Source organism: Herbiconiux gentiana (assembly GCF_024978135.1).
Lineage (GTDB): Bacteria > Actinomycetota > Actinomycetes > Actinomycetales > Microbacteriaceae > Herbiconiux > Herbiconiux gentiana.
Genome location: NZ_JANTEZ010000003.1, coordinates 622,238 through 671,683, shown reverse-complemented (window position 1 = coordinate 671,683; position 49,446 = coordinate 622,238). Strand labels below are relative to the sequence as shown.

At 71.1% G+C, this 49,446-nt stretch carries 56 protein-coding genes and 1 tRNA gene (1 of these 57 running past the window's edge); 40 read left to right on the top strand and 17 right to left on the bottom strand.

The annotated features are described in order from the left end of the window. Positions 1 to 71: 71 nt before the first annotated feature. Positions 72 to 563 (bottom strand): inorganic diphosphatase, encoded by a 492-nt coding sequence (gene ppa / locus NVV95_RS10385; RefSeq protein ID WP_259486451.1) that lies wholly within the window; start codon positions 561 to 563, stop codon positions 72 to 74. A 69-nt stretch (positions 564 to 632) separates the two neighbouring features. Here ppa and tilS point away from each other — a divergent pair, with 69 nt between their 5' ends. The 18 genes from tilS (at position 633) to cls (ending at position 16,317) form a co-directional block, all read left to right on the top strand. After that, the gene (gene tilS / locus NVV95_RS10380; protein WP_259486450.1) at positions 633 to 1,682 is read left to right on the top strand and encodes a tRNA lysidine(34) synthetase TilS; all 1,050 of its coding nucleotides are present in this window, start codon (positions 633 to 635) and stop codon (positions 1,680 to 1,682) included. A gap of 78 nt (positions 1,683 to 1,760) precedes the next feature. Next, on the top strand, positions 1,761 to 2,315 hold the full coding sequence (hpt, locus tag NVV95_RS10375; RefSeq protein ID WP_259486449.1) for a hypoxanthine phosphoribosyltransferase: 555 nt from the start codon (positions 1,761 to 1,763) through the stop codon (positions 2,313 to 2,315). Between the two features lie 67 nt (positions 2,316 to 2,382). Beyond that, positions 2,383 to 2,760: a hypothetical protein gene (locus NVV95_RS10370; RefSeq protein ID WP_259486447.1), complete on the top strand. Its 378-nt coding sequence runs from the start codon at positions 2,383 to 2,385 to the stop codon at positions 2,758 to 2,760. 32 nt (positions 2,761 to 2,792) lie between these two features. After that, on the top strand, positions 2,793 to 3,416 hold the full coding sequence (locus tag NVV95_RS10365; RefSeq protein ID WP_259486446.1) for an Ig-like domain-containing protein: 624 nt from the start codon (positions 2,793 to 2,795) through the stop codon (positions 3,414 to 3,416). Positions 3,417 to 3,553: 137 nt separating this feature from the next. Further along, the gene (ftsH, locus tag NVV95_RS10360) at positions 3,554 to 5,566 is read left to right on the top strand and encodes an ATP-dependent zinc metalloprotease FtsH (RefSeq protein WP_259486445.1); all 2,013 of its coding nucleotides are present in this window, start codon (positions 3,554 to 3,556) and stop codon (positions 5,564 to 5,566) included. Positions 5,567 to 5,573: 7 nt separating this feature from the next. Continuing rightward, on the top strand, positions 5,574 to 6,335 hold the full coding sequence (folE, locus tag NVV95_RS10355; protein WP_259486444.1) for a GTP cyclohydrolase I: 762 nt from the start codon (positions 5,574 to 5,576) through the stop codon (positions 6,333 to 6,335). Beyond that, entirely contained in the window at positions 6,332 to 7,150 is an 819-nt protein-coding gene (gene folP, locus NVV95_RS10350; RefSeq protein WP_259486443.1) for a dihydropteroate synthase, read from the top strand. Before folE ends, folP begins: the two co-directional genes overlap by 4 nt. After that, positions 7,147 to 7,629, top strand: coding sequence for a dihydroneopterin aldolase (gene folB, locus NVV95_RS10345; RefSeq protein WP_259486442.1), 483 nt, complete (start codon positions 7,147 to 7,149; stop codon positions 7,627 to 7,629). Before folP ends, folB begins: the two co-directional genes overlap by 4 nt. Then, on the top strand, positions 7,626 to 8,171 hold the full coding sequence (folK, locus tag NVV95_RS10340) for a 2-amino-4-hydroxy-6-hydroxymethyldihydropteridine diphosphokinase (protein ID WP_259486441.1): 546 nt from the start codon (positions 7,626 to 7,628) through the stop codon (positions 8,169 to 8,171). The genes folB and folK overlap by 4 nt, the downstream gene beginning before the upstream one ends. After that, positions 8,168 to 8,638 (top strand): DUF3180 domain-containing protein, encoded by a 471-nt coding sequence (locus tag NVV95_RS10335; RefSeq protein WP_259486440.1) that lies wholly within the window; start codon positions 8,168 to 8,170, stop codon positions 8,636 to 8,638. The genes folK and NVV95_RS10335 overlap by 4 nt, the downstream gene beginning before the upstream one ends. Continuing rightward, entirely contained in the window at positions 8,635 to 9,192 is a 558-nt protein-coding gene (locus NVV95_RS10330) for a PH domain-containing protein (RefSeq protein ID WP_408611203.1), read from the top strand. Before NVV95_RS10335 ends, NVV95_RS10330 begins: the two co-directional genes overlap by 4 nt. 10 nt (positions 9,193 to 9,202) lie before the next feature. Next, complete coding sequence (locus tag NVV95_RS10325; RefSeq protein ID WP_259486438.1) at positions 9,203 to 11,014, top strand: PH domain-containing protein; 1,812 nt, start codon at positions 9,203 to 9,205, stop codon at positions 11,012 to 11,014. Continuing rightward, positions 11,011 to 11,718 (top strand): Rossmann-like and DUF2520 domain-containing protein, encoded by a 708-nt coding sequence (locus tag NVV95_RS10320; RefSeq protein WP_259486437.1) that lies wholly within the window; start codon positions 11,011 to 11,013, stop codon positions 11,716 to 11,718. Before NVV95_RS10325 ends, NVV95_RS10320 begins: the two co-directional genes overlap by 4 nt. Before the next feature lie 113 nt (positions 11,719 to 11,831). After that, entirely contained in the window at positions 11,832 to 12,725 is an 894-nt protein-coding gene (gene panC, locus NVV95_RS10315; protein ID WP_259486435.1) for a pantoate--beta-alanine ligase, read from the top strand. A 75-nt stretch (positions 12,726 to 12,800) separates the two neighbouring features. Continuing rightward, positions 12,801 to 14,330, top strand: coding sequence for a lysine--tRNA ligase (lysS, locus tag NVV95_RS10310; protein WP_259486434.1), 1,530 nt, complete (start codon positions 12,801 to 12,803; stop codon positions 14,328 to 14,330). A gap of 11 nt (positions 14,331 to 14,341) precedes the next feature. After that, entirely contained in the window at positions 14,342 to 14,539 is a 198-nt protein-coding gene (locus NVV95_RS10305) for a hypothetical protein (RefSeq protein ID WP_194679335.1), read from the top strand. 79 nt (positions 14,540 to 14,618) lie between these two features. Next, a complete protein-coding gene (locus NVV95_RS10300) occupies positions 14,619 to 14,798 on the top strand; it encodes a hypothetical protein (RefSeq protein ID WP_228507631.1) in 180 nt (59 codons plus the stop codon). Positions 14,799 to 14,844: 46 nt separating this feature from the next. Then, positions 14,845 to 16,317 (top strand): cardiolipin synthase, encoded by a 1,473-nt coding sequence (gene cls / locus NVV95_RS10295; protein ID WP_259486433.1) that lies wholly within the window; start codon positions 14,845 to 14,847, stop codon positions 16,315 to 16,317. Between the two features lie 7 nt (positions 16,318 to 16,324). On the opposite strand, the gene NVV95_RS10290 is transcribed toward cls, so the two are convergent. Then, positions 16,325 to 17,365, bottom strand: coding sequence for a pirin family protein (locus NVV95_RS10290; RefSeq protein WP_259486432.1), 1,041 nt, complete (start codon positions 17,363 to 17,365; stop codon positions 16,325 to 16,327). Positions 17,366 to 17,486: 121 nt separating this feature from the next. On the opposite strand from NVV95_RS10290, the gene NVV95_RS10285 reads away from it, so the two are divergent. From NVV95_RS10285 to NVV95_RS10275, 3 genes are all read left to right on the top strand, one after another. After that, positions 17,487 to 20,003: an ATP-dependent Clp protease ATP-binding subunit gene (locus NVV95_RS10285; RefSeq protein ID WP_259486431.1), complete on the top strand. Its 2,517-nt coding sequence runs from the start codon at positions 17,487 to 17,489 to the stop codon at positions 20,001 to 20,003. 107 nt (positions 20,004 to 20,110) lie between these two features. Further along, positions 20,111 to 20,629 (top strand): amino-acid N-acetyltransferase, encoded by a 519-nt coding sequence (locus NVV95_RS10280; RefSeq protein WP_259486430.1) that lies wholly within the window; start codon positions 20,111 to 20,113, stop codon positions 20,627 to 20,629. A gap of 4 nt (positions 20,630 to 20,633) precedes the next feature. Beyond that, the gene (locus NVV95_RS10275; protein ID WP_259486428.1) at positions 20,634 to 20,933 is read left to right on the top strand and encodes a hypothetical protein; all 300 of its coding nucleotides are present in this window, start codon (positions 20,634 to 20,636) and stop codon (positions 20,931 to 20,933) included. Positions 20,934 to 20,982: 49 nt separating this feature from the next. Here NVV95_RS10275 and NVV95_RS10270 read toward each other — a convergent pair whose 3' ends face one another. Then, positions 20,983 to 21,285 carry a TraR/DksA family transcriptional regulator gene (locus NVV95_RS10270; protein ID WP_259486427.1) on the bottom strand — a complete coding sequence of 101 codons (303 nt, stop codon included), beginning with the start codon at positions 21,283 to 21,285 and terminating at the stop codon, positions 20,983 to 20,985. 58 nt (positions 21,286 to 21,343) lie between these two features. Further along, positions 21,344 to 21,571 (bottom strand): hypothetical protein, encoded by a 228-nt coding sequence (locus tag NVV95_RS10265; RefSeq protein WP_259486426.1) that lies wholly within the window; start codon positions 21,569 to 21,571, stop codon positions 21,344 to 21,346. 56 nt (positions 21,572 to 21,627) lie between these two features. On the opposite strand from NVV95_RS10265, the gene NVV95_RS10260 reads away from it, so the two are divergent. Together NVV95_RS10260 and NVV95_RS10255 are read left to right on the top strand one after the other, a co-directional pair. Further along, positions 21,628 to 22,134 carry an 8-oxo-dGTP diphosphatase gene (locus NVV95_RS10260; RefSeq protein WP_259486425.1) on the top strand — a complete coding sequence of 169 codons (507 nt, stop codon included), beginning with the start codon at positions 21,628 to 21,630 and terminating at the stop codon, positions 22,132 to 22,134. Between the two features lie 35 nt (positions 22,135 to 22,169). Next, positions 22,170 to 23,675: an SDR family NAD(P)-dependent oxidoreductase gene (locus NVV95_RS10255; protein WP_375163806.1), complete on the top strand. Its 1,506-nt coding sequence runs from the start codon at positions 22,170 to 22,172 to the stop codon at positions 23,673 to 23,675. Positions 23,676 to 23,685: 10 nt separating this feature from the next. Here NVV95_RS10255 and NVV95_RS10250 read toward each other — a convergent pair whose 3' ends face one another. From NVV95_RS10250 to NVV95_RS10240, 3 genes are read right to left on the bottom strand one after another with little or no spacing between them, the layout of a single operon-like run. Then, positions 23,686 to 25,659 carry an ABC transporter ATP-binding protein gene (locus NVV95_RS10250; RefSeq protein ID WP_259486423.1) on the bottom strand — a complete coding sequence of 658 codons (1,974 nt, stop codon included), beginning with the start codon at positions 25,657 to 25,659 and terminating at the stop codon, positions 23,686 to 23,688. After that, on the bottom strand, positions 25,656 to 27,392 hold the full coding sequence (locus tag NVV95_RS10245) for an ABC transporter ATP-binding protein (protein WP_259486422.1): 1,737 nt from the start codon (positions 27,390 to 27,392) through the stop codon (positions 25,656 to 25,658). Before NVV95_RS10245 ends, NVV95_RS10250 begins: the two co-directional genes overlap by 4 nt. A gap of 43 nt (positions 27,393 to 27,435) precedes the next feature. Then, positions 27,436 to 28,035: a CGNR zinc finger domain-containing protein gene (locus NVV95_RS10240; RefSeq protein WP_259486421.1), complete on the bottom strand. Its 600-nt coding sequence runs from the start codon at positions 28,033 to 28,035 to the stop codon at positions 27,436 to 27,438. Between the two features lie 55 nt (positions 28,036 to 28,090). Here NVV95_RS10240 and NVV95_RS10235 point away from each other — a divergent pair, with 55 nt between their 5' ends. The 4 genes from NVV95_RS10235 to NVV95_RS10220 all read left to right on the top strand — a co-directional run bounded on the left by NVV95_RS10235 (position 28,091) and on the right by NVV95_RS10220 (position 31,034). Beyond that, positions 28,091 to 29,356, top strand: coding sequence for an MFS transporter (locus NVV95_RS10235; protein WP_259486420.1), 1,266 nt, complete (start codon positions 28,091 to 28,093; stop codon positions 29,354 to 29,356). A 9-nt stretch (positions 29,357 to 29,365) separates the two neighbouring features. Beyond that, the gene (locus NVV95_RS10230) at positions 29,366 to 29,584 is read left to right on the top strand and encodes a DUF1653 domain-containing protein (RefSeq protein ID WP_259486419.1); all 219 of its coding nucleotides are present in this window, start codon (positions 29,366 to 29,368) and stop codon (positions 29,582 to 29,584) included. A 65-nt stretch (positions 29,585 to 29,649) separates the two neighbouring features. After that, positions 29,650 to 30,324, top strand: coding sequence for an HAD family hydrolase (locus NVV95_RS10225; RefSeq protein ID WP_259486418.1), 675 nt, complete (start codon positions 29,650 to 29,652; stop codon positions 30,322 to 30,324). Positions 30,325 to 30,353: 29 nt separating this feature from the next. Then, a complete protein-coding gene (locus NVV95_RS10220; RefSeq protein ID WP_259486417.1) occupies positions 30,354 to 31,034 on the top strand; it encodes a hypothetical protein in 681 nt (226 codons plus the stop codon). 43 nt (positions 31,035 to 31,077) lie between these two features. On the opposite strand, the gene NVV95_RS10215 is transcribed toward NVV95_RS10220, so the two are convergent. Beyond that, complete coding sequence (locus NVV95_RS10215) at positions 31,078 to 31,305, bottom strand: hypothetical protein (protein ID WP_259486415.1); 228 nt, start codon at positions 31,303 to 31,305, stop codon at positions 31,078 to 31,080. Between the two features lie 426 nt (positions 31,306 to 31,731). Here NVV95_RS10215 and NVV95_RS10210 point away from each other — a divergent pair, with 426 nt between their 5' ends. After that, positions 31,732 to 33,267, top strand: coding sequence for a carboxylesterase/lipase family protein (locus tag NVV95_RS10210; RefSeq protein ID WP_259486414.1), 1,536 nt, complete (start codon positions 31,732 to 31,734; stop codon positions 33,265 to 33,267). A gap of 27 nt (positions 33,268 to 33,294) precedes the next feature. Here NVV95_RS10210 and radA read toward each other — a convergent pair whose 3' ends face one another. Both radA and NVV95_RS10200 read right to left on the bottom strand, forming a co-directional pair. Continuing rightward, positions 33,295 to 34,623 carry a DNA repair protein RadA gene (gene radA, locus NVV95_RS10205; protein WP_259486413.1) on the bottom strand — a complete coding sequence of 443 codons (1,329 nt, stop codon included), beginning with the start codon at positions 34,621 to 34,623 and terminating at the stop codon, positions 33,295 to 33,297. 55 nt (positions 34,624 to 34,678) lie between these two features. Then, entirely contained in the window at positions 34,679 to 35,449 is a 771-nt protein-coding gene (locus tag NVV95_RS10200; protein ID WP_259486412.1) for a hypothetical protein, read from the bottom strand. A gap of 168 nt (positions 35,450 to 35,617) precedes the next feature. On the opposite strand from NVV95_RS10200, the gene NVV95_RS10195 reads away from it, so the two are divergent. Then, positions 35,618 to 37,249 (top strand): stealth family protein, encoded by a 1,632-nt coding sequence (locus NVV95_RS10195; RefSeq protein WP_375163800.1) that lies wholly within the window; start codon positions 35,618 to 35,620, stop codon positions 37,247 to 37,249. Here the strand turns inward: NVV95_RS10195 and NVV95_RS10190 are convergent. Next, positions 37,185 to 38,129 carry a phosphodiesterase gene (locus NVV95_RS10190; protein ID WP_259486411.1) on the bottom strand — a complete coding sequence of 315 codons (945 nt, stop codon included), beginning with the start codon at positions 38,127 to 38,129 and terminating at the stop codon, positions 37,185 to 37,187. The genes NVV95_RS10195 and NVV95_RS10190 overlap by 65 nt on opposite strands. A gap of 191 nt (positions 38,130 to 38,320) precedes the next feature. Between NVV95_RS10190 and NVV95_RS10185 the strand changes: the two genes are divergently transcribed. Then, positions 38,321 to 38,410, top strand: a tRNA-Ser gene (locus NVV95_RS10185). Between the two features lie 75 nt (positions 38,411 to 38,485). Here NVV95_RS10185 and NVV95_RS10180 read toward each other — a convergent pair. Then, on the bottom strand, positions 38,486 to 38,767 hold the full coding sequence (locus NVV95_RS10180; protein WP_259486410.1) for a hypothetical protein: 282 nt from the start codon (positions 38,765 to 38,767) through the stop codon (positions 38,486 to 38,488). Between the two features lie 147 nt (positions 38,768 to 38,914). Here NVV95_RS10180 and NVV95_RS10175 point away from each other — a divergent pair, with 147 nt between their 5' ends. The 3 genes from NVV95_RS10175 to NVV95_RS10165 all read left to right on the top strand — a co-directional run bounded on the left by NVV95_RS10175 (position 38,915) and on the right by NVV95_RS10165 (position 40,065). Continuing rightward, positions 38,915 to 39,256 (top strand): DUF7882 family protein, encoded by a 342-nt coding sequence (locus NVV95_RS10175; RefSeq protein WP_259486409.1) that lies wholly within the window; start codon positions 38,915 to 38,917, stop codon positions 39,254 to 39,256. After that, positions 39,253 to 39,468 (top strand): hypothetical protein, encoded by a 216-nt coding sequence (locus tag NVV95_RS10170; RefSeq protein ID WP_259486408.1) that lies wholly within the window; start codon positions 39,253 to 39,255, stop codon positions 39,466 to 39,468. Before NVV95_RS10175 ends, NVV95_RS10170 begins: the two co-directional genes overlap by 4 nt. 261 nt (positions 39,469 to 39,729) lie before the next feature. Next, a complete protein-coding gene (locus NVV95_RS10165; protein ID WP_259486407.1) occupies positions 39,730 to 40,065 on the top strand; it encodes a hypothetical protein in 336 nt (111 codons plus the stop codon). Between the two features lie 46 nt (positions 40,066 to 40,111). On the opposite strand, the gene NVV95_RS10160 is transcribed toward NVV95_RS10165, so the two are convergent. Together NVV95_RS10160 and dinB are read right to left on the bottom strand one after the other, a co-directional pair. Beyond that, positions 40,112 to 40,549, bottom strand: coding sequence for a VOC family protein (locus NVV95_RS10160; RefSeq protein ID WP_259486406.1), 438 nt, complete (start codon positions 40,547 to 40,549; stop codon positions 40,112 to 40,114). A 67-nt stretch (positions 40,550 to 40,616) separates the two neighbouring features. Then, positions 40,617 to 41,810, bottom strand: coding sequence for a DNA polymerase IV (gene dinB / locus NVV95_RS10155; RefSeq protein WP_259486405.1), 1,194 nt, complete (start codon positions 41,808 to 41,810; stop codon positions 40,617 to 40,619). A gap of 141 nt (positions 41,811 to 41,951) precedes the next feature. Here dinB and NVV95_RS10150 point away from each other — a divergent pair, with 141 nt between their 5' ends. Both NVV95_RS10150 and NVV95_RS10145 read left to right on the top strand, forming a co-directional pair. Next, on the top strand, positions 41,952 to 42,473 hold the full coding sequence (locus NVV95_RS10150) for a helix-turn-helix domain-containing protein (protein ID WP_259486404.1): 522 nt from the start codon (positions 41,952 to 41,954) through the stop codon (positions 42,471 to 42,473). Then, positions 42,470 to 43,024, top strand: coding sequence for a PIN domain-containing protein (locus NVV95_RS10145; RefSeq protein WP_259486483.1), 555 nt, complete (start codon positions 42,470 to 42,472; stop codon positions 43,022 to 43,024). The genes NVV95_RS10150 and NVV95_RS10145 overlap by 4 nt, the downstream gene beginning before the upstream one ends. 7 nt (positions 43,025 to 43,031) lie before the next feature. Here the strand turns inward: NVV95_RS10145 and NVV95_RS10140 are convergent, their stop codons facing one another. Further along, positions 43,032 to 43,325 (bottom strand): hypothetical protein, encoded by a 294-nt coding sequence (locus NVV95_RS10140; RefSeq protein WP_259486403.1) that lies wholly within the window; start codon positions 43,323 to 43,325, stop codon positions 43,032 to 43,034. An 84-nt stretch (positions 43,326 to 43,409) separates the two neighbouring features. Here NVV95_RS10140 and rlmC point away from each other — a divergent pair, with 84 nt between their 5' ends. After that, positions 43,410 to 44,594, top strand: coding sequence for a 23S rRNA (uracil(747)-C(5))-methyltransferase RlmC (rlmC, locus tag NVV95_RS10135; RefSeq protein WP_259486402.1), 1,185 nt, complete (start codon positions 43,410 to 43,412; stop codon positions 44,592 to 44,594). Here the strand turns inward: rlmC and NVV95_RS10130 are convergent. Further along, positions 44,569 to 45,528: an alpha/beta hydrolase gene (locus NVV95_RS10130; protein ID WP_259486400.1), complete on the bottom strand. Its 960-nt coding sequence runs from the start codon at positions 45,526 to 45,528 to the stop codon at positions 44,569 to 44,571. The two genes, rlmC and NVV95_RS10130, sit on opposite strands and share 26 nt — an antisense overlap. 166 nt (positions 45,529 to 45,694) lie before the next feature. Here NVV95_RS10130 and NVV95_RS10125 point away from each other — a divergent pair, with 166 nt between their 5' ends. The 4 genes from NVV95_RS10125 (at position 45,695) to NVV95_RS10110 (ending at position 48,929) form a co-directional block, all read left to right on the top strand. Then, a complete protein-coding gene (locus tag NVV95_RS10125; protein ID WP_259486482.1) occupies positions 45,695 to 47,380 on the top strand; it encodes a molybdopterin-dependent oxidoreductase in 1,686 nt (561 codons plus the stop codon). A 110-nt stretch (positions 47,381 to 47,490) separates the two neighbouring features. After that, positions 47,491 to 47,988, top strand: coding sequence for a peptide-methionine (R)-S-oxide reductase MsrB (msrB, locus tag NVV95_RS10120; protein ID WP_259486399.1), 498 nt, complete (start codon positions 47,491 to 47,493; stop codon positions 47,986 to 47,988). Continuing rightward, positions 47,985 to 48,545 carry a peptide-methionine (S)-S-oxide reductase MsrA gene (msrA, locus tag NVV95_RS10115; RefSeq protein WP_259486398.1) on the top strand — a complete coding sequence of 187 codons (561 nt, stop codon included), beginning with the start codon at positions 47,985 to 47,987 and terminating at the stop codon, positions 48,543 to 48,545. Before msrB ends, msrA begins: the two co-directional genes overlap by 4 nt. A gap of 126 nt (positions 48,546 to 48,671) precedes the next feature. After that, positions 48,672 to 48,929 (top strand): hypothetical protein, encoded by a 258-nt coding sequence (locus tag NVV95_RS10110; RefSeq protein WP_259486397.1) that lies wholly within the window; start codon positions 48,672 to 48,674, stop codon positions 48,927 to 48,929. A 106-nt stretch (positions 48,930 to 49,035) separates the two neighbouring features. On the opposite strand, the gene NVV95_RS10105 is transcribed toward NVV95_RS10110, so the two are convergent. After that, positions 49,036 to 49,446, bottom strand: partial view of a dihydrofolate reductase gene (locus NVV95_RS10105; protein ID WP_259486396.1) — the 3' portion only. The gene runs 129 nt beyond the window's last position; the window shows 411 of its 540 coding nt (coding positions 130-540); its start codon lies off the right edge, out of view; it ends in the stop codon at positions 49,036 to 49,038.

The following is a 49,446-nucleotide window of genomic DNA, read 5'->3' as shown; positions in this document are numbered from 1 at the left end:
GGCGAACTCACCCGAACCCGCCGGCGCCGGCCACGCAGAACCCACCCCCCACACGCAGAACGCGCGGAAGGTCAGTGACCCTCCTCCGCGAGCTTCGTGATCCCGGCCTGCACGATCGCGTCGGCCTCGGCGGCGTCGCCCCAGCCCTCGATCTTGACCCACTTGTTGGGCTCGAGATCCTTGTAACGGGCGAAGAAGTGCTCGATCTCCTTGCGGGTCTGCTCCGGAACATCGCTGATGTCCTGGATGTGCGCCCAGCGCGGGTCCTTGTGGGGCACCACGACGACCTTGGCGTCGGAGCCGGCCTCGTCGCTCATGTTGAGCACGCCCACGGGGCGCACCTTCACGCCCACGCCCGGGAACACGGGGTACTCGAGCAGCACCAGCGCGTCGACGGGGTCGCCGTCGAGGCCGAGGGTGTTCTCGAAGTACCCGTAGTCGGTGGGGTAGACGAAGCTCGTGAAGAGCACGCGGTCGAGGTACACGCGACCGGTCTCGTGGTCGACTTCGTACTTGTTGCGGCTCCCCTTGGGGATCTCGACGACGACGTCGTACTCGGCCATGATCTGCTGCTCCCTCGTTGTGGACGACGGCGCCGGATGCGCGCCGCGAAACTGCAATAACGTTACTGGATGCAGACCGACGGCCGCCGACCGCGCCTCACCCCGGCGATCGCCGACGTGCGCCGCGCCGTGCGCGAGAGCCTGCCCGACGTCACCCGGGCGGCCGACGCGGCGACTGCCCGACGCAGCAGGCGAGCGGATGCCCGGGCCGACCTCCTCGTCGCCCTCAGCGGTGGCCCCGACTCCCTCGCCCTCGCGGCGGCCGCGGCCTTCGAGGCGCCCCGCGCCGGGCTCCGCGCCGGCGCCGTGATCGTCGACCACGCCCTGCAGCCCGGTTCCGCCGACGTCGCGGAGCGCGCCGCCCGCCAGGCCGAGGAGCTCGGCCTCGCCCCCGTGATCGTGACGCGGGTGACGATCGACGGAAGGGGCGGCCCCGAAGCCGCCGCCCGCGCCGCCCGCTACGCCGCCATCGACGAGGCGCTCGCCGCGACCGGTGCCGTCGCCGTCCTGCTCGGCCACACGCTCGACGACCAGGCCGAGACGGTTCTGCTCGGCCTCGGCCGCGGCGCCGGGGCCGTCAGCCTCCGCGGCATGGCGGCGGTCGCCGAGCAGCCGGGCGGGACGCGCATCCGCCCCCTGCTCGGCACCAGACGCGAGCAGACCCACGACTTCTGCCGCGACGCCGGCCTCGAGCCCTGGCATGACCCGCACAACGACAGCGCGGCCTTCACCCGCGTGCGCGTGCGCCAGGGCGTGCTGCCGATGCTCGAGCGCGAGCTCGGCCCGAGGGTCGCCGAAGCGCTCGCCCGCACCGCCGAGCAGCTGCGCGAGGACGACGACACCCTGCACGCCATGGCGATCGAGACCATCGAAGACCTCGTGGAGCACGCCGAGGCGGGCATCGCCATCTCGGCGCCCGCGCTCGAGGCGAACCCGCCGGCGCTCCGGAACCGGATCATCCGCTACGTCGTCGAGAGCGAGTTCGGCATGTCGCTCTCGCGCGCGCAGACCCTCGCGGTGGTGGCGCTGGTGACCGACTGGCACGGCCAGAAGGGCGTCGATCTGCCAGGGATTAGAGTGGTGCGGCGGGGCGCGCTGCTCGAGTTCGCCCGCGCTTAGGCCAGGCACCACAGCCCGAGCCGTCGCAACCGCCCGGAGCCCGCGCCGGGCCGACCCCGAGGCCCCGAGAGGAACAGCATGGACATCGACGACGTTCGCGACGACATCACCGAGGTGCTGCTCACCGAGGAGCAGATCGCCGGGAAGATCGCCGAGCTCGCCCGCCGCATCGAGGCCGACTACACGGATGACGACGACGTCCTGCTCGTGGGTGTGCTGCGCGGCGCGGTGATGGTCATGGCCGACCTGGCTCGCGAGCTGCGGCTGCAGCTGAACATGGACTGGATGGCGGTCTCGTCGTACGGCTCCGGCACGCAGTCGAGCGGTGTGGTGCGCATCCTGAAAGACCTCGACACCGACATCACCGGCCGCAAGGTGCTGATCGTCGAGGACATCATCGACTCCGGCCTCACCCTGTCGTGGCTGCTCGCGAACCTGCGCAGCCGGGGCGCCGCCTCGGTCGAGATCTGCGCGCTGCTGCGCAAGCCCGAGGCCGTGAAGGTCGAGATCGACGTGCGCTACGTCGGCTACGACATCCCGAACGCCTTCGTCGTGGGCTACGGCCTCGACTACGCCGAGCGCTACCGCAACCTGAAGTCGATCGGCGTGCTGGCTCCGCACGTCTATTCCTGAGCAACACTCGATTAAAGCGAGCGGATGCACTAGCCTCCTCGTGGGTGGGCCGACGAAAGGCCGTCCCGTGCGCTCATCCCGTTCCTCGCTGCTCAGAGCCGTGTCGGCCGGTGCGCTCGTGCTGGCTGCGGTCGCCATCGCCGTCCCGGCCCACGCGGAGCCCGGCTTCGCCGACCCGCGGGCACCACGCTGCACGGCACTGACCTCCGATCCGCAGACCGTCGTGGTCGGCGAGCTGACCGCTCTCACCACCCGCTGCACGAGCCCGAGCGGCGCGCCGCTCGCGGTCTCAGCGATGCACGGGGCGGTGACGTCGGTGTTCGGCACCTTCTTCTACCGTGCCGACGAGCCGGGTGACGGCTACGACAAGCTCACCGTGCACATCGCGGGCGTCGGCCCGTCGGGGCCGGGAGCCGTCATCTTGGTGGGCCTGGTCGAACGGTGAGGGCGGTTCGGCCCGGGTGGCGGGCGCTCGCGGTGCCCGCTGTCGTCCTTCTGCTGGTGGGGGTGGGCCTGGGGGCGGCGCCGGGTCGGGCATCCGCTCTTCTGCCGTGGCCGACGTGCGAGACGACGGCCGAGCCGCCTCAGAAGGTCGTCTCGCTGCTCGAGACGAGGCTGCCGACGTGGTGCACGTCGATGATCCCGCGACCGCTGCTGATGATCGCCGAGCACGGGATTGCGACGATCGACGCATACGGGCGGGTGAGCTACCGCTCGGAGCCCGAGTTCCTCGGCGTGGACACCATCTGGGCGGTCGTGACCATCGGCGATCGGCCGTCGATGTACCGCACCGGCTTCGAGGTGGAGGTCGTCGCACCGGCGGCGGCGCGTCCCGACGTGTACGCCGTGCCCGCGGGCACCCGGTTCGAGTCGCCGGTGAGTCTGCTCGCGAACGACGACGTGCCGACGGAGGGCTGGCTGATCCAGCAGGGGAGCACCCCGCCGGCGCTCGGCACGATCGAGATCGACACGGTCACGGGATCGTTCGTCTACACCCCGAGACCCGGCGCGGCGGGAGTCGACACCGTCCGCTACCGGCTCACCGGGCCCGATGGGGGCGCCTATTCGGACGCGGTGACGGTCACGTTGGAGGTGGGCTGAGGGCGGGTCGGGAGGGCGTTCTGGCCCCGTTACGCCCACGGGGAACATGGAGGCTGCGCTCAGTCCGTGACGGGTACCCTTGCAGCACGACATAGGCACCGTGCCGCCGCCACCGGCACACCGAGCGTAGAAGAGTCATGAACGCGAAACGCATCCTTCGATCTCCCATCCCCTACATCCTGCTCGGCGCCATCGCGCTGTGGATCGGGTTCAGCCTCATCACCGGCGGCGGCTACCAGCAGGTCACCACGCAGGAGGGGCTCGGGTTCCTCTCGAGCGGCAAGGTCTCCGAGGCGACCATCATCGACGGCGAGCAGCGCGTCGACATGACGCTCGCGAACGCCGACGACAAGTACGGCACGAAGGTGCAGTTCTACTACGTCGCCCCGCGCGGTGAAGAGGTCGTCAACGCGGTCACCACCGCCGAGCCCGCCGACGGCTACAACGACGAGGTGCCCCAGCAGAACTGGCTGCTCTCCGCCCTCGGGCTGCTGCTGCCGATCATCCTGATCGGTGCCTTCTTCTGGTTCATGCTCTCGGGCATGCAGGGTGGCGGCAACAAGGTCATGCAGTTCGGCAAGTCGAAGGCGAAGCTCGTCTCGAAGGAGTCGCCGAAGGTCACCTTCGCCGACGTGGCCGGCGCCGAGGAGGCGCTGGAGGAGCTCGAGGAGATCAAGGACTTCCTGAAGGAGCCCGCCAAGTTCCTCGCGGTCGGTGCGCGCATCCCGAAGGGCGTGCTGCTGTACGGCCCTCCCGGAACGGGCAAGACCCTGCTCGCCCGCGCCGTCGCCGGCGAGGCCGGCGTGCCGTTCTACTCCATCTCGGGCTCCGACTTCGTCGAGATGTTCGTCGGCGTCGGTGCGAGCCGCGTGCGCGACCTGTTCCAGCAGGCGAAGGAGAACTCGCCCGCCATCATCTTCATCGACGAGATCGACGCCGTCGGCCGCCACCGCGGTGCCGGCATGGGCGGCGGTCACGACGAGCGCGAGCAGACCCTCAACCAGCTCCTCGTCGAGATGGACGGCTTCGATGTGAAGACGAACGTCATCCTGATCGCGGCGACGAACCGCCCCGACATCCTCGACCCCGCTCTGCTGCGTCCCGGCCGCTTCGACCGCCAGATCGGCGTCGACGCGCCCGACCTGAACGGCCGCCGCATGATCCTCGAGGTGCACGGCCGCGGCAAGCCGCTCGCCGCCGGGGTCGACCTCGAGGTCGTCGCCCGCAAGACCCCGGGCTTCACCGGTGCCGATCTGGCGAACGTGCTGAACGAGGCCGCGCTGCTCACCGCGCGCAGCAACGCTCAGCTCATCGACAACCGCGCCCTCGACGAGGCCATCGACCGCGTCATCGCCGGCCCACAGCGTCGCACCCGCATCATGCGCGACCAGGAGAAGCTGGTCACGGCCTACCACGAGGGCGGCCACGCCCTGGTCGCGGCGGCGATGAACAACACCGACCCGGTCACCAAGGTGACGATCCTGCCGCGCGGCCGAGCCCTCGGCTACACGATGGTGCTGCCGCTGGAAGACCGCTACTCGGTCAGCCGCAACGAGCTGCTCGACCAGCTGGCCTACGCCATGGGCGGCCGCGTCGCCGAAGAGGTCGTGTTCCACGACCCGACCACGGGCGCGTCCAACGACATCGAGAAGGCCACCGGCACCGCCCGCAAGATGGTCACCGAGTACGGCATGACCGCCTCGCTCGGCGCCGTGAAGCTGGGCAGCGCCTCGGGTGAGATGTTCCTCGGCCGCAACATGGGCCATGAGCGCGACTACTCCGAGAGCCTCGCGCAGCAGGTCGACGCGGAGGTGCGCGCCCTCATCGAGGCCGCGCACGACGAGGCCTGGAAGGTGCTGAACGCCAACCGGCAGATCCTCGACCGCCTGGCCGCCGAGCTGCTCGAGAAGGAGACGCTCGACCACGATCAGCTGGCCGAGATCTTCGAGGGCATCGAGAAGCTGCCGCCGCGTCCGCAGTGGCTGTCGAGCCAGAATCGGCCCGTGTCGACGCTGCCCCCGGTGGCGTTCCCCACGGCGAAGGCCCCCATCGACGGTGCCGCCGTCGACGGCGGCGTCGGCTCGGAGCCCGAACCGGAGTCGAAGTCGAAGCGCGCGCCGCGCATCAACCCCCGCCCCGCCACCGCCTAGGCGTCACGTGACCGTCGACCGCGGCAGGATCGAGGCCGCCGTCAGCGAGATCCTCGCGGCCATCGGAGACGATCCGGGCCGCGAGGGTCTCGTCGACACGCCCCGGCGCGTGGCCGAGCTGCTCGCCGAGCTCTACGCCGGCACCGGGCTCGACCCGGCCGAGGCGCTCGGCACCACCTTCGCGGCGGGGCCGACGGCCGCCTCGTCCTCGGGCGGGTCGGCGACCCCGGCCGCGCCGACTGCGGCCACACCGATTGCGGGCGGGCGGGCGGATGCTCAGGCCGGCCCCGTGCTCCTCCGGGACATCGCGTTCCGCTCGGTCTGCGAGCACCACCTGCTGCCGTTCGAGGGCGTCGCCCATGTGGCCTACCTCCCGGGCGACGAGGTCGCCGGGCTCGGCGGCATCGTGCGCGTGGTCGAGTCGGCCGCCTCGCGGCCCCAGCTGCAGGAGCGCCTCACCGACGACATCGCGGATGCGCTGCAGCGCGGTCTCGGCGCCCGCGGCGTGCTCGTCGTGCTCGACGCCCGCCACGGCTGCGTCACGGCCCGCGGCCCCCGCCAGACCGGAAGCACCACCCTCACCCTCGCCGCCCGCGGAGAGCTCGCCGACCCGGCCGCCCGCGCGGAGCTCACCACGCTCATCGCGGCCCCGCGCCATCCCGTCGCGGGCGGCACCGAGGTCGTGGGCGGCACAGCGGTTGAGGGCGGCACAGAGGTCGACGGCGGCATCGAGGTCGAGGGCGGCACAGCGACGGGGGCCGGGCGATGACCAGCATCATGGGCATCCTGAACGTCACGCCCGACTCGTTCAGCGACGGCGGCCGGTTCGTCGACCGCGACGCCGCCGTGAAGCACGCGCTCGGCATGGTGGCGCGCGGGGCCGACATCGTCGACGTCGGCGGTGAGTCGACGAGGCCGGGGGCGGCGCGGGTCGCGATCTCGGAGGAGCGCCGCCGGGTGCTGCCCGTCGTGCGCGACCTCGTTGCGCAGGGCGTCACCGTCAGCGTCGACACGATGAACGCCTCCACCGCCGCCGCGGCGATCGAGGCCGGCGCCGCCATCGTCAACGACGTCTCGGGCGGTCTCGCCGACCCCGAGATGGACGACCTGATCGTCGGCAGCGACGCGCGCTTCGTCGTGATGCACTGGCGCGGTCACAGCGACGGCATGAACGAGCTGGCGCGCTACCACGACGTCGTCGCGGAGGTGGCGGCGGAGCTCGAGCTGCGCGCCGCCCAGTTGATCGTGAAGGGCGTTGACCCGGGGCGGCTGATCCTCGACCCGGGGCTCGGATTCGCGAAGAACGCCGACCACAACTGGGCCGTGCTCGGCCGGCTCGACCGCCTGGTCTCGCTCGGGCTGCCGGTGCTGATCGGGGCTTCGCGCAAGCGGTTCCTGGCCGACCTCGTTCCGGGCGGGGCCACCGCGGTCGAGCGTGATCTGGCATCCTCGACGGTGGCGGCGCTCGCGGTGAACGCCGGGGCCTGGGGGGTGCGCGTGCACGACGTGTCGCTCACCCGGGGCGCGGTCGACGTGGCCGACGCGTGGCTGCGGGGCCGGAACGGAACGGGGCCCACACGATGACGACGGGGGAGAGCATCCTGGACGAGCTCGACGTGCTCACGCTGACCGGCCTCGAGGTGTTCGCGCACCACGGCGTCTTCGACTTCGAGCGCGAGAACGGTCAGCTGTTCGTGCTCGACGTGCAGCTGTGGCTCGACACCTCGGCGGCGGCCGGCGGCGACGACCTGGCCGCGACGGTGCACTACGGCGAACTCGCCGAGGAGATCGCGGCGGCGGTGGCGAGCGACCCCGTCGATCTGATCGAGACGCTCGCCGAGCGCGTGGCGGGTGTGGTGCTCGCGCATCCGCCGGTGCGTCAGACGCGGGTCGTGGTGCACAAGCCGGATGCGCCGATCACCGTGCCGTTCGCCGACGTCAGCATCACCATCACGCGACGTCCCGCCCCCGCTGCCCCGGCCTCCGCAGCCGAAGCCCCCGCTGCCCCCGCCCACGACTCACCGCCCCCCGCTCCCAGCCCCACGAGAACGGCCCCCGCATGAACCCCCGCCCCATCGGCAGCGTCGAGCGCCGCATCATCCGGCTGCCGGCGGTGCTCGCCTTCGGCAGCAACCTCGGCGACCGCGAGGCCACCATCCTCGCCGCCGTCGAAGACCTCCGCGCCACCCCGGGCATCGAGGTCGAAAAGATCTCCCGTCTCTACGAGACCGTCGCGGTGAAGCCGCAGGGCATCGACGTCGACGCGCCCGGCTACCTCAACGCGGCCGCCACCATCCGCACCAGCCTGCACCCCGAGGAACTGCTCGGCGAGGTCAACCGCATCGAGCACGAGCACGGCCGCGTGCGCACCGAGCGCTGGGGCGACCGCACCCTCGACGTCGACATCGTCACCTTCGCGTCGATCGTGCGCGACACCCCGCGCCTCACCCTCCCGCACCCGCGTGCGGCCGAACGCGACTTCGTGCTCGTCCCGTGGCTCGAGATCGACCCCGACGCGACCCTCCCGGGCATCGGTCGGGCGGATGCTCTGCTCGACTCCATCCCGCAGACCACCCTGCGCCCCTACGTGGGGGAGACGCGGTGAGGCACACCCGTCCGCTGACCCTGGTGGCCTTCGCGGCGGTCGGGCTCGCCTTGGGCTTCGTGCTCGAGGTGGCGCTCGCGTCGGCGGGGCAGCCGGTGCTCATCCCGCCGTACACGCTGACGATCACGCTCGTCGCGGCGGCGGCGATCGTCGTGGTGCTGGCGGTGCCGATCGCTCGAGCGCTGCGGGGGCGGTCGACCGCGCGGATCAACCCGTTCCGGGCGATGCGCGTCGTCGTGCTGGCGAAGGCGTCGAGCCTCGTGGGCAGCCTGATCGCGGGGCTGTCGGCGGGCGCCGTGGTCTTCCTGCTCACCCGGCCGGTGATCGCCGACCTGGGCTCGATCTGGCCGGGCATCGCGGCCGCGGTCTCGGGGGTCGTGCTGCTGGTGGCCGGCCTCGTGGCCGAGCGGCTCTGCACCCTGCCGCCCGACGAGCCCGACGACGCCGCCGGCGCGGGCGCCGCATGAGCCGCCTCACGGCGGGCGACCCCCCGCCGCCCGGGTCCGGCCCACCCGATTCCGGCGCGGCCGAGCCCGGTGCCGACGCGAGTCGGCCCACCCCCGGCGACGACTGGCGCGGCGTGAGCCCGAAATTCGTGGGCGTCGAGCTCGTGTCGAGCCTGGTCGGCGGCCTCGTGCTCTGCGCCGTGACGGTACCGTTCATCCTGCTCCGCACCTGGTTCGGCTGGCCCGCGCTGGCGGTCGCCGTCGTCGTCACGATCGTCGCCCTCGCGCTCGCCCCGCGCCGGGTGCGCGCCATCGGCTACCGGCTGCGCGCCGACGACCTCGTGTTCCGTCGCGGCATCATGTTCCACCGCGTGGTCTCGGTGCCCTACGGGCGCATGCAGCTCATCGACATCAACCGCGGCCCCGTCGCGCGCGCCCTCGGTCTCGCCGAGCTGAAGTTCGTCACCGCGGCCGCCGCCACCGGCGTCGCCATCCCCGGGCTCGTCGCCGCCGACGCCGACGCGCTGCGCGACCGCCTGGTCGAGCTCGCCGAGTCGCGCCGCGTCGGCCTGTGAGACCGCCCCGATGACCGCACCCGACACGGGCCCACCGTCAGACCCTGCGGCCCTCCCGCCCACCACAGCCCTCACCGACGGCGGCTGGCACCGCCTGCACCCCGCGACCCCGCTGCTGCGCGGCGGGATCGTGCTGATCGCCATCCTCGGCTTCGTGCTCGCCAACTTCCGCGAGCGGCTCGTCGACTGGGTCTTCGGCGCCCCCGAGCTGCCGGGCGACCCCCTCCAGACCGCCTACGAGCGCGGCCAGATCGGCTGGCTGTCGCTCATCGTCGTCGCAGCCCTCGTCGTCGGCGTCGTCAGCTTCTACGTCTCCTGGCGCCTGCACACCTTCCGCGTCGGAGACGACGTGGTCGAGGTGCGCAGCGGCGTGCTCTTCCGCACCCACCGCCGAGCCCGGCTCGACCGCATTCAGGGCGTGTCGATCTCGCGGCCGTTCTTCGCCCGCCTGTTCGGCGCGGCCCGCCTCGAGATCAGCGTCGCCGGCCAGGACGCCAAGGTCCAGCTCGCCTACCTCGGCAGCACCCAGGCCGACGACCTCCGCCGCGACGTCCTGCTGCTCGCCTCGGGTGCCCAGCTCGCCCACGCCCAGGCGACGGGAGCCCCGACGGCGCTGCCCCTCGACCCGGCGACGATCGCGCAGGCCGGGGCCGAGGCGAGTGCCGGGGCCGACGCCGTGCCCCACGCCGACACAGTGGCCGGCGCATCCGCTACCCACCCCGGCCTCGTGAACCAGCGGATGCGCGAACTGCTCGCCCCCGAGCTCGACCCCGCCCTCGCCGCCCCCGAATCGGTGGTGAAGATCCCGCCCGGGCGTCTGATCGCCTCGCTCGTGCTGAGCGGATTCACCGTCGTGCTGCTGATCGTCGCCGCGTTCATCGTGGTGAGCTCGGTGATGGGGGAGCGGGGCCTGTTCGTCATCCTGATCGTGCCGGGTCTCGCGGCAGCCATCGGCTACTACTTCAACCGCTTCACGAAGTCGTTGCGGTACAGCATCGCGGGCACCCCCGACGGCGTGCGGGTCGGCTTCGGGCTGCTCTCGACGAGCAACGACACGCTGCCGCCCGGGCGCATCCACGCGATCGAGGTGAGCCAGCCGCTGCTCTGGCGGCCGGCGGGCTGGTGGATGATCCGCATCAACCGCGCGGGCGCCGCCGGCGAGGGCTCCGCGCAGACCAGCACGACGATGCTCCCGGTCGGCACCCTCGACGACGTGCGCACGGTGCTCGGGCTGCTGCTGCCGTCGCTGGCGCACCCCGCGGCGGAGGCCGGCTCCGACGGCGCCGGCCCCTACGAGACCGCCGCGCCGTCCACCCGCGACATCGTCCTCGCCGGACTCACCGCCCGCTCCGGCGACGGCTTCACCGATGCGCCCCGCCGGGCCTGGCCCATCCGCCCGCTCTCCTGGCGGCGCACCGGCTGGGCCCTCACCGACGACGCGGTCCTGCTGCGCTCGGGCTTCGTCTGGCGCCATCTCTCGGTCGTCCCGCTGGCGCGGGTGCAGAGCCTGCGCATCTCCCAGGGCCCGCTGCTCCGGATGCTCGACCTCGTCGACCTCGCGGTGCAGACCGTCGCGGGCCCCGTGCGCGCCAGTGTGCCGGCGGCCGACCGTGCGACGGGCACCGCCGCCTTCGAGCTCGTCACCGCCCGAGTCGTGGACGCCTCCCGCACCGACACCTCCCACCGCTGGTCCGCCCGCGCCGCCCCGCCGCCGCCGACGCCCCTCACCCCGCCGGCTCCCTCCATCCCGCCGGCTTCCTCCACCCCGCCGGCTCCCTCCACCCCGCCCACCCCCTCCACCCCCGAAGGAGACCCCCGATGAGACCCTCCGAGCGCACCGGCCGCCTCGGCATCGGAGTCATCGGCGCCGGCCGCGTCGGCCCCGTGCTCGGCGCCGCCCTCGCCAACGCCGGCCACGCGATCGTCGGCGTCTCCGCCATCTCCGACGCCAGCCGCGAGCGGGCCGAGGTCATGCTCCCGGGAGCCCCCATTCTCCCCATCCCCGAGCTCGTCGAACGCAGCGAGCTCGTGCTGATCGCGGTCCCCTCAGCCGAGCTCCCCGGCCTGATCGCCGGCCTCGCCGAGACCGGCGCCTGGCAGATGGGCCAGCTCGTTCTGCACACCGCCCCCGAGTTCGGCGCCGACGTGTTCGCGCCTGCACGGGCGGCCGGTGTGATCCCGCTGGCCGTGCATCCGGCCATGTCGTTCACCGGAACCAGCGTCGACCTCGCCCGCCTCGCCGGCACCCACTTCGCGGTCACCGCCCCCACCCCCGTGCTGCCCATCGCGCAGGCCCTCGTGGTCGAGATGGGCGGCGAGCCCGTCGTGGTCGCCGAGGCCGACCGACCGGCCTACGCCGAGGCCGTCGAGACCGCCACGACGTTCTCGAGCGCCATCGTCGACCAGGCTGCCGAGCTGCTCGAGTCGATCGGCGTCGAGGCCCCGGGCGCCGTGCTCGCCCCGCTCGTGCGATCGGCCGTCGAGAACGCCCTCGCGCGGGCGGGTGGCGGCGTCGCCCCGGTCTGAGCCGATGGGCGGCCCAGACCGCGGAGGAGCCCGGCCCGCGGAGCATCCCGGCCCGGGTAGCATCGTCGTGGCGGTCTGCGAGGCAGACGGCCCACAGCGAAGGAGTTCCACCGGTGAACCAGGCCGAAACCGACGCCCTCGCCCCGCAGCCGGTCGTCGCCACGACGATCGCCGACGTGCGGCGCCAGATCGAGGCGCTCACCGCGGCGACGGATGCGCGACCCCGCGTCGCCCTCGTGCCCACCATGGGCGCCCTGCACGAGGGTCACCTCGCCCTGGTCGACCGTGCGGCCGAGCTGGCCGACGTCGTGGTGGTGTCGGTCTTCGTCAACCCGCTGCAGTTCACCGACCCGGCCGACCTCGAGCGCTACCCCCGTGACCTCGACGCCGATCTCGCCACCCTCGCCGGGCACGGTGCCGACATCGTCTTCGCGCCCGACGTCACCGAGCTCTACCCGCACGGCGACACCGCCACGCGCGTCACCGCCGGCAAGGTCGGCGGCCTGTTCGAGGGCCGCAGCCGCCCCGGGCACTTCGACGGCGTGCTCACCGTGGTGGCGAAGCTGCTCAACATCGTCGGGCCGCAGGTCGTGCTCTTCGGCGAGAAGGATGCGCAGCAGATCTTCCTCGTGCGCCGCATGATCGCCGACCTCGACCTCCCCGTCGCGGTCGAGGAGGTCGAGACCGTGCGCGACGACGACGGCCTGGCCCTGTCCAGCCGCAACCGCTTCCTCGACGCCCGGGAACGCCGCGCCGCCGTCACGCTGCCGCACGTTCTGGAGGCCGCCGTCTCGGCGTCCGACCGCGGCATCGACGCGGTGCTCGCCGCCGCCCAGTCGGCGGCCATGGGCGAGCAGCTCGTCACGACGGACTACCTCGCGGTGGTCCACCCCGACACCTTCCTCCCGGTCGACGACGACTACACGGGTCCGGCCCGCGTCATCGTGGCGGCCCGCGTCGGCGACACCCGCCTCATCGACAATGCCCCCCTCTACCTCGGCCACTGACCTCGTCACCACCCCTGCCGGAGCCGCACCGCGGGGGCCGGTAAACTGGGGGCGACCTCGAGGAGACCCGTTCCGATGACTGACGCCCAGACGCCGTCCGCCCCCGCCCCCGACACCGAGCTGACGGCCGCCGAGGCCGCCGCCGAGGCGAGCGAGCAGAAGGCGGTGCGCCTGGCCAAGCGCGAGCGGCTGATCGAGTCGGGCGCCGAGGCGTACCCGGTCTCGGTGCCGGTCACCACGACCATCCCCGCCGTGCGCGCGGCCTGGGGCCACCTCGCCGCCGACGAGACGAGCGGCGAGATCGTCGGGCTCGCCGGCCGCGTCGTGCACCTGCGCAACACCGGAAAGCTCTGCTTCGTGTCGCTGCAGTCGGGCGACGGCAGCCGCATCCAGGCGATGGTCTCGCAGGCCAACGTGGGCGAGGAGTCGCTCGCCGCCTTCAAGGAGCTCGTCGACCTCGGCGACCACCTCTTCGTCACGGGCGAGGTCATCTCCTCGCGCCGCGGCGAGCTCAGCGTCATGGCGACCGGGTGGAAGATCGCCGCCAAGGCTGTGCTGCCCCTGCCGAACCTGCACACCGAGCTCTCCGAAGAGACGCGGATGCGCAGCCGCTACCTCGATCTCATCGTGCGCGACGGCGCGCGGCAGATGGTGCGCACCCGCGCGCAGGCCAACGCGTCGCTGCGAAAGACCTTCGCCGAGCGCGACTTCCTCGAGGTCGAGACGCCCATGCTGCAGACCATCCACGGCGGAGCCGCGGCCCGCCCGTTCGCCACGCACTCCAACGCCTTCGACACCGAGCTGTACCTGCGCATCGCGCCGGAGCTCTTCCTCAAGCGCGCCGTGGTCGGCGGCATCGACCGCGTGTTCGAGATCAACCGCAACTTCCGCAACGAGGGTGCCGATTCGTCGCACTCGCCCGAGTTCGCCATGCTCGAGGCCTACGAGAGCTACGGCGACTACGTCTCGATCGCCGAGCTGACCCAGACGCTCATCCAGAACGCGGCGCTCGCCGTCGCCGGCTCGCACATGGTCACCTGGGCCGACGGCACCGAGTACGACCTCGGCGGCGAGTGGGACCGCATCAGCATGTACGAGTCGCTGAGCGCCGCCGCGGGAGTCCAGATTACCCCGCAGACCTCCCTCGCCGACCTGCAGGCGGTCGCCGACCGCGTGGGCGTCGAGGTGCACCTGCCCACCCACGGCAAGCTCGTCGAAGAGCTCTGGGAGCACTTCGTGAAGCCCGGGCTCGTGAGCCCCACCTTCGTGATGGACTTTCCGGTCGACACCAGCCCGCTCACCCGCGCGCACCGCTCGATCGAGGGCGTCGTCGAGAAGTGGGACCTCTACATCAACGGCTTCGAGCTGGCCACCGGCTACTCCGAGCTGGTCGACCCGGTCATCCAGCGCGAGCGCTTCGTCGAGCAGGCGAAGCAGGGTGCGGCCGGCGACGTCGAAGCCATGCGCCTCGACGAGGAGTTCCTACGCGCCCTCGAGTTCGGCATGCCGCCGTCGGGTGGCATGGGCATGGGCATCGACCGGCTGCTGATGGCGCTGACGGGCCTCGGCATCCGCGAGACCATCCTGTTCCCCCTGGTGAAGTAGAGGAGTCCGGCATGAGCATGTTCGGTGGCAAGAAGAACGATCCCCTCGAGCCCGGGAAGAGCGAGCGCGAGAACAACGAGGGCGGCCGCGGCGACGGCACGGGCAACCCGAACAAGCCCACGCCCACGCGCATCGCCATCTGGATCATCGTCGGCGGCGTCGGGCTCTACCTCGTGGGCTCGGGCATCTTCGGCATCCTCACGCACTGAGCACGGGGCGGGCATCCAGCCGGCAGCCCGTACCCAGCGGGGAGCCCGCACCCAGCCGGCAGCCCGTACCATGGAGGTCATGGACGTCCTTCTGCCCGCGCTCTCCGCACTGGCCCCGACCGTGCTGATCGGGCTCGTGTTCTGGTTCATCATGCGCGCGGTGCTGCGGGCCGACAAGTCGGAGCGTCGCGCGAAGGCGAAGATCGAGGCCGAGGAGCGCGCGCGGCTCGGCCTGCCGGCGAAGGCGTCCGCGGAGTAGCCGCCAGACCGATACGGTAGCTCTGAGAGCAACCGAGGAGGCCGCTGTGTCAGGTGGAGACGTCGCGCTCATCGTCGCGCTCCTGCTCCTCCTGCTCGACCTCGCGATCCGCATCGGGTCGATCATCGTCATCCCGCGCAACCGACGCCCGTCGACGGCGATCGCCTGGCTGATGGCCATCTTCCTGATCCCCTACGTGGGCTTCCTGTTGTTCCTCCTGATCGGCTCGTACAAGCTGCCGAAGTCGCGCCGCGACAAGCAGCACGCCATCAACGAGTTCATCGTCGAGACCACCGAGGGAATCGAGCGGGTCAGCCGCGACACCCCGTGGCCGCCCTGGTTCAAGAACGTCGTCGAGCTGAACCGAACGCTCGGCGCGATGCCCCTCGTCGGTGGCAACAACGCCACCCTCATCGGGGACTACGACGAGAGCATCCGTCAGATGACCGCCGACATCGACGAGGCGGGCCGCTACGTGCACGCCGAGTTCTACATCCTGTCCTACGACCGCACCACGAAGCCCTTCTTCGAGGCGCTCGAGGCCGCCGTCAAGCGCGGCGTCACCGTGCGCGTGCTGCTCGACCACATCGCCTCGGTGCGTGCGCCCGGCCACAAGAAGACGGTCAAGATGCTCAACAGCATCGGCGTGACCTGGCACTTCATGCTGCCGGTGCAGCCCCTCCGCGGGCGCTGGCAGCGTCCCGACCTGCGCAACCACCGCAAGATCCTCGTGATCGACGGCGACGTCGCCTACATGGGCTCGCAGAACGTGGTCGACCGCAGCTACAACAAGAAGTCGAATCTGCGCCGCGGCCTGATGTGGCAAGACCTGATGACCCGGCTCGAGGGGCCGATCGTCGCGGGCATCAACGCCATCTTCATCACCGACTGGTACAGCGAGTCGAACGAGCTGCTGCTGCGCGAGACCCGCGCGATCACCGACGACATCATCGCCGACGAGCCGGATGCCCTCGACATGCAGGTGGTCCCCTCCGGCCCCGGGTTCGACGGCGAGAACAACCTGCGCCTGTTCCTCGCGCTGCTCTACAACGCGCAGGAGCGCATCGTCATCACGAGCCCCTACTTCGTGCCCGACGACGCCATGCTCTACGCCATCACCACGGCGACCCAGCGCGGCGTCACGGTCGACCTCTTCGTCTCGGAGATCGGCGACCAGGCCCTCGTCTACCACGCCCAGCGCTCGTACTACGAGGCGCTGCTGCGCGCGGGCGTGCGCATCTACATGTACCAGTCGCCGTACATCCTGCACGCGAAGCACTTCACCATCGACGACGAGGTCGCCGTGATCGGCTCGAGCAACATGGACATGCGCTCGTTCAGCCTGAACATGGAGGTCTCGCTGATGGTGCGCGGCCGCGACTTCGTGACGGCCATGCGCGGCGTCGAAGACCGCTACCGCACGGTCAGCCGCGAGCTCACCCTCGACGAGTGGCACAAGCAGCCGCTGCGCTCCACGATCCTCGACAACCTGGCGCGCCTCACCTCGGGCCTGCAGTAGCGCCCGCTCAGGGTCGCGGCTGCAGCCTGACTCCGGGGAGCACCGGGGCGGGCAGGGGGGCGCCCTCGAAGTGGTGGTCACTGGCGCCGAAGCGCGGGCGGGCATCCGGATGCTCGGCGGCGCCCTCGGGCATGACGGCGGCCACGGGCGTCGAGCCGTCGGGCTCGGCGGAACCCGACTCGCGCTGCCACGCCGCCCGGTAGGCGACGATCTCCTCGTGGCGGCGGCCCACGAAGTTCCACCACATCAGGATCTTCTCGCCCAGCGGCTCGCCGCCGATCAGCACGACCCGCACCGGCTCGTCGCCCGCGCGGAGCGTCAGCGTGCGGCGACCCGCCCCAACGTGGACCAGCTCGGTGCGGGTGGCGGTGACGTCGTCGACCGCGACCGGGCCGGCGTCGACCAGCACGCCGTGCTCGAACGAGGGCTCGACCGGGAGCGAGACCGCGCCGCCCGCGGGCAGCGTGATCTCGGCGGCGACGAGCGGGGTGAACGTGGTGGCGGGAACGGCGGCCCCGGCGAGTTCGCCCACGAAGACCTTGAGCCGAGCATCCGCCACCTGCACCTCGACGGCCTTGTGGCTCTCGAAGAACGGCGCGGTCTGGCGGTCGGCGTCGGGGAGGGCCACCCAGAGCTGCACCCCGTGCAGCACCGTGGCGGCGGGCGTCGACACCTCGGAGTGCGAGATGCCCCGCCCCGCGGTCATCAGGTTGAGCACGCCGGGCCGCACCATCGCGTGGCTGCCGACGCTGTCGCGGTGCTCGATCTCGCCCTCGAACAGCCAGCTCACCGTCTGCAGCCCGGTGTGCGGATGCGGCGGAACGACCATGCCGCCGGTCTCCGACACCGTCGACGGCCCGTAGTGGTCGGCGAAGCACCAGGCGCCCACCATCGTGCGCTGCTTGCTCGGCAGGGTGCGGTGCACGGTCATGGCACGGGGGCCGCCGAGCGGCACCTCGCGGGCGGTCACGATCTCGGGCGGAGCGGCGCTCGTGGCGGTGTCGCAGGCGGCCCAGGTCTCGTCGGGACGGCGCTCGAGGTTGCTCATGCTCGCATCCTACGTTCTGCCGTCACGCCCACGGCGAACAGGGGCTGTCTGGCCCTGCTTCGCTGGTTAGTCTCTTCCTATCGGTCGCCAACCACCGGCCCTGGCGACCAAGGAGACAGACATGTTTGAGAGATTCACCGACCGAGCCCGTCGCGTCGTCGTCTTGGCGCAAGAAGAAGCCAAGATGCTCAACCACAACTACATCGGCACCGAGCACATCCTGCTCGGTCTCATCCACGAGGGCGAGGGTGTCGCCGCCAAGGCGCTCGAGTCGCTGAACATCTCGCTCGACGCGGTGCGCGAGCAGGTGCAGGACATCATCGGCCAGGGCCAGCAGCAGCCCACCGGGCACATCCCCTTCACGCCCCGCGCGAAGAAGGTGCTCGAGCTCTCGCTCCGTGAGGCGCTGCAGCTCGGCCACAACTACATCGGCACCGAGCACATCCTGCTCGGGCTCATCCGCGAGGGCGAGGGCGTCGCAGCCCAGGTGCTCGTGAAGCTGGGCGCCGACCTCAACCGGGTGCGCCAGCAGGTCATCCAGCTGCTGTCGGGCTACCAGGGCAAGGAGCAGGTCGCGGTCGGCGGCAACGACCAGGCCCCCGACAAGGGCTCGCAGATCCTCGACCAGTTCGGGCGCAACCTCACGCAGGCCGCGCGCGACAACAAGCTCGACCCCGTGATCGGCCGCGAGAAGGAGATCGAGCGGGTCATGCAGATCCTCTCGCGCCGCTCCAAGAACAACCCCGTGCTGATCGGTGAGCCCGGCGTCGGCAAGACCGCCGTCGTCGAGGGCCTCGCCCAGGCGATCGTGCGCGGCGACGTGCCCGAGACCCTGAAGGACAAGCAGCTCTACACGCTCGACCTCGGCTCGCTCATCGCCGGCTCCCGCTACCGCGGTGACTTCGAGGAGCGCCTGAAGAAGGTCACGAAAGAGATCCGCACCCGCGGCGACATCATCACGTTCATCGACGAGATCCACACCCTGGTGGGTGCGGGTGCGGCCGAGGGCGCGATCGACGCGGCGAGCATCCTAAAGCCGCTGCTCGCCCGTGGTGAGCTGCAGACCATCGGTGCCACGACGCTCGACGAGTACCGCAAGCACTTCGAGAAGGACGCGGCGCTCGAGCGCCGGTTCCAGCCCATCCAGGTGGCCGAGCCGTCGTTGCCCCACGCGATCAACATCCTGAAGGGGCTGCGCGACAAGTACGAGGCGTTCCACAAGGTCTCGATCACCGACGGCGCCATCGTCGCCGCGGCGAACCTGGCCGACCGCTACGTGCAGGACCGCTTCCTCCCCGACAAGGCGATCGACCTGATCGACGAGGCGGGCGCACGACTTCGCCTCTCGATCCTGTCCGCCCCGCCGGAGCTGCGCGAGTTCGACGAGCGCATCGCCGCCGTGCGCGGCCAGAAGGAGGCCGCGATCGAGGATCAGGACTTCGAGAAGGCCGCCTCGCTCCGCGACGAGGAGAAGAACCTGCTCGGCGAGCGTCTGCGCCTCGAGAAGCAGTGGAAGGCCGGCGAGGTGCAGACCTCCGGCATCGTCGACGAAGGGCTGATCGCCGAGGTGCTGGCTCAGGCCACGGGCATCCCGGTGTTCAAGCTCACCGAGGAGGAGTCCGCTCGCCTCGTGTTCATGGAGAAGGCCCTGCACCAGCGGGTCATCGGCCAGAACGAGGCCATCGCCGCGCTGTCCCGCACGATCCGCCGCACCCGCGCCGGGCTGAAAGACCCGAAGCGCCCCTCGGGTTCGTTCATCTTCGCCGGCCCCACGGGTGTCGGCAAGACCGAGCTCGCCAAGGCGCTCGCCGAGTTCCTGTTCGACGACGAGAACGCGCTGATCTCCCTCGACATGTCGGAGTACGGCGAGAAGCACACGGTCTCGCGACTGTTCGGTGCCCCTCCCGGCTTCGTCGGCTTCGAAGAGGGCGGCCAGCTGACCGAGAAGGTGCGCCGCAAGCCGTTCTCCGTCGTGCTGTTCGACGAGATCGAGAAGGCCCACCCCGACATCTTCAACTCGCTGCTGCAGGTTCTGGAGGAGGGGCGCCTGACCGACGGTCAGGGTCGCGTCGTCGACTTCAAGAACACGGTCATCATCATGACGACCAACCTCGGCACGAAGGACATCACGGGTGCCCCGATCGGCTTCCAGGCGACCGGCAACACCGCGACCTCCTACGAGCGCATGAAGGGAAAGGTCTCCGAGGAGCTGAAGAAGAACTTCAAGCCCGAGTTCCTCAACCGCGTCGACGACACCATCGTGTTCCCGCAGCTCGACAAGGAGGAGCTGCTGCAGATCGTGGATCTGTTCATCAAGCGCCTCCGCGACCGTCTGCTCGACCGCGACCTCACGATCGAGCTGACGCTCGCCGCGAAGGAGCGCCTGATCGAGGTCGGCTTCGACCCCTCGCTCGGTGCGCGTCCGCTGCGCCGCGCCATGCAGCACGAGGTGGAGGACCAGCTGTCCGAGCGCATCCTGCAGGGCGAGCTCAACGCGGGCGACCACGTGCACGTCGACTTCGTCGACGGGGCGTTCACCTTCGCGACGACCTCGCGCGAGCCGGTCGCGATCGGTGCGGGCTCCGACTCCACGGCCTCCTCGGCCGCGGCGGCCGCCGCCCTCGGCGACCTCGACTAGCTCTACCGCCCTCCGTCTCCTTGCGAGACACCGAAAAACGCCTCATCCCTCAGGGGGTGGGGCGTTTTTCGGCGAGTGGGCCGGTCGCCGGCGGCTACGCTGGAGCGATGAATTCGAGCAAGACGCCCGTCACCGTGCGGCGGGCGCGCACCAGTGACGTCCCGTGGATCCAAGGTCTCGTGGAACCGTTGGTGCAGCGACGAATCCTGCTCGGCAAGGACGCGGTGGTGTTCTACGAGGCGGTGCAGGAGTTCCGCATCGCGGTGGCGCCCGACGGCACACCCGTGGGCTGCGGCGCCCTGCACGTCTTCTGGGAGGACCTCGGCGAGGTGCGCACCCTCGCCGTCGACGAGGCCTGGCTCGGCCGGGGCGTCGGCTCGGCGCTCCTCGCGCAGCTCGAGGCTGACGCCCTCGAGCTCGGACTCTCCAAGCTGTTCTGCCTCACCTTCGAGGTGCCGTTCTTCGAGCGCAACGGCTACACCGCCTCGCCCCTCTCGCTCGTCGATTCCGAGGTCTACGCCGAGCTCGTGCGCTCGCCCGACGAGGGTGTCGCGGAGTTCCTCGACCTCGCCCGTGTGAAGCCCAACACTCTCGGCAACACCCGCATGCTGAAGCACCTGCGGTGACGTGGTGAGCGACGACCACGGCTCCGGCAGCATCGGTGACGAGCGGATGCGCGGCGAGACCGACCCCGACGACCACCGCAGCTTCAACCAGCGACTGCGCGACCGCTTCTACGGTCGGCGCTCGGCCGGCGAGACCGACGCCGAGCACGAGACGGCGGCGTCAGCTCGCCCGAAGGCTAACCAGATGGGCTTCTTCGGGCGCGTGCAGCGGCCGGGCGGCTTCGACGAGCCGCCGGAGGAGCCGGTCGAGCTCGACGGCGAGCTGCCGTGGGAGCTGGGCGGGGAGAAGCGGCCCGAGAGCTGACGCGCCCGCCTGTGGCGACCCGCGAGCATCGGCACGCGGCCCGTTCGCCTCAGAGGCGGGAGGCGCACTCCACGCAGAGCGAGGCCGTCGGCCGTGCCTCCAGGCGGGCCGGCGCGATCGGCCGGTGGCAGACCAGGCAGACGCCGTAGCTGCCGTCCTCGAGGCGCGCGAGCGCTGCATCCGTCTCGCCGAGCCGGAGTTCGGCGGCCAGCAGCAGGCCCCGGATGCGCGACCACTCGCTCGACAGCGTCGGACCCTCGGGGTCGTGCTCGTCGTCGTCGGGCGACGTCTCCCGCGTGGTGCGGAGCGCCGCCATCGTCTCGGTCAGCTCGCCGATGTCGGCGCGCGCCACGTCGTGCGCTCGCTCGAGTCGGGCCCGGACGTCGTCGCTCGTGGTCGTCGGCCCGTCGTCAGCCCGCGGGGGCGGGGCCGTCGGTGGGCGTCGCGTCGCCGACGAACTCCTTGAACTCCTGCTCGAGGTTCTCGTCGAAGGAGTCGGGCTCATCGCTCTCTGAGCCGTTCGCGCGCGCGGCCACGTTCTCGGAGTCCAGGGCCTCGGCCTCGGTGACGTCGACCTCGGGCTTCTGGCCGTTGTGCTCGAAGGACTCGGGCTCGGTGGGTTCGATGAAGGTGCTCATGGCGACGAGCGTACGCCCGAAACATGCCGAACACATGGGCGGGATACGATCCACGGGTGTCTCCCGTCTCGCCCTACCAGGTCTGCGTCGCCTTCCTCACGCGCCTCGGCGTCGACGGTCGCACCGAGGTGCTGCTGGGGCGCAAGAAGACGGGCCTCGGCTCGGGCAACATCGTTGGTCTCGGCGGCAAGATCGAGCCGGGCGAGACCGCGCTCCAGGCGATCGTGCGCGAGATCGAGGAGGAGTCGGGCCTCGTGGTCGAGCCCGGTGACCTCACGGAGATGGGGCTGGTGAAGTTCGCGTTCCCGTTCCGCGAAAACTGGAGTCAGGACTCGACGGTGTTCGTGGGGTCGCGCTTCGCGGGTGAGCCGCAGGAGTCGGACGAGGTATCCCCCGACTGGTTCCCGGTCGACGAGCTGCCGCTCGGCGAGATGTGGGACGACGCGAAGTACTGGCTGCCGGCCGTGCTCGCGGGCGAGCGGGTGCTCGGCGACTTCGTCTTCGGCGAGGACTGCGCGACGGTGAGCGAGCACGAACTGCACGACCCCGTCCCGAGCCCGTAGAATCTCGTGTGCCTTCCGCGACCGACCAGCCCGATCTGCCCGATCAGTCCGCCGAGCCCGCGATCGACCCGGCCGACCTCGCGCTCGCGCTGAAGGTGCTGGCCGACGTCGCCGAGCTGGACGAGGAGCATCCCGACTTCGTGGTGCTGCGCCGGGCCACGGCCAAGATGTTCAAGGCGGTCAAGCGCAAGCGGCGCCGCGAGATCCGCGCCGAGATCGCCGAGGCCGACCGCAGCGTGGTGGCCGCGACCGCGACAGGTGCCCCCGACCGCATCGACGACGAGACCCGCGGGCTGGCCATCGGCAGCTCGAGCACGGCCGCCTCGGCGGGCACGCTGCTGAAAGCGCGCAAGTGCTACATCTGCAAGCAGCCCTACACGCTCGTCGACGGCTTCTACCACCAGCTCTGCCCCTCTTGCGCAGCGCTCAACCACGCCAAGCGCGAGGCCCGCACCGACCTCACCGGGCGGCACGCGCTGCTCACCGGCGGCCGCGCCAAGATCGGGATGCACATCGCCCTGCGGCTCCTCCGCGACGGTGCGCACACCACGATCACCACCCGGTTCCCGCGCGACGCCGTGCGCCGCTTCGCCAGCCTGCCCGATGCGGGCGAGTGGATGCACCGGCTGACCGTCGTCGGCATCGACCTCCGCGACCCCGCCCAGGTGATCGGGCTCGCCGACCAGCTCGCCGCCGCCGGTCCGCTCGACATCCTGATCAACAACGCCACACAGACGGTGCGGCGCTCGCCCGGCGCCTACCGGCCGCTGGTCGAGGCCGAGCTGGCTCCCCTCCCCGACGGGCCGCTGCCCGAGCTGGTGACGTTCGGGCACACGAACGACCCGCATCCGCAGGCTCTGGCCCGCTCGGTGAGCGCCCACCCGATCCTCGCTTCGGCCGCCGCGCAGGCCGAGGAGCTCACGGAGCTGGCCGACGGGCTGACCACCCGGGCCGACGAGCTGACGGCCCAGGCGATGGCCGCCGGGTCGAGCTCCCTGGCTCGCCACGCGGCCGGCACCGCGATCGACGCGGGCGGCCTCGTGCCCGACCTGCACGACGTCAACTCCTGGACCCAGCGCGTCGACGAGGTCGACCCGCTCGAGATGCTCGAGGTGCAGCTCGCGAACACCACGGCGCCGTTCATCCTGATCTCGAGGCTGCGTCCGACTCTCGCGGCCAGCCCGGCCCGGCGGCGGTACGTCGTCAACGTGAGCGCCATGGAGGGGGTGTTCGCCCGGGGCTACAAGGGCCCCGGGCATCCGCACACCAACATGGCGAAGGCCGCCGTGAACATGCTCACCCGAACGAGCTCGCGGGAGATGTTCGAGAGCGACGGCATCCTGATGACGAGCGTCGACACCGGGTGGATCACCGACGAGCGCCCGCACCCCACCAAGGTGCGGCTGGCCGAGGAGGGGTTCCACGCACCGCTCGACCTCGTCGACGGCGCCGCGCGCGTGTACGACCCGATCGTACGGGGCGAGCAGGGCGACGACCTGTTCGGGGTCTTCCTGAAGGACTACGCGCCCGCCGCCTGGTGAGGCGCCGGGGTCACTCGGTGCTCGAGGACGCCGACGCGAACTGCGCCTCGTACAGGGCGGCGTAGGCGCCCCCGGCCTCCAGCAGCTCGGCGTGCGTTCCCTGCTCGACGATCGACCCCGATTCCATCACCAGGATGAGGTCGGCGTCGCGGATGGTCGACAACCGGTGCGCGATCACGAAGCTCGTGCGGTCGGCCCGGAGCGCCGACATGGCCTTCTGCACCAGCTGCTCGGTGCGGGTGTCGACCGAGGAGGTCGCCTCGTCGAGGATGAGCACGCTCGGCTTCGCGAGGAACGCCCGCGCGATGGTGAGCAGCTGCTTCTCGCCGGCGCTGACGTTCGAGGCCTCGTCGTCGAGCACGGTGTCGTAGCCCTCGGGCAGCGAATGCACGAAGCGGTCGACGTAGGTGGCCCGCGCCGCATCGAGGATCTCCTCCTCGCTCGCCGGGGGGTTGCCGTAGGCGATGTTGTCGCGGATGGTGCCGCCGAAGAGCCAGGTGTCCTGCAGCACCATGCCGGTGCGGGAGCGCAGGTCGCGCCGGGTCATCCGGGCGATGTCGACGCCGTCGAGCGTGATGCGCCCGGCGTCGAGCTCGTAGAAGCGCATGATCAGGTTGACCAGGGTCGTCTTGCCGGCTCCGGTGGGGCCGACGATCGCGACGGTCTGGCCCGGCTCCGCCACGAGCGAGAGGTGCTCGATCAGCGGCTTGTCGGGCAGGTAGCGGAACGAGACGTCGTCGAACACCAGCCGCCCGCGGTTCTCGGTGGGGGAGAGGGCGGGCACGGCATCCGGAACCTGCTCGTCGGCGTCGAGCAGCTCGAACACGCGCTCGGCCGAGGCGACGCCCGACTGCAGCAGGTTCACCATCGAGCCGAGCTGGGTCAGCGGCTGGGTGAACTGGCGCGAGTACTGGATGAACGCCTGCACGGCCCCGATGCTCAGCGCGCCGAGCGCGACCTGCAGCCCGCCGACCACGGCGATGACGACGTAGACCAGGTTCCCCACGAACATCATGGCGGGCATGATGATGCCCGAGACGAACTGCGCGCCGAACGACGCCCGGTAGAGCTCGTCGTTCTTCGCGCGGAAGGCCGCCTCGGTCTCGCGCTGGCGGCCGAAGACCTTGACCAGCGCGTGGCCGGTGAAGTTCTCCTCGACCTGGGCGTTCAGCTGGCCGGTGCTCGCCCACTGGGCGACGAAGAGCTTCTGCGAGCGCTTCGCGATGACCGTCGTGATGACGACCGTCAGCGGGATGGTGACGAGGGAGATGACGGCGAGCAGCGGCGAGGTGACGAACATCATCACGAGGATGCCCACGACGGTCAGGATGCTCGTCAGCAGCTGGGAGAGCGTCTGCTGCAGGCTCTGCGCCACGTTGTCCATGTCATTGGTGACGCGGCTCAGCAGCTCGCCCCGGGGCATGCGGTCGAAGTAGCCGAGCGGCAGCCGGTTGATCTTCGTCTCGACCTCCTCGCGCAAAGAGTAGGTGGTGCGCTGCACGATCGTGTTCAGCAGGCGGCCCTGCACCCAGGAGAAGATCGACGCGGCCACGTAGAGCACGAGCACGAGGCCGAGCACCAGGGCGAGGCGGTCGAAGTCGATGCCCTGGCCCGGCACCAGATCGATGCCCGAGAGCAGGTCGGCCTGGGTCTGGTCGCCGCTCGCGCGGAGGCCCTCGACGATCTGCTCCTTGGTGGACCCCGCGGGAAGTGCCTTGCCGAAGGCGCCCGCGAAGATGATGTTGGTGCCCTGACCGAGCAGCCACGGGCCGAGCACAGTGGCCACGACGCTGACGATGCCGAGCACGATCACGACCAGCACCGGCACGCGGTGCGGAGCGAGACGGCGGATCAGCCGCTTCGCGGACGGACCGAAGGTCATCGACTTCTCGGTCGGAAGCCCTGCCCCGCCGAAGGGGCCGCCTCCGCCCGGGCCGCCGCGACGCACCGGACCGCGCTGGGCTCCGTTCCCCGGCCCGCTCATGCCGCTTCCTCCGCCGTCAGCTGCGACGAGACGATCTCGGCGTAGGTCTCGCTCGAGACGAGCAGCTCGTCGTGGGTGCCCCGGCCGACGATCTCACCGTCGTCGAGCACGATGATCTGGTCGGCGTCGACGATGGTCGACACCCGCTGAGCCACGATGACCAGGGTGGCCCCTCTCACGTCGGCCTTGAGGGCACGCCTCAACCGCGCATCCGTCGCCAGATCGAGCGCCGAGAAGGAGTCGTCGAACACGTAGATCTCGGGGCGCTTCACGAGGGCCCTCGCGATCGCGAGGCGCTGCCGCTGACCGCCGGAGACCGTGGTGCCGCCCTGCGCGATCGGGGCGTCGAGCCCGCCGTCGAGCTCGCGCACGAAGTCGGCGGCCTGGGCCACCTCGAGCGCGTGCCAGAGCTCGTCGTCGGTGGCGTCGGGCTTGCCGTAGCGGAGGTTCGAGGCGACGGTGCCCGAGAACAGGTAGGGCTTCTGCGGCACCAGGCCGATCCGCGACCAGAGCAGGTCGGGGTCGAGCTGTCGCACGTCGACGCCGTCGACCAGCACCTGACCTCCCGTGGCGTCGAAGAGCCTCGGCAGCAGGTTGACCAGGGTGGTCTTGCCGGCGCCCGTCGAGCCGATGATCGCGAGCGTCTGCCCCGGCTCGACCATGATGTCGAGGTCGCGCAGCACCGGCTGCTCGGCCCCCGGGTACGAGAACGACGCGCCCCGCAGCTCGACCGTGCCATGCGCGCGCAGCTCGTGCACCGGGTTGCCGGGGCGGGTGACGGAGGTCTCGGTCTGCAGCACCTCGGTGATGCGGTCGGCGCAGACCGAGGCGCGGGGGATCATGATGGCCATGAAGGTGGCCATCATCACCGCCATCAGGATCTGCACCAGGTAGCTGAGGAAGGCGATGAGCGTGCCCACCTGCATCGACCCCTCGTCGATGCGGAACGCACCGAACCAGATCACCGCGACGCTCGAGACGTTCAGGATGAGCATGACGGTCGGGAACATCAGTGCCATCAGCCGGCCGGCGCGCAGGGCCGAGTCGGTGACCGCGGCGTTCGCCTGGGCGAAGCGGTCGGTCTCGATGCCCTCGCGCACGAAGGCGCGCACCACGCGGATGCCCGTCAGCTGCTCGCGCAGCACGCGGTTCACCGTGTCGATGCGGCCCTGCATGCGCCGGAACTGCGGCACCATGCGCACGATGATCGCGCCGAGCGAGACGAGCAGCACCGGAACGCTGACCGCGATGATCCAGCTCAGCTCGAGGTCCTGCTGCAGGGCCAGCACGATCCCGCCGATGGCGAGGATCGGCGCGGACACGAGCAGGGTGAAGGTCATCAGAGCGAGCATCTGCACCTGCTGCACGTCGTTCGTCGAGCGGGTGATCAGGGACGGGGCGCCGAATCGGGAGACCTCGCGCTCGCTGAACTCCCCGACCCGGTGGAAGATCGCGCCGCGCAGATCGCGCCCGAGCGCCATGGCGACCTTCGCGCCGAAGTAGACGGCGGTGATCGCGGCCGCCACCTGCACGACCGTGATGCCGAGCATCCAGAGCCCCGTCGAGAGGATGTACGCGGTGTCGCCCCGGGCCACGCCCTGGTCGATGATGTCGGCGTTGAGGGTGGGGAGGTAGAGCGAGGCGACCGACTGCACGAGCTGGAACAGCACGACCAGCGCGATGGGTCGCCAGTGCGGTCGCAGGTAGCGGCCGAGCAGACGAAGGAGGGTCACGCGGAGCCTTTCGCTCGGAATGGGGGAGCCGGGGACACCTCGATCATTCCACTCGCGCGCCGGCGGTGCGCCAGCGAGTCTGCTTCGCGCGGTTGCCGCAGATCGCCATCGAGCACCACTGCCCCGTGCGGGAGCGCGAGTGGTCGTAGAAGCCCCAGCGGCAGGCATCGTTGCGGCAGGCCTTCAGCCGAGACCAGGAGCCGTCGGCCAGGGCGCCCGCCGTCGCCGCGACTACCCGGGCGACGACGCCGTCGAGGCCTGAGGTGGCGCCCGCGTACTCGACTCCCGACGGCGCGAAAAGCAGCTCGACCCGAGTTCGGCGCGCGGCGGCGGTGAGAGCCGCGGCCGTCGAGGCGGGGAGGGGCTCGCGGTCGTGGTTGGCGAGGAGGGCCAGCCGGAGCTCTTCGCGGAAGGCCCGCGCTCGCCGCAGAGCGGCCGGCGAGACGGAGGCGGCGGCGTCGACCCCGGCGGCATCGGCCCCGGCCGCACCCGCCCCGGCCGCACCCGCCCCGGCGGCGCGCGCCCACTCCCGCCATGACGCCTCGTCCCGCAGCGCGTCGACCCCGGTCTCGAGGTCGACGCTGTTGACGAAGGCCCGCACGAACTCCAGTTCGCCGGGGGCCTGCGGCCCGATCGTGCTCATGCTCCATCGTAACCACCATTGCAGTGACGGCGGCAGACTAGTAACCTCCCAAAGCATGATGACGGTTACGAGCGCCTGGCAGTCCCGTCCCTTTCGCCGCGTCTGGGCGGCCGGTGCGGTCGCCGGCCTCGGCACGGAGATCGGCGAGCTCGCCGTGCCCGTGCTGGCGGTCGTGACGCTCGCGGCCTCCGCGACCGAGCTGTCGCTCGTGCGGGCGGCCCTGCTCGTGCCCTACCTGCTGCTCACCCTGTGGCTCGGCGTGGTCGTCGACCGGCGCGCGCGCCGCCCGCTGCTCGTGGCCGCCGATCTGGGGCGGGGCCTGCTGCTGGCGATCGTGTGCGGCCTCGCGCTCGCCGGCTGGCTGAGCATCCCGCTGCTCGTCGCCGCGGCCGCGCTGCTCGGTTCGTTCGCCGTGCTGTCGACCCTCGCCGAGTTCTCGTTCGTGCCCCAGGTGGTCGAGGAGGATCAGCTGATCGACGCCAACGCCCGCATCACCGCGGCGCAGTCGGCCATCGGGGTGGCCGGTGCCGGAGCCGGCGGCCTGCTCGTGCAGCTCGTCACGGCGCCGTTCGCCCTGCTGCTGAACGCGGTGGGCTTCGGGATCTCCGGGGTCCTGCTGCTCCGGCTCCGGGTGGCCGAGCGCGTGCCGCAGCCGGCGCAGGGCCAAAAGCCATCGGCCTGGCGGGAGGCCCGCGCGGGCATCTCCGTGCTGCTCCGGCATCGGGTGCTGCGGGCGCTGCTGTCGGAGGCGACCCTGTGGAACCTCGGCAACGAGATCCTGATGCTCGCCCTCGCGCTGCTCGTGCTGCGCGACTACGACTTCGGGCCCGCCGCCCTCGGGCTGGTGCTGATGGCCGGAGGCGTCGGAGCCTTCACCGGCAGCCTGCTCAGCGCGCGACTGACGGCCCGCTTCGGCTACGGCCGATCGCTCGTGGCGGCCATGCTGATCGGCAACTCGGCGCCGCTCGTCGCCGTGCTCGGTGCCGGGTCCGCATCCGTCGTCTCGCTCGTGGTGCTGACGGCCGGCTTCGTGTTCTCGGGGCTCGGCATCGGGGTGGCGAACTCGCAGGCGGTGAGCCTGCGCCAGCTGGCGGTCGAGCCGACGATGCGGGGGCGGGCCAATGCCGGCTATCGCCTCGTGTCGTGGGGTGCGCTGTCGATCGGGGCGCTGGCCGGCGGGGCTCTCGTCTCGCTGCTCGGCCCGTGGGCGGCCGGGTCGATCGGCGCGGGGCTGATGGCGGTGGCGACGATCCCGGTGGCGCTGTCGCCGGTGAGGCGGATGCGCCGCATCGAAGAGGTGCAGCCGGCCGCCGCTGCCTAGACTTCTCGCATGCAGCCCGCGCACCTCGAACCCGGCATCTACGAGCACTTCAAGGGCGCGCGGTACGAGGTGGTCGGGGTGGGCCGGCACAGCGAGACCGAGGAGCAGCTCGTGTTCTACCGCAAGCTCTACGACGACTACTCGTTCTGGGTGCGGCCGCTCGCGATGTTCACCGAGCACGTCGAGCGGGACGGGTACAGCGGCCCCCGGTTCGCCCGCGTCGCCTGACGCAAGGGGGTGGTCACCCCGTCCCGACGGGAGCAGGGTGGAGGGTTCGACACGAAGGAGTCTCCATGCCGATCCCCGAGAGCGCCGTGCTCTTCGACGTCGACGGAACGCTCGTCGACTCCAACTACCAGCACGTCAGCGCCTGGGTGCGCGCGTTCGTAGAGGTGGGTCACCCGGTGCCGGCCTGGCGCATCCACCAGGCGCTCGGCATGGACTCGAGCCGCCTGCTCGAGGAGCTGCTGGGCGACGACGCCGACGAGCTCGGCGATCGCGCCAAGGAGCTGCACGCCCGCCATTACAAGGACTCGGCCGACCAGCTCCGGCCCCTCCCGGGTGCCCGCGAGCTGCTCCGTGCGCTGCACGAGGAGGGCAAGACCATCGTCCTCGCCACCTCCGCGGCCGCCGACGAGCTCGAGATCCTGCGCGGCGTGCTCGACGCCGACGACTACGTCGACGCCGCCACGAACGCCGACGACGTCGAGACCGCGAAACCCGAGCCCGACATCCTGCAGGTGGCGCTCGAGCGGGCCGGCGTCGAGGCCTCCGACGCGGTGATGGTGGGGGATGCGCGCTGGGACATGGTCGCGGCCGGGCGGTCGGGCATCCGGGGCATCGCCGTGCGGAGCGGTGGTGTCGACCGCGAGGCCCTCGTCGAGGCGGGTGCGACCGAGACCCACGACGACGCGGCGGCGCTCCTCTCGGCCCTCGGTCTCGCAACTCGCGGCGCATCCGCCCCGTGATCGGGCCCTTCGCTCGTTAGATTGAGGGCATGTCGACACTCAGGCATCCCGTGGGTCCGCAGCCGAAGAAGGTCTACTGGCGGCGGAGGCTCCTCGTGCTGCTGATCCTCGCCGCGATCATCGCGGTCGTGGTGCTGATCGTCGTGCGCCCGGGCTCCGGCGCGGCCGAGACCGGGGGCGCCGCGGCACCCACCGCCTCGCCGGCCGCCACCGATGCGGCGTCCGGTCAGGCTCCGGATGCGGCCGCCACCCCCGGTTCGGTCGACACCGGTGCCGACGCCGGCGCAGCCGCGACGGGCGAGGTCGTGGCCTGCGCGGGCGGCAACATCCAGGTGAGCCCGGTCACCGACGCCGACACCTACGACGCCTCGGCCAAGCCTCAGCTCTCGTTCACCATCACGAACACCGGCGCGGAGCCCTGCTCGATCAACGCGGGCACCTCGCAGCAGATCTACACGATCACGAGCGGGAGCGAGACCTACTGGGTCTCGACCGACTGCCAGACCGACCCCTCCGACACCACCGCCGTGCTGCAGCCCGGCGTCGCGGTCTCGTCGACCCCGTTCACCTGGGACCGCACCCGCTCCTCGACCGACACCTGCTCGGCGACCGACCGCCCCATCGTCCCGGCCGCCGGCGCCTCGTACCACCTCGACGTCTCGGTCGCGGGCATCCCGTCGGCCGACTCGAAGCAGTTCATCCTGAACTAGCGGGTCCCGCCGCCGGTTCTGACGCCCTCCAGCGGATACGGGCTCAGGCGGACGCGTCGGGGCCCTTCGGGTCGTGCGCCCTCGTCTCTGCCACAGCCTGCTGCACGGCGGACAGCAGCCACGGATGCGCCGCCCACGTCTTGTCGGGATTCTGCTTGTACAGAACGTCCTCGATGCCTTTGCGCACTGAAGAGCGGATGACGCTCGCCAGGACGAGGAAGCCCACGACGATGACGACGATCGTCAGCACGAGGCTCGACAGCGGATCCATCGCGTTCCTTTCGACGGCGGCGGGAGGACTCCCCGCCGGCGTCGTTTGGGGCTCGGCCGACGGGGAGTCTGCACCGGCGGCCCTCGGGAGTGGGTGCTCCCTCGGCGGGCCTCGGTCATCACGACGCAGACGAAGTCGGGTCGGACCCGCCGACACTATCGGTGCGGAGACCTCCACGACAACCGTCGTGCTGCCGAGCTCCGACCACCGGGTCGGGCGTCCGCGGCCGGAAACACGGTGGCGGGACCGTCCCCAAACCGCGTCCCGCCACCTGGGCTCACCGTACCGCCCGCTCCCAGGGACCGGAGATCACGACGCTCCGGTCATCACAGAAGTCGTTCAGATGACGTTCCGGGTCCATCCGGCGGATGCGCGGCGGATGCCCGGCGGAGCAGCCCGTTCACTCCGTCCGGCTACGATGCCGAGGTGGATGCAGCGCTCGAGGTCGACGTCTCCGGCGGGCGGGTGCGCGGTGCGGAGCGGAGGGGACTGCGCTGGTGGCGCGGCATGCCGTTCGCCGCGGCGCCCGAGGGCGAGTGGCGCTTCCGGGCGCCGCAGCCCGTGCGGCCGTGGGCGGGCATCCGCGACGCCCGGTCGTTCGGCCCGGTCGCCATGCAGTCGCGCGACGGGGCCTTCGTGGGCACCTCGCGCTCGACGCCGATGGCCGAGGACTGCCTGAGCATCAACGTGCTGCGCCCGGCCGACGACCGCGACGGGCTTCCCGTGATGGTGTTCGTGCACGGGGGCGCGTACAGCGTCGGGTCGTCGGCCGAGCATCCGCGCGACGGTGAGACGCTGGTGCGTGAGGGCGGCGTCGTCTACGTCAGCTTCAACTACCGGCTGGGCGCCCTCGGCTACCTCGACCTGCGCCGCTACTCGACGCCCGAACGGCCGATCGAGGCGAACCTCGGGCTGCGCGACCAGGTCGCGGCGCTCGAGTGGGTCCGGGCGAACATCCGCGGTTTCGGGGGCGACCCCGACAACGTCACGCTGTTCGGCGAGTCGGCCGGCGGCAACGCGGTCACGACGCTGATGGCGACCCCCGCCGCGCACGGCCTCTTCGCCCGCGCCATCGCACAGAGCCCGCCGCCGAACGCCGTCTACCTGCCCGAGACCACGGCCGTCTGGGCCGAGGAGTTCGTCGAGCTGCTGCTGGAGTCGGTCGACACCGACGGGGTCGAGTCCGCCTCCGACGACCTCGCCGGACAGGTGCTCGTCGACGCGACGGCCGACGAGCTGGCGGCCGCGGCCGTGACCCTGACGCTGCGCACCCCGGATGCGCATCCGGGCACCATCGCCCTCTCGCCGGTGATCGACGGCGACGTGCTGCCCGATCGGCCGCTCGACGCGTTCAAGGAGGGGCGGGCGGCGCGGGTGCCGCTGATCATCGGCACGAACGACCGCGAGGGGTCGCTGTTCACCGGGCGGCTCGACATCCTCGCGACGACGCCGAAGCGCATCCGGGCCATCTTCAAGCGCACGAAGAAGAGCGCGCGCAAGGCGATCAAGGCCGAGTACCCGGGGCTGCCGGCGAAGCGCCCCGCGGCCGACTTCGGCGGCGACTACGCGTTCTGGTACCCCACCGTGAAGGTGGCCGAGCGGCACTCGCGCTACGCCCCGGTGCACTTCTACCGCTTCGACATCGCGCCGCGGCTGGTGCGCCTGGCCGGCTTCGACGCCACGCACGGGCTCGAGCTGTTCGCCGTGTTCGACCGTCTGGGCGGGTGGTTCGGGCGCACGATGACGGTGCTGGGCGGGCGCCGCGCGTTCCTCCGCACGGGCAAGCGGATGCGCGGCCACTGGTTGCGCTTCGCCCACGACGGTTCGGTCGATGCCGCCGCGTGGCCGGCCTACGACGAGACGGAGCGGCTGACGCTGATCATCGACGCCGTCGATCGGGTCGAGGCGGATCCGCGGGCGGCTCGGCGGATCGCGTGGCAGGACTTCGTGCCGCACGTGTGAGGCGCGAGGGCGGTACCCCGGCCCGGGTCAGCGGCCCGCGAAGGCCTGGGTGAGCGCGCGGAGGAGCTGACGGGAGTCGTCGTCGATGATCGTGGTGAAGCCGAGGCGCTTGGCCTCCGCCGCGCGGGTGCGGCTCGAGGCGACCGGGCGCACCTCGCCCGCGAGCGAGATCTCGCCGAAGGCGGCCAGGTCATGGGCGAGCGGCCGGTCGCCGGCCGCCGAGGCGAGCGCCAGCGCGATCGCGAGGTCGGCACCCGGCTCGGTGAGCTTCACGCCGCCGACGGTCGAGACGTAGACGTCTTTGTCGCTGAGCGAGATCTTGGCGCGCCGCTCGAGCACCGCCAGGATCATCGCCACCCGCGAGGAGTCGACGCCGTTCGTGACCCGGCGTGGGTTGGGCGACGGCGTCTTCACGACGAGCGCCTGCACCTCGACCGGCAGCGCCCGCCGGCCCTCGAGCGCGACGGTGACGCAGGTGCCCGACACGGTCTCCGACCCGCGCGACAGGAAGAGCCCGCTCGGGTCGGGCACCTCGGCGATGCCGTCGGCGCTCATCTCGAAGCAGCCCACCTCGTCGGTGGGCCCGAAGCGGTTCTTCAGCGCGCGCACGAAGCGCAGCGCCGTCTGCCGGTCGCCCTCGAACTGGCAGACAACGTCGACCAGGTGCTCGAGCACGCGCGGCCCCGCGATCGAGCCGTCTTTCGTGACGTGGCCCACCAGGAGCAGCGGGATCGAGCGCTCCTTCGCCACCCGGATCAGCGACGACGCCACCTCCCGCACCTGGGTGGGGCTGCCGGCCGCACTGTCGAGCGACGAGCTCGACACGGTCTGCACCGAGTCGACGACGACGAGGTGGGGCTGCACCGCGTCGATCTGGCCGAGCACGGTGGCGAGATCGGTCTCGGCCGCGAGCATGAGCGTGGGGGAGAGGGAGCGGGTGCGCTCGGCCCGCAGCTTGACCTGCGAGACCGACTCCTCGGCCGAGACGTAGAGCACCCGGAGGTGCTCCTCAGCAGCCTTGGCGGCGACCTCGAGCAGCAGCGTCGACTTGCCGACCCCGGGCTCGCCCGAGAGCAGGATGGCGGCGCCGGGCACGAGCCCCCCGCCGAGCACCCGGTCGAACTCGCCGATGCCGGTGGCCCAGTGCACCGCGATGTCGGAGGAGATCTCGGTGATGGGCCGGGCGATGCGAGCCGCGTCGAGCACGGTGGCGCGAACGGCCCGGCCGATGCCCTCGTTCTCGGCGGCCGAGACCACGGTGCCCCACGACTGGCACTCGCCGCAGCGACCGACCCACTTCGCGGTCTGCCAGCCGCACTCGGTGCAGCGGTATGCGCTCGCGGACTTGGTGGCCATGGTCACACCCTAGAGGCGGCCACCGACACCGGCGCCGCCGCCGCCGCCGCCGCGGCTAGTCCTCGTCGTCGACCCAGGCCCCGCGCCCCTGCGCCGCCAGCGTGGCGGCTCGCTCCGCGAGCCTCCGCCGAACATCCGCCTGCGCCTCGCTCACGAAGGCCGCATCGAGCGGCACCGTCGCAGAATGCGGCGACCCGTGATGGGCGGCGATGTACGCGTCGAGCTCGGGCCCCGACTCGTAGGAGGTGATGAGGCAGTAGCGGGGCTCCGGCCCCTTCTGCCAGACCGCGTGCCAGAACCGCTGCGTGTCGACGATCAGCTGCGCCCCGGCCGGCAGCGGGATGCGCACCTCGGTCTCGGGATCGAAGCGGTCCTCCCGCAGGATGAGGAACGAGTCCTTGTCGTCGGAGAGGTTGAAGAACCCGCGCACGATCCAGCCGGTGCCGTCGGGGTTCAGCCGGTTGTTGTCGTCCTGGTGCAGGTTGTAGAGGGCCGTGGCGTAGCTGTTGGGCTGCAGCTCGATCACGCGGCAGCGCCCGATGTTCGCCCCGGGCTCCTCGGCGCGCGCCTTCAGGATCGGCGCCTTGGCGACGTTGGCGGCCACCCACACGCCGTCTTTGTCGGTGCGCGGCGGGGTGTGGTTCCAGAATCCGTTGCACTCCATCTCGCCCGCCGCGCTGGCGAGCGGGGCGAAGCGCGTGTCGCCCGACGACTTCCAGGCCACGTACTCGAGGTCGAGCCACTCCTTCGGGTCCTTCGCCTGGTCGTACGTGTCGAGGACGACGTAGCCGGTCTCCTCGAGAGCCGCGGATCGGATGTAGCTCATCGGACAATGGGCCCTTTCAATCGGGAGCGGGTGCGCAGTCACCAGCCGACTTAGGTAAGGCTAACACGCGGCCGGATCGGCATCCGGGCGTAAACTGGAGTGACTGGCGATGCAGGCAGGAGAACCCACCACACGACCAGCACCACTCTCTCGACCTAGGAGGCGACTGTGACCGATGACGTATCCGGAGCCCCCCATCTCGAATCCGTGCTCCGCCGTGCGACGACTCACTCCGTCGCGCTCGACCGTGACGACATCGTCCTGCGCAAGGGTCAGCTGACCCTCCTCAACGGCCACTCGACGCCGCGGGAGTCGATGATCGACGACCTGTTCTTCGTCGCCGACGCTCTCGACGCCGCCCACGTGCCGTTCCTCCTCGTGCGCGGCAACGACGAGCGCCCGGTGCTCGCGGTGATGTGGGGCGACCGCAAGCGCGCGAAGGCGGCGTTGGTCGAGCGGATGCGCGGCGAGCCGTTCTACTCCAAGGCCCCCGGTGCGCCCGCACTGCTGGTCGCCGACGGTCGCCTGTCGCGCGACCCGAAGGCCCGCGTGCTCCGTCTCTACCGGCCCCGCATCGAGCCCATCGGCCGCCTGCGGTACGGGGCGTCATCCGCCGTTCAGCTCGAGTTCTGGAAGCGCGAGGACGACGTCGTCGAGGCGCCGGTGGAGAACTCGCTGACCCGTCGCACCATCCCCGTCGACGAGATGGTCGAGACCTCGGTCGAGATCTACGGCCGCACCTGGACGACGATCGAGGGCATGTTCAACGAGCTCGCGAGCGACGTCGACTTCGAGATCGACATGGTCTTCTCCTGGGTCGACGGCACGGCGATCGAGTTCCAGCGCGCCCGCGCCCGCCGCATGGCGAGCTACGTGGTGGGCGAGGGCGACGACTCCGAGGCCCGCTACCGTCAGATCGACGAGCTCAAGTACGCCCTGCGCAGCGTCTACATGTTCGCCCCCTGGGTGCGCAACATCTACATCGCGACCGACTCGCCGAAGCCCGACTGGCTCGGCGACGACCCCCGCGTCACGATCATGCCGAGCGAGGCCTTCTTCGAAGACCTGTCGAACCTGCCGACGCACAACTCGCACGCGGTCGAAGCGCAGCTGCACCACATCCCGGGGCTCAGCGAGCACTTCCTCTACTCCAACGACGACATGTTCTTCGGCCGGCCGGTGACGCCCGACCTGTTCTTCTCGCCGGGCGGCATCACCAAGTTCGTCGAGGCCGACACCCGCATCGGGCTCGGGGGCAACGCCCTGCACCGCAGCGGCTTCGAGAACGCCGCCCGCGTCAACCGCGAGCTGCTGCAGCAGCGCTTCGGGCGCATCACCACGCGCCACCTCGAGCACTGCGCCGCGCCGCTGCGCAAAAGCGTGCTGTTCGAGATGGAGGACGAGTTCTCCGACGCCTTCGCCCGCACCGCGGCGAGCCCGTTCCGCTCGGCCACCGACATCTCGGTCACGAACTCGTTCTACCACTACTACGCGCTGCTCACGGGCCGTGCGGTGGTGCAGACGGATGCCCGGGTGAAGTACGTCGAGACCACGCTGTTCTCGGCGCTGAAGGAGATGGACGCGCTGCTGAAGAAGCGGTCGATGGACATGTTCTGCCTCAACGACGGCTCGAAGCCCGAGATCGACGTGGAGACGCGCACCAGCGCCGTGATCTCGTTCCTCGAGCGCTACTTCCCGTTCCCGGCTCCGTGGGAGAAGGCGGCGGGAACCCCCGTCACACTCCCGTCGGGAGAAGGATCGGCATCGTCATCGGCGGTTCGGGAGAGACCCGCGGGCTGACCGCGTCGGCGATCACGATGCCCTGGGCGGCGAGCCGGCGACGCGTCTCCTCGGCGCTGATGTGGTCGAGCGTCGGGTAGCTGCCGATCGGCACCACCGAGTGCAGCACGGTGTGCTCGTAGACGTGCACCAGGTTGAAGGCCTGGGCACCGGCGCGGCCCTTGGTTCCGCCTGGCTCGACGTTGAGATCCTGCGTGTAGCAGGTCGCCGACGCGACCGAGACGGGGATGCCCGCGAAGGTGGCGTTCGTGGAGTAGTGCAGGTGCCCGGCGATGATCGAGCGCACGTCCGAGCCCTCGAGCACCTCGGCGAGCCCGCGCTGGTCGCGCAGCTCGACCGACACCGCGAGGTCGAGCACGCTCGGCACGGGCGGGTGGTGCATGGCGAGGATGGTGCCGTGCGGTGCCGGGAACGCGAGCTCCTCGGCCAGCCAGTCGAGCTGGTCGCTCGAGACCTCGCCGTAGTGGTGGCCGGGAACGGTCGAGTCGAGCGTGATGACGCGCAGCCCGTTCACGTCGTAGACGCGGTCGACACTGCGGTCGGTGGGCACCTCGCCGAACAGGCCCTCGCGGAACGAGGCCCGGTCGTCGTGGTTGCCCATCACCCAGATGACCTCGGCCCCGAGCCGCGCGGCGGCCGGCTCGACGATCGCACGCAACCGGCTGTAAGCATCCGGCTCGCCCTTGTCGGCGAGGTCGCCGGTGAAGACGATGGCCTCGGGGCGGCCGCCCGACGCCTCGAGCTCGTCGAAGATTTCGCGCAGGTGCTTCTCGCTGTCGACGACGCCGTAGAGCTTGTTCCCACCTGCCAGCAGATGGGTGTCGCTCAGGTGCAGGAGGAAATGGTTCGGCCTCGGGTACTCGGCCGTTCTGTCGGTCACAGGACTTCCATTCGGTGAGGTGCGGGCCTCCGGGGTGAGGCCCGTCCGTCGTGCAATCCGACTCAAGCACGCGAATCTGAACGAGAAGCGAACATCCGGCAGTATGTCGGAGATCATTTCCGGATGCTCGTGCGACGGGTCGTCGACGGCCCGATTGGCGAGACGCGGCGCGCTCGCGTACACTCGTCCCCGGTACCGTGTCCGAGCGGCCGAAGGTGCAACTCTCGAAAAGTTGTGTGGGGGAGACTCCACCGTGGGTTCAAATCCCACCGGTACCGCCACCGACAAGCCCCCGAGTCCCGCGATCGCGCGGGTTCGGGGGCTTGTCCGTTCCCCCGCGCCAGGCGCCGACGATATCAGATGGGGTAGTCGTCGTTGTCGAACGTGGAAAAGGGTTCGAACGGGCTGTCCAGGTCCCCGTCGTCCCGGCGTTCGTCGGGCACGTCCGCGACCTCGAAGGTGATCGGCACGCCGGGGGAGACGAGGATCGCCAGCTCGCGGTTGCCGTAGAGCGTGACCGTGACGATGTCACCGCCCTCGCGCACGGCTCTCAGGGCCGCGTCCTGGATGGCCTGGACCTCCTGACCCTGCGCGAGCGGGTGCGGCGTGTCGCTGACCGTGATCGTGATGCGTTCCATTCAGAGCCTCCCGGAACCTAGATGACCACCGTTGGACCAGTCTCACAAGGGGGCCACCGATAATGAGACCAGACGCCCGAAATAGCCGGAAAAGGTAGCTATTGTCCGCCCTTCCCCCCACAGTTGAACAGAGAAGGGATCATCGCCTTGGGAAAACTCACGTACGACTCGTCGCTGACCGTTGAGTTCGACGATCGCGTCCTCGCTCACCTGTCCACTGTCATCACCGCCAAGCTCCGCCGGGGGGAGTGCTTCTCATTCAGCTGGAAGGACGACCCGGCCGCCGGCGACGGGCGCACCTCGATCTGGCTGCATCCGACCATCCCGATCGTGTTCAAGTTCTACGGCGGCCGCGCCCCGGTGCTGAACCGGGCCTGGGTCGAGGCCCTGATGCTCACGGCGAACTCGCCCCACGGGCTTCACCTGGTGAACGAGCCGGAGCAGGCCGAGCCGGCCGCGCAGACCGGTTCCGTCGGGGTGCACGCGTGAAGCGCATCGACATCATCTACGACGGGCGGGACTACAGCGTGGCCGACCAACAGGTCGGCGAGCTGCAGGCTCGCATCAGCGCTGCCCAGCAGGGCGGGCCGGACTGGCTCGAGGTCAACTTCGGTGAGGGGCAAGTGCGTGAGGCGCGCCTGCTGATCGGCCCGGGCATCCCCATCTCGCTGATGGTCGTCGCCGCTTCCGACGACGCCTGATTCGGCATCGGGGAGTCTTCGGCGACGACGCCTGAGCGACATCCTCCGGCGCTGACCGCCCGCGCACCGCCCCAGGCCGTGCGCTCCTTCGGCGTGCCCCGCGCATCCCCCTTTCCCGCGCAGCACGGTCGAGCCGCCCTGGCAAGGGTCTGGCCGAAGCAATCCACCGGGCCACGGTGAGGAGTGTCCGCACTCCGAAGTGAACTCCTGGCCCGTGGCCGGAGAGATGAAAGGGAAGACAATGTCGGAAAGCTATGCGGGGTGGTCGTCGAGTGGAAGCACGGCGTGTGGCACGCGCGCCCGCGATCCGCGCCGGGGGAGGTGGTCGCCCGGTCGCTCGGCGATCTGCCGCCTGACATCGCCGGGCACGGCCACGCACCCGTCCTCCGCCTGCCTCAGGATGTTCAGCAGCTGCTCGACGACGCCCAGACCTACAGCCGCCTCGACTGCCCCGAGGCCACCCGCACCAGTCGTCGCAAGGCGGCGACGCTGCTCCGGTCGCGCCTCATGTCGGACGCCGACATCGCCCGGTGTCTCGGCCTCACGGTCGAGAGTCTGCGCTCGGAGGTCATCGCCGGGACCGACCACCACCGCTAGCGCCGCTCGCGCCCGCAGATCCGGCGATCACCGGACGAGGCACCCGTCAGCCGCCGAAGCCGGTGAGGGCACCGCGTTCGTCGAAGCGCGCACCCGGAGCCCACGCGATCTCCCACCGGGTGCCCTCGGGGTCGGCGACGTAGGCGGATCGCCCGCCCCACTCCCGTGTCTGCGGCTCGGCGATCGGCACGGCACCGGCGCGCACCGCCGCGTCGAACGCGGTGCCGACGTCGTCGGCCTCGTCGACGTTGCAGGCGAGCGTCACCCCCGACCATGTCGGCGTCGGAGGCACCTCCGCTCCGGCCTCCGCCGCGAGCTCGGCCGCCGGGTACAGTGCGAAGAGCACGCCGCCGACGAGGTAGGCGGTCCAGTCGTCGTCGCTGCCGTCGATCTCGGCCCAGCCGAGCGCTGCGTAGAAGCGACGCAGCAACGGCAGGTCTCGCACGCCGACGGTGACGACGGAGAGGCGGGACGGCATCGGCATGCCTGAAGTCTGCCAGGCGCGGGCGGCGGCCGGGCATCCGATCGCCCCTCGACGGCGCCGAGGCGGGTCATTCGTGCTCGGGGAGGAGCGGGGCGTCGAGCCCCGGGTCGCGGTCGAGCTGCACCGCGCGCGCGACGGAGGCGGCCCCGAAGCGATCGCGCACCGCGTCGAGCACGGTGTCGAGGCGCGCCTGGTCGTTCCAGTCGATGGGGAGTTCGGGCGGCAGGCTGTCGGCGCGGGCGAGCTGCGCGAGTGAGATGCCGATGAGCGTGATGCCGCGCGCGCCGATCTCGGGCCGGGCGGTGGCCAGGAGCTCGCGGGCGACCTCGAGCAGCACCGAGGTGCGGTCGGTCGGCCGCACGGTGCGTGAGCGGGTGGCCTTCGCGAAATCGCCGAAGCGCAGCCGCAGCACCACCGTGCGGCAGACCCGGCCGCCGTCGCGGAGCCGCCGGGCCAGGCGGTCGACGATCTGGGTGAGGAAGAGGTCGAGCTCCTCGTCGGTGCGCGGCTCGGAGCCGAGCGCCCGTTGCGAGCCGATGGACGCGCGGCGGCGGGTGGTGTCGACGGGCCGCGGATCGCGCAGGCGGGCCAGCGCGTGCAGGTGGGCCCCGGCGGCCCGGCCGAGCAGTCGTTCGGCGGTCGCCTCCTCGAGCTCGGCGAGCTGCCCGACCGTGCTGATGCCGAGCCGGTGCAGCTTCTCGGCGGTCACCGCGCCGACGCCCCAGAGCCGCTCGACGGGCAGCGGCAGCAGGAACTCCTGCTCGCGTTCGGGCTCGACGACGAGCAGCCCGTCGGGCTTGCACACGGCGCTCGCGACCTTGGCGAGGAACTTCGTGCGGGCCACCCCCACCGAGATCGCCAGCCCGGCCTCGGCCCGCACCCGCTCGCGCAGTCGCACGGCCACCTGCTCGGGCGACCCGGCGAGCCGCCGCAGCCCACCCACCTCGAGGAACGCCTCGTCGATCGAGAGCCCTTCGACGAGCGGCGTGGTGTCGCGGAAGATCGCGAACACGGCCCGGCTCGCCTCCGAGTAGGCCTCCATGCGCGGATGCACGAACACCGCGTCGGGGCACAGCTCACGCGCCTGGCGCCCGCCCATGGCGGTGCGGACGCCGCGCGCCTTCGCCTCGTAGCTCGCCGCGAGCACGACCCCGCCGCCCACGATCACGGGCCGCCCGCGGAGCTCGGGCGCATCCCGCTGCTCGACCGACGCGTAGAACGCGTCGAGGTCGGCATGCAGCACGCTCGCCTCGCCCCGCATCCCGCCTCCGCCCTCGCGCCGCCGCCGCGCCGCCGCCTCTCGCTCCGCTCCGCTCCCGAGAGCATCCCACCCACCCCCGACATCGGGCGGGTGACCGCCGGACGGGGTGGACCTTTCGAATATTTCGAATACAGTGAAGCTGTGACCACCGCGACCCCTCCCGACACCGGCCGAAAGGCCATCACCTACCTCCCGAACGAGACGACCCATGACGAGATCGTCGACTTCGCCCGAACCCTTCGCGAGATCGAGCAGCACCTGCTGCACCGATCGAGCGACTATGCCGAGCTGGTCGCGCCGGACGGCGGCCGTCGCGCTATTCCGGCAGAGGTGTTCCGGGCGCTGGAGCAGGTCGTCGATGCCCTGGCGACCGGGAAAGGCGTCACGGTCGCGCCCTACAGCACGCTCCTGACGACGCAGGAGGCCGCAAACTTCCTCGGCATATCCCGGCCCACCCTGGTGAAGCTCCTGGACGGCGGCGAGATGGAGTTCGAGAAGCGGAACCGACACCGGAAGGTGACCCTTCGCGCGCTCGTCGACTACCAGGAGCGCTCGAGGCAGGAGCGACGGTCAGCGCTGTCCGACTACGCCAAGGCGGGGCAGGAGATCGACTCGTACTACCGGCGCGACGACGATGCGGCGATGCGAGCCGAAGCGCTCTGACCGATGGCCTTTCCGCCTTCTTCGACACCTGCGCGCTCTACGGCTCGACGCTCAACGACGTCCTGCTGTGGCTGGCCGAAGGAGGCGCATTCCGTCCTCTCTGGTCGGACGGGGTGATGGCCGAGTTGGGGCGGAACCTCGTCGAGGCCGGTCACGCGGAGCGCCTCGTCGACAGGCGGATCGGGACGATGACGGCGGTCTTCCCCGACGCTCTGGTCGACGGCTACGAGCAGCTCATCGACGGAATGACGTGCGATCCGAAGGATCGGCACGTCCTCGCGGCTGCCGTCCGGGCGAATGCCGAGGTCCTCGTGACATTCAATCTGCGGGACTTCCCCGCCGCGTCGGCCGTTCCCTACGAGATCGAGGTCGTCCACCCCGATTCTTTCCTCCTCGATCAGCTCGACCTTCATCCGCGGCTGACCCTGGATACCCTGCATCGGCTCGTCGACATCGACGACTCACCCCCGGTGACCATGGACGATCTTCTCGAGATGCTCGTTCGGTCCGGAGTTCCGCGATTCGTCGAGGAGGTCCGCCGGTTTCTCTAGGGCCGGGTCAGGCCAGGGCGAGCTCGAGGAGGGCCGGGAAGGTGGGGGCGTCTAGGCGGGTGACGCGGCCGTCGTGGCGGTAGGCGCGCCAGGCGGCGGCGTCCGAGGCGTCGAGCTCGTGGAACGTGTAGAGCGGCGTCGTCGCGTAGCGGGTGACGCGGAGGAGCGTCCAGGTCTTCGGCCGCAGCACCGCGAGGGTGAAGCGCTCGCCGTCGTGGGTGAAGTCGAGCGAGCCGGTCGAGGGAGCCGCGGTCGGGAGGGTGGAGGTGTCGATGGTCGGGTCGTCCTGCAACATGTCCATGCGTCCGACGCTACGCGCGCCACCCGAACGCGACCTTAACGCCAGACGAGAGCGGCGAGAACACCCCGCCTAGACTGGCAGGCCATGCAGTGCTCCTACTTCGACGCCGGCATCTGCCGCTCGTGCACGCTGCTCGACACCCCCTACGCCGAGCAGCTGGCCGGCAAAGAGCAGCGCAGTCGCGAGCTGCTGGCCGCCTTCCCCGCCGCCGAGTGGCTGCCGGCCGCCGCGAGCGCGCAGGAGGGCTTCCGCAACAAGGCGAAGATGGTGGTCGGCGGCACGGTCGAGGCCCCGACGCTCGGTATCCTCGACGCCCGCCGCCGCGGTGTCGATCTCTCGCGCTGCCCGCTCTGCACCGACGGCATCCTCGCCGCGATGCCGGCCCTCACCGCCTTCGTCACCGCCGCCGGCCTCGAGCCCTACGTCGTCCCCGATCGCCGGGGCGAGCTGAAGTACGTGCTCGTCACCGAGTCGCCCGACGGCGAGCTGATGGTGCGCTTCGTGGTGCGCGACGAGCGGGTGCTGCCGCGAATCCGTCGCGAACTGCCCGCCCTGCTCGAGGCGCTGCCGAACGCGGCCGTGGTCTCGGTGAACCTGCAGCCCGAGCACAAGGCCGTCGTCGAGGGCCCGCACGAGATCATGCTCACCGAGCGCGAGACCCTGCCGATGCGGCTCGGCGCCGTGACGCTCAACCTCCGGCCGCAGAGCTTCTTCCAGACCAACACCCCCATCGCGATCGAGCTCTACGCCCAGGCCCGCGCCTGGATCGACGAGGTCGACCCCGCCTCGCTCTGGGACCTCTACTGCGGCGTCGGCGGCTTCGCCCTGCACGCGGCGGCTCCCGCGCACCGACGCGATCTGCTGACAGGGGCGACGGATGCTCTGCCCGCCGCCGCCCGCCCCCGCGACGTCACGGGCATCGAACTCAGCCCCGAGGCGATCACCGCCGCCCGTGAGACGGCGGAGCAGATGGGTCTCGAGACCGTGCACTTCGAGGCGGCCGACGCCACCGCCTTCGCCCTCGCCGCCCCCGAGCCGCCCGAGCTCGTGCTCGTGAACCCGCCCCGTCGCGGCATCGGGCCCGAGCTGGCCGGTTGGCTCGAGGGCTCGGGCGTGCGTCACGTGATCTACTCCAGCTGCAACCCGGTCACCCTGGCCTCCGATCTCGCGGCCATGCCGTCGTTCACGGTGCGGCGCGTGCGGCTGTTCGACATGTTCCCGAACACCGCGCACGTCGAGGTGATCACGCTTCTGGAGCGGGTGGCCTGACCGGTCCGCGACGCGCCAGCACGCTCGCCGCGTGACCGAGGGCGCGTCGGGACTCGGGGGTGAACGTCGCCGCCACGAAGTCGTGGAAGGCTCCGCGGTACAGGCGCAGCTCGACGGCCGAGGGGGCGGGGCGGGCATCCTGAACCGGTGCGGGCTGCCGTCGTGCGAGCCGCTCGGCCTTGCGGGCGAACCGCTTCGCGTCGGCCGCCAGCACGTCGTGGGTGCCCTGGTAGACGAAGGTCGGCGGCAGGCGGTCGAGCGAGTCGTTGATCGGGCTGACGAGGCGGCCCGAGATGTCGCCGTCGCGAGCCCAGAGCCGGGCGCAGTGCACGAGCCCGGGCGCGGCGAGCAGGGGGTCGAGCGGCTCGAGCCGGGCGACCGCGGGGTCGGACATCGTCGCGTCGAGCCAGGGCGAGAACAGCAGCAGCCCGTCGGGCAGCTCGGCCCCGCGGTCGCGCCGCACGAGGGTGTGCGCGAGCGCGAGGCCCGCACCGGCCGAGTCGCCCGCGAGGAACACTCCGCGCCCCGCGGCCCGCCGCCGCACCTCGACCATGACCGAGTCGAGGAACGGCAGCGCCTCGCTCAGCGAGTGCTCGGGTGCCCGCGGATAGAGCGGCACGGTGACGGTCACGCCGCTGAGGGCGATCAGGCGCTCGATGATCCACCAGTGGGCCCGGCGCAGTGGGAAGACGTAGGCGCCGCCGTGCAGGTAGACGAGTTCGGGGGCGCCGCGGCGCGGCCGACGCGGCGTGAGCGTGAGCATCGGCACGCCGAGCACCGTCTCCTCGTCGACCCGGCAGCGGCGCCGCAGAGCCCGGGTGACCGGGGCGGGCGGTCGCCTCGTCGCGATGGCGGCGTCGATCTGCTCGGCCGAGCGGAAGCGGTTCGGTTGGAGGTGGAGCAGCGAGCGGGTGAGCAGCATCGAGAGCGACATCGGCTACTCCGCCCGTCCGGTGCGCGGCGCGGTGTCGGCTTCGAGCATGGGTGCCTCCCGGTGGTCGTCGTCGTCATCCCACCCTCTCCCCGCCGGGCCGCCGCGCCAAGCGTTCCGCGCGGCCGCTCCGAACACCTGGGGAACACCGAGAGCTCAGGAGGCCGCCATGGGTGCCGTGCACAGCGACGACACGAAGAAGACCCGCACCCGCGTTCCGCGCAAGCGGTTCTGGATCTACGCGGCCATCGCCGGTGTCGTCAGCGCGGGCGCCCTGCTCGCGATCGCCGAGGTCATCGCCCTGCTCGTCGCCCGCGACGGCAGCCCTGTGCTCGCCGTCGGATCGTTCGTGATCGACATCGTCCCGCGCTGGATGAAGGAGTTCGCGATCGAGACGTTCGGTTCGAACGACAAGATCTTCCTGCTCGGGTCGATCGGCCTGGCCGTGGTCGTCGCCGCGGCGCTCGCCGGGGTGCTGCAGCTGGCCAAGCGGCCGCTCGGCCTGGTGCTGTTCGGTCTCGCCGGCGTGCTGGCGATCGCCGCGATCGTCACCCGCACCGGCGCCACCGCGTTCGCCTCGGTTCCGACGGTCGTCGGCACGGTCGTCGGCATCGTGCTGCTGCACCTCCTCGTGCGGCGGCTCGCCCGCTGGCGCGACGACGTGCGGGCTGCGGCCGCCGTGTCGTCGGTTCCGGATGCGCGTGACTACGCCCGCCCGTCGGCCGGGGCTCAGGCTCCCGTCGCCGACTCCTCGTCCTCCTCCTCCGACGCCCCGCGCGCGGTCGGGCTCGACCGTCGCCGCTTCCTCGTGGGCACCCTTGTGGTCGCCGCCGCCTCGGCCGTGGTCGGAACCGGAGCCCGTCTCGTCTCGGCGGCCACCTCGTCGCTCGCCGGCATCCGGGACTCTCTGAAGCTGCCGGCCGCCACATCGACGGTGGACGTGCCCGCGGGCGCCGAGCTCGACATCGAGGGCATCACGCCGCTCTACACGTCGAACGCCGACTTCTACCGCGTGGACACCGCGCTCACCGTGCCACAGATCGACCCCTCCACATGGAGCCTGAAGATCACGGGCATGGTCGACAAGGAGGTCACGCTGAGCTTCCAGGACCTCGTGAACATGGGGCTCGACGAGTACTCGATCACCATGACCTGCGTCTCGAACGAGGTCGGCGGCGGGCTCGTGGGCTCGGCGAAGTGGCTCGGCGTGCCGATGCGTGATGTGCTGGCGATGGCCGGCCCGCAGTCGGGTGCCGACATGGTGCTGTCGAAGAGCATCGACGGCTATACGGCCAGCACCCCGCTGAGTGCGGTGACCGACGAGAACCGCGACGCCATCTTCGCCGTGGCGATGAACGGCGAGCCGCTGCCCTTCGAGCACGGCTTCCCGGTGCGGATGCTCGTGCCCGGCCTCTACGGCTACGTGTCGGCGACGAAGTGGCTGACCGAGATCAAGGTGACCACCTTCGCGGCCGACCAGGCCTACTGGACCCCGCGCGGCTACGACGCCGAGGCTCCCATCAAGATGTCGTCGCGCATCGACACCCCCCGCGTCGACAAGCAGATCTCGGCCGGCGCCACGAAGATCGCGGGTGTCGCCTGGGCTCAGACCATCGGCATCGAGCGGGTCGAGGTCTCGATCGACAACGCCGACTGGCAGCCCGCCACCCTCTCGACCGCGGTCAACGCCGACACCTGGGTGCAGTGGTACGTCGACTGGAACGCCACCACCGGCACCCACTACGTCGCCGTGCGCGCCGTGGACAAGGCCGGCAACCTGCAGATCGAGGAGCGCGCGCCGATCGTTCCGAACGGCACGGCGGGGTGGCAGCGGACGCTCGTCACGGTGGTCTAGGGCTTTCCTGAGAGTCGGCTGATTCCGGATGCCCGCCGGAACGATCGGTGGAGAACGCTTGTTCTTCTCTATGACGCCGCAGCCAGCGACGCTTTGAGCGAGGAGTCCCCGTGACCAAGGAGTACCAGGTAACCCCCGAGGCGCTTGCGCGCCTGACCCGGCAGCAGCGCCGGGTCACCCAGGACGACCAGACCGAGCCGGCCTTCCGGAACGAGTACTGGAACGACCACCGCCCCGGCATCTACGTCGACGTCGTCACGGGCGAGCCGCTGTTCGCGTCGACCGACAAGTACGACAGCGGATCCGGCTGGCCGAGCTTCACCGCTCCGATCGACCCCGCGAACGTCGTCACGAAGACCGACCGCAGCTGGGGGATGGCCCGCACCGAGGCGCGCTCGGCGCACGGCGACAGCCATCTCGGGCACGTCTTCCCCGACGGGCCTCGCGAGGCCGGCGGCCTGCGCTACTGCATCAACTCGGCGGCCCTCCGCTTCGTGGCTCTGGACGAGCTCGACGCGTCGGGGTACGGCGAGTTCCGTTCGCTGTTCAGCACCGATTTCAGCACCACCGATTCCGGCACCACCGATTCCGAGGAGACCTCCCGATGACCGACTCTGCTTCTGTTTCTTCCTCTGGCGCTCCTTCTTCCGGCGCTCCCGTCGCCCGTGCCGTTCTGGCGGGTGGCTGTTTCTGGGGCATGGAGGACCTGATCCGCCGCCGCCCCGGAGTGCTCGACACCCGCGTCGGCTACACCGGCGGCGACGTGCCGAACGCCACCTACCGCCGGCACGGCACCCACGCCGAGGCGATCGAGATCACCTACGACCCGACCGTCACCGATTACCGCGCCATGCTGGAGTTCTTCTTCCAGATCCACGACCCGTCGACGAAGAACCGCCAAGGCAACGACGTCGGCACGAGCTACCGCTCGGGCATCTACTACCTCGACGAGGAGCAGCGTCGCATCGCGGCGGACACCATCGCCGACGTCGACGCCTCGGGCATCTGGCCCGGCCCGGTGACCACCGAGCTCGCCGCCGCCGGACCGTTCTGGGAGGCGGAGCCGGAGCACCAGGACTACCTCGAGCGCTACCCGAACGGGTACACCTGCCACTACGTGCGGCCGGGCTGGGTGCTGCCGCGTCGGTCGGCGTCGGCGGCGTGAGCTAGCCCGACGAGCGGGGAGCGGGGAGCGGGGAGTGACCGATCGGGTCGCTCCCCGCTTGGCGTGTCGCCGTCGAGCGCTGCATAGTGGACATTCGAACACATCTTCGAATGTCCGGAGCGCCTGATGACTACGATCGACCTGACCGAGTTCGCCACCCTGTGGTTCACCGACGCCGTGCCCGTGCGCATGCTGTGGCAGGGTCGCCGCTGGAGGGTGAGCGACCGTCCCACCGAGCCCGAGGGGCTCTACTGGGGCACGCACGCGCCCGACTTCGCGGCCTGGCGCTTCCAGGCGACCGACGACGCGGGGGTCAGCCGGGTGTTCGACGTGATCCGGCCGAACGGGGCGCCGCACTGGACGGTCGCGCACGTCTACGACTGACGTCGCCAGCTCGGCATGACTGCTCGCTCGTCAGCCCGGCGTGTCAGCCCGGCTCGTCAGCTCGGCGTGACCGCTCGCTCGTCAGCTCGGCGTGACCGCTCGCTCGTCAGCGGCGACGGTACGTGACGAAGCGGTAGCGGATGCCCGTGCGTGACTCCTGCCACGCCTCCGTCTCCGCGCTCCGCTGCCAGACCTCGTCGTCGATCGCCGGGGCGCGGGTGTCGCCGTCCACCGCGAGATCGATCTCGGTCACCTCGAGCCGGTCTGCCAGCGGAAGCGCCTGCCGGTAGATCTCACCGCCGCCGATCACCCAGACTTCCTCCGGCTCCGCACTCGCGCCGCCGTCCGTCGCACGGTCGGACATGCCGCTCGTCGCACCGGTCGCGACCGCCGCCTCGACCGAGCCCGCGCGCTCGGCGCCGTCGGCAGTCCAGTCCTCGCTCCGTGTGACGACGACATTGCGCCGACCCGGCAGCGGGCGGAACCGCTCCGGCAGCGAGTCCCAGGTCTTCCGCCC

Excerpts from the sequence above, each read along its gene's own strand:
- ppa (WP_259486451.1), bottom strand. The coding sequence starts at position 563 with ATGGCCGAGTACGACGTCGTCGTCGAGATCCCCAAGGGGAGCCGCAAC.
- tilS (WP_259486450.1), top strand. The coding sequence starts at position 633 with ATGCAGACCGACGGCCGCCGACCGCGCCTCACCCCGGCGATCGCCGAC.
- hpt (WP_259486449.1), top strand. The coding sequence starts at position 1,761 with ATGGACATCGACGACGTTCGCGACGACATCACCGAGGTGCTGCTCACC.
- ftsH (WP_259486445.1), top strand. The coding sequence starts at position 3,554 with ATGAACGCGAAACGCATCCTTCGATCTCCCATCCCCTACATCCTGCTC.
- folP (WP_259486443.1), top strand. The coding sequence starts at position 6,332 with ATGACCAGCATCATGGGCATCCTGAACGTCACGCCCGACTCGTTCAGC.
- folB (WP_259486442.1), top strand. The coding sequence starts at position 7,147 with ATGACGACGGGGGAGAGCATCCTGGACGAGCTCGACGTGCTCACGCTG.
- folK (WP_259486441.1), top strand. The coding sequence starts at position 7,626 with ATGAACCCCCGCCCCATCGGCAGCGTCGAGCGCCGCATCATCCGGCTG.
- NVV95_RS10330 (WP_408611203.1), top strand. The coding sequence starts at position 8,635 with ATGAGCCGCCTCACGGCGGGCGACCCCCCGCCGCCCGGGTCCGGCCCA.
- NVV95_RS10325 (WP_259486438.1), top strand. The coding sequence starts at position 9,203 with ATGACCGCACCCGACACGGGCCCACCGTCAGACCCTGCGGCCCTCCCG.
- NVV95_RS10320 (WP_259486437.1), top strand. The coding sequence starts at position 11,011 with ATGAGACCCTCCGAGCGCACCGGCCGCCTCGGCATCGGAGTCATCGGC.
- lysS (WP_259486434.1), top strand. The coding sequence starts at position 12,801 with ATGACTGACGCCCAGACGCCGTCCGCCCCCGCCCCCGACACCGAGCTG.
- NVV95_RS10305 (WP_194679335.1), top strand. The coding sequence starts at position 14,342 with ATGAGCATGTTCGGTGGCAAGAAGAACGATCCCCTCGAGCCCGGGAAG.
- NVV95_RS10300 (WP_228507631.1), top strand. The coding sequence starts at position 14,619 with ATGGACGTCCTTCTGCCCGCGCTCTCCGCACTGGCCCCGACCGTGCTG.
- NVV95_RS10290 (WP_259486432.1), bottom strand. The coding sequence starts at position 17,365 with ATGAGCAACCTCGAGCGCCGTCCCGACGAGACCTGGGCCGCCTGCGAC.
- NVV95_RS10285 (WP_259486431.1), top strand. The coding sequence starts at position 17,487 with ATGTTTGAGAGATTCACCGACCGAGCCCGTCGCGTCGTCGTCTTGGCG.
- NVV95_RS10280 (WP_259486430.1), top strand. The coding sequence starts at position 20,111 with ATGAATTCGAGCAAGACGCCCGTCACCGTGCGGCGGGCGCGCACCAGT.
- NVV95_RS10265 (WP_259486426.1), bottom strand. The coding sequence starts at position 21,571 with ATGAGCACCTTCATCGAACCCACCGAGCCCGAGTCCTTCGAGCACAAC.
- NVV95_RS10250 (WP_259486423.1), bottom strand. The coding sequence starts at position 25,659 with ATGAGCGGGCCGGGGAACGGAGCCCAGCGCGGTCCGGTGCGTCGCGGC.
- NVV95_RS10240 (WP_259486421.1), bottom strand. The coding sequence starts at position 28,035 with ATGAGCACGATCGGGCCGCAGGCCCCCGGCGAACTGGAGTTCGTGCGG.
- NVV95_RS10235 (WP_259486420.1), top strand. The coding sequence starts at position 28,091 with ATGATGACGGTTACGAGCGCCTGGCAGTCCCGTCCCTTTCGCCGCGTC.
- NVV95_RS10230 (WP_259486419.1), top strand. The coding sequence starts at position 29,366 with ATGCAGCCCGCGCACCTCGAACCCGGCATCTACGAGCACTTCAAGGGC.
- NVV95_RS10225 (WP_259486418.1), top strand. The coding sequence starts at position 29,650 with ATGCCGATCCCCGAGAGCGCCGTGCTCTTCGACGTCGACGGAACGCTC.
- NVV95_RS10220 (WP_259486417.1), top strand. The coding sequence starts at position 30,354 with ATGTCGACACTCAGGCATCCCGTGGGTCCGCAGCCGAAGAAGGTCTAC.
- NVV95_RS10215 (WP_259486415.1), bottom strand. The coding sequence starts at position 31,305 with ATGGATCCGCTGTCGAGCCTCGTGCTGACGATCGTCGTCATCGTCGTG.
- radA (WP_259486413.1), bottom strand. The coding sequence starts at position 34,623 with ATGGCCACCAAGTCCGCGAGCGCATACCGCTGCACCGAGTGCGGCTGG.
- NVV95_RS10200 (WP_259486412.1), bottom strand. The coding sequence starts at position 35,449 with ATGAGCTACATCCGATCCGCGGCTCTCGAGGAGACCGGCTACGTCGTC.
- NVV95_RS10180 (WP_259486410.1), bottom strand. The coding sequence starts at position 38,767 with ATGGAACGCATCACGATCACGGTCAGCGACACGCCGCACCCGCTCGCG.
- NVV95_RS10160 (WP_259486406.1), bottom strand. The coding sequence starts at position 40,549 with ATGCCGATGCCGTCCCGCCTCTCCGTCGTCACCGTCGGCGTGCGAGAC.
- dinB (WP_259486405.1), bottom strand. The coding sequence starts at position 41,810 with ATGCGGGGCGAGGCGAGCGTGCTGCATGCCGACCTCGACGCGTTCTAC.
- NVV95_RS10140 (WP_259486403.1), bottom strand. The coding sequence starts at position 43,325 with ATGGACATGTTGCAGGACGACCCGACCATCGACACCTCCACCCTCCCG.
- rlmC (WP_259486402.1), top strand. The coding sequence starts at position 43,410 with ATGCAGTGCTCCTACTTCGACGCCGGCATCTGCCGCTCGTGCACGCTG.
- NVV95_RS10130 (WP_259486400.1), bottom strand. The coding sequence starts at position 45,528 with ATGTCGCTCTCGATGCTGCTCACCCGCTCGCTGCTCCACCTCCAACCG.
- NVV95_RS10125 (WP_259486482.1), top strand. The coding sequence starts at position 45,695 with ATGGGTGCCGTGCACAGCGACGACACGAAGAAGACCCGCACCCGCGTT.
- msrA (WP_259486398.1), top strand. The coding sequence starts at position 47,985 with ATGACCGACTCTGCTTCTGTTTCTTCCTCTGGCGCTCCTTCTTCCGGC.
- NVV95_RS10110 (WP_259486397.1), top strand. The coding sequence starts at position 48,672 with ATGACTACGATCGACCTGACCGAGTTCGCCACCCTGTGGTTCACCGAC.